Source organism: Kitasatospora sp. NPDC096147, from assembly GCF_044763225.1.
Classification (GTDB): Bacteria; Actinomycetota; Actinomycetes; order Streptomycetales; family Streptomycetaceae; genus Kitasatospora.
In genome coordinates this window covers 512,017-568,177 of the sequence record NZ_JBIWFX010000005.1, presented here as the reverse complement: position 1 = coordinate 568,177, position 56,161 = coordinate 512,017, and the positions used below count along the sequence as shown (strand labels likewise).

Genomic DNA, 56,161 nt, shown 5'->3' with positions numbered 1-56,161 from the left:
TCGGTGTGCGCGGCGGCGTAGGCGGCCACCTGGTTGGGGTCGGGGCTGGCGGAGGAGTGGGCGACCAGGATGCGGTCGAAGCCGGCCTCCTCGTGGGCCCGGGCGAACCGGCGGGTGTAGTCCGGGTCCACCACCGGGCCGTGGGCCGGGCGGGTCTCCGAGACGTCGTGGGTGGAGATCATGCCGATGAACTCGACGGACATGGCGAACTGCCTTTCTGGGCGGACGGGTTGCGGGACGTGGGGGAGTGGGGGAGCGGGTGTCAGAGCGGTTGCGGGAGCTCGTGCAGCAGGGCGGCCCGGCCCCGGGCCAGCAGCACGGTGTCGTCCTGCGGGGTGTGCACCCGGCTGCATAGCACGTCCCGCAGGTGGCGCTGGAGCGGGTGGCGGCGGGTCAGGCCGGGGTTGCCGGTGAGGGCGACGGCGCGTTGGACGGAGTCGACGGCGGCCCGGGTGGCGAGCAGCTTGGCGCCCGGGCTCTGCTCGGCGGCCCGCTCCTCGCCCGCGTCCACGGCGGTGGCCAGGGAGCTCACCAGCCGTTCGGCGCCGTCGAGTTCGACCTCGATCGCGCCCAGCTCGGTCTGGAAGCGCGGCAGGCTGGCGAGCGGGGCGCCGAGGGAGGTGGGGGTGCGTTCGTGCAGGAAGCCGGTGAGCCAGTGCTGCGCGGCCCGGGCCACGCCCAGGTAGAGGGCGGCCAGGCCGAGCGAGTTCCAGGCGCCGCCGAGGGCGTCCCGGCCGCCGTCCGGGTCGGGGGCGGTCAGCCGGGCGGTGTGGTCCAGCGGGATGCGCACCGCGTCCAGCAGCAGGTCGTCGCTGCGGCTGGCCCGCAGGCCCAGGTGGTCCCAGGTCGGCTCGACGGTGATCCCGGGCCGGTCGCCCCGGACCAGGAAGGAGCCGACCCGGGGCTCGGCCTCCTCGGTGCGGGCCCAGACCAGCAGCCAGCGCAGGGCCGGGGCACCGGTCGAGTAGATCTTGCGGCCGGTCAACTCCCAGGCGTCACCGTCGCGTCGGGCCACCGTGGCGGGCAGGCCGCCACGGACCGGGGTGCCCAGCTCGGGCTCCACCCGGACGTGGTTGACCAGGGTCGGCCGGACGGCGGACTCGGCCAGCAGCTCGGTCAGCGGCCCGGCGGGCCAGTGCGGTTCGCGCGCCTCGGCGGCGTGCACGAACAGGGTCATCGCGGTGACCAGGGCGACGGCCGGATCGCCGGCCCCGAGGGCGTGCAGGATGCGGGTGGTGTCGGCCAGGCCGCCGCCGGGGCCGCCGTGCCGCCGGGCCACGGTGGCGGTCAGCAGCCCTGCCCGGTGGACGAGTTCGACGCCGTCGTACGGGAAGCTGGCGTCCTGGTCGTGCTCGGCGGCCCGGGCCGCCAGGGCGGTGGTCAGCTCGGGCAGTCGGTCGAGTTCGGGAGGGCGGAGAGTGGGCATGGGGGAGCTCCGGGAGGACGGGCGGGCGGCAGGCGGGCGGCGGGTGACGGGGCGTCAGCGGGGCAGTCGGGCCCGCCAGTCGGGGGCGTGGTGGCAGGCCACGGTGTGGTCCTCGGCCAGCGGGCGCGGCTCGGGGAGCGTCCCGCAGGAGGCGTCCGCGAACGGGCAGCGGTGGGCGAAGGTGCAGGGGGAGGGCGCGGCGGCGCCCGGGCCGGGGGTGCGCAGCAGGGGCAGGGCGGCCCGACGGGACGGGTCCAGGCTCGGCGAGGAGGCGCCCAGCAGGGCGGCGTACGGGTGCGCGGGGCGCTCCAACACGGCTTCTGCGGGCCCCTGTTCGACGATCCGTCCCCGGTAGAGGACCGCGATCCGGTCGGCGATCCCGGAGAGCGAGTCCAGGTCGTGCGAGATCACCACCACGGCCAGGTCCAGCTCGCGGCGGAGCCGGTCCAGCAGTCGCAGGACGTGGTTGCGGTTGGAGGCGTCCAGCGCGCTGACCGGCTCGTCCGCCAGCAGCAGCCGGGGCCGGGTGACGATCGCCCGGGCCAGCGAGACCCGCTGGCGCTGGCCGCCGGAGAGTCGGCCGGGCGTGCGATCGGCCAACGCCCGGTCCAGACCGACCAGTTCCAGCGCTTCGTGGACCCGGCCGTCCCGCTCGGCGCGCGGCACACCGGCCACCGCGAGCGGCTCGCCGACCAGCCGGGCCACCGTCAGGTCAGGGTCCAGCGAGCGCAGCGGGTCCTGGAACAGGTACTGCACGGCGCCGGACCGGCGGGCCGTCCGCAGGTCCCGGCCGCGCAGCGCGCCGAGTTCGCGGCCGTCCACGGTGATGCGCCCGGCGGTGACGGGGGCCAGGCCCACCACCGCCTTGGCCAGCGTGGTCTTGCCGGAGCCGGTCTCGCCGATCAGCCCGAGCACCTCGCCGGCCCGCGCGGTCAGGTCGACCCCGGTCAGCACGGGGGTGCGGCCGTAGCCGACCGCGAGGCCGCTGATCCGCAGGACGGCGCTGGTGCGGGTGGTGGTGCTCATACGGTGGCCTCCGTCCGGAGTGCGGTGGGGTGTTCGGTGGTCGACGCTCCGCCGAGGGCGAGGTCCTCGGCGCGGAGGCAGCGGACCCGGCGGCCGGAGCCCGAGCCGAGGCCGGAGTCCGGGCCGTGGCCCGCACCGACCGGGGTGAGGCCGATCGGGGTCTCGGTGCAGGCGGTGGTGGCGTACGGGCAGCGGTCGGCGAAGCGGCAGCCCGGCCCGGCGGTGCCGGGCTCCGGCGGGCGGCCCGGGATGACGGCCAGGTCGCGGCGGTCGCGGCGGCCGAGCGAGGCGACCCGCAGCAGCGCCTCGGTGTACGGGTGGGCGGGGGCGGCCACCACCTCGGCGGTGGGGCCCTCCTCGACGATCTCCCCGGCGTAGAACACCAGGATCCGGTCGCAGACCTCGGCCACCACCGCCAGGTCGTGACTGACCAGCAGCAGGGCCAGGCCGCGTTCGCGGCGCAGGGTGTCCAGCAGGTCCAGCACCTCGGCCTGCACCACGGTGTCCAGGGCGGTGGTGGCCTCGTCGGCCACCAGCAGCCCCGGGTCCTGGGCGACCGCGATGGCGATCAGCACGCGCTGGAGCATGCCGCCGGAGAGCTCGTGCGGGTAGCTGTCGTGCACGGTCTGCGGGTCCCGGAGGCCGACCGCCGTGAACAGCTCCACCGCCCGCTCGCGGGCCTCGGCCCGGCTCAGCCCGAGCCGGGTGCGCAGCGGTTCGCCGAGTTGGCGGCCCACGGTGAGCGCGGGGTTGAGGTAGGAGCCCGGGTCCTGGAAGACGGCGCCCAGGCGCTCGCCGCGCAGCCGCTGCCACTGACGGTCGGTCAGGCCGGCCAGCTCGACGGCCGGGTGGCCGCCGGAGGGTCCGAGCGCGATCCGGCCGGCCGAGACCTCGACCCCCGGGGCGAGGAGGCCGAGCACCGAGCGGCAGGTGAGCGTCTTGCCGCTGCCGGATTCGCCGACCAGACCGACGGCCTCGCCGGGGCGGACGGTGAGCGAGACGTCCCGGAGGGCCTCGGTGCGGCCGTGTCCGACCGTCACGTGCAGCCCCTCGACGCGCAGCGCCTCGCCGTCCGGCGTCCTGCCGTCGGGCGCCTCGCCGTCGGGCGTCCCCCCGCCGACTGCTGTGCCGCCGACTGCCGTGCCGCCGAGCGCTCCGCCGTCGGATGCCCCGCCGTCCGGCGCTGCGTCAACCGCCGTGCCCGCGGCGGGAGTCCGGAGCCTGCGGGTGGCCTTCGGCTCGGTCAGGTCGGTGTCCGCCAGGGCGTCGGCGAGCAGGTTGAGCGCCCCGATGGTGAGCATGATCAGCGCGGCGGGCAGCGCCGGGGCCCAGGGCTGCTGCGCCAGGAAGCCCAGGTCGCCGGCCAGCATGCCGCCCCAGGTGGGGGCGGGTGGCTGGACGCCGATGCCGAGGAAGGTCAGTGAGGAGACCGCCAGCAGGCTGGTGGCCAGCGCGTGCGCGGTGGTCACGGCGATGGTCGGCAGCACCTTGCGCCAGAGGTGCACCCGCAGGATCCAGGACCGGGAGGCGCCCATCAGCTCGGCCGCCTCGACGTACTGGGCCCGGTCCAGCCCGAGTGCGGCGGCCCGCACCACCCGGAAGTACAGCGGCGAGAGCAGCACCCCGAGGGCGGTCATCGCCTGGTGCAGGCCGTTGCCCAGCAGTCCGACGGCGGCGATCGCGAAGAGGGTGAACGGCAGGGTCATCAGGGCGTCCACCGAGCGCAGCGCCAGCCAGCCGCCGGCCGGGCCGAAGCGCACCGAGAGCAGGCCGGGCACCACCCCGATCAGCGCGGCCACCGCGACCGCCTCCACGGCGGCCAGCACCGAGAGCCCGGTGCCGGCCAGCAGCCGGCTGAGCACGTCCCGGCCCAGGTAGTCGGTGCCCAGCAGGTGGCCCGCGCCGGGGCCGCGCAGGGCGGCGGCGGTGTCCTGGGCCAGCGGGTCGTGCGGGGCGAGCCACTCGCCGGTCAGGGCGAGCAGCAGGACGACGGTCAGCACCGCCAGTGCCGCGCGGGCGACCGGCACCCGCAGCACGCTCATGCCGCACCCCCGGCCGTCGCGTCCGGACGGGCCTGGCGGCGGGCCGCCGGGTTGAGCAGGTGGAGCAGGGCGTCCACGGTGAGGTTGGCGACCAGCACCACCGCGACGGTGACCAGCAGGGTGCCCTGGATCACCGGCACGTCGTGCTGTTCGGCCGCCCGGAGCGAGAGTTGGGCGATCCCCGGCAGGTTGAAGATCCGCTCGGTGACCACCGCGCCGCCGATCAGCACCGGCACGCTCATGCCGAGGACGGTGACGGCCGGCCCGGCCGCGTTGCGCAGCGCGTGGCCGAGCAGCACCCGGCGGCCGGACAGCCCGCGCATCACCGCGCCGGTGGCGTAGTTGCGCTTCAGCTCGGTCACCAGCGAGGTGCGCAGCTGGCGGGCGATCCCGGCGGCGGCGTCCAGGCTGAGGGCCAGGGCCGGCAGCAGGGCGAACCGCAGCCACTCGCCCGGGCTCCGGCCGAACGGCACGTACCCGCCGGAGGGCAGCAGCCGGAGCTGGACGGCGACCAGGGTGATCAGGCCGATGGCGATCACGAAGGCGGGCAGGGTGCCCAGCAGGGTGCAGACGGCGGTGACCGCCCGGTCCACCCGGCCGCCGTGGTTCAGCGCCGCCGCGATGCCGGCCGCGCCGCCCAGCAGGACGGCCAGCAGCAGGGCCAGTCCGGCGATCGAGAGGTCCACCGGCAGGGCGGTGGCGATCGAGTCGGCCACCGGGACGGTGGTGAACCAGGAGACCCCGAGGTCCCCGCCGAGCGCGTTCAGCAGCCAACTGCCGTACTGCACCGGCAGCGGGCGGTCCAGCCCGAAGGCGTGGTCGAGCCGGGCGATGTCGGCCGGGGTGGCGGTCTCGCCCAGCACGGCGGCGGCCGGGTTGGCGTCGGAGACCGCACCGAGGCCGAAGGTGAGCAGCGAGGAGAGCAGGAAGACGGTGGCGGTGGCGGCCAGCACCCGCCCCAGCGGGCGGGGCGCCCGGGCCGCCCGGCGCAGCAGCGTCGGTGCCCAACTCACCGGCCGGAGCGGGACGGTGGTGCTCATGACGCGGTCACCCCCTCGAAGCGTTGGACCACGGTGAAGGACGGGATCGGCGAGACGGACTTCCGCCGGGCCAGCAGGCGCGGCACGCTGTAGAGGAAGGTGTTCGGCATGGTGCGCACCGCGAGCGCGGTGGCGGCCTGGAGCACCTTCGGGTACTCGGGGGAGTCCAGCGGGGTGCGCGAGACCAGCTCGACCGCCGCCGTCAGCTCGGGCGGGGTGCGCCGGCCCGGGTTCATCAACCCCTGCTCACCGAACAGCACTTGGAATGCCTGGGCGGCCGAGTCGCGGCCGGCGAACTGGTCGGAGGCCAGCGCCCTGGAGTGCTGGATGTACATGATCTGGGTGGCCTGGGCGGCCGGGATGACGTCGATCGAGGCCCGGATGCCGACCTGCTTCAGCTGGGCCTGGAGCTGCTCCGGCAGGCCCTGTGCGGCGGTGGTGGTCAGCGCGAGGTCCACCCCGTCCGGGAAGCCGGCCTCGGCCAGCAGGGTGCGGGCCTTGGCCGGGTCGTACCGGAAGACCTCGCCGAGCGTGGGGTCGTTGCCGACGTAACCCTTCGGGAAGGGCTGGTAGTTGACCTCGCCGTGGCCGAACAGCTGGGTCTTCACCAGGGCCTCGCGGTCGATCGCGTACTTGAGCGCCTCGACCACCTTGGGGTTGTCGAACGGGGCCTTCTCGACGTTCACGTCCAGCACCGCGACCACCAGCGAGGGGATCTCCTGCACCTCCAGCCCGGCGGCCTTGGCGGCGGCCACCTGGCTGCCGGGGATCTGGGCCACGTCGAACTGCCCGGACTGCAGCCCGGCGACCACGGTGGCCGCGTCCGGCAGCGGGTGCAGCTCGAAGTTCTCCAGCTTGATCGCCGCGGCGTCCCAGTAGGACGGGTTGCGCCGGAGCACCGCCTTGGCGTTCTGGGTGTACGAGACCAGGGTGAACGGGCCGGAGCCGGCCGGCCGGGTGGCCAGCGCGGCGGCGTCGGCCTCGAAGGCGGCCGGGTTGACCACCATGCCGGTCTTGCCGGCCAGCAGGTTGGGGATCTGGTAGTCGGGCCTGCCCAGCCGGAGCACCACGGTCTGCGGATCGGGTGCGGTGATCTCCGTGACACTGGTCAACTGCGGGGCGACCAGCGACTTCGGGGCCGTCCGGCCCCGGTCCAGGCTCTTCTTGACGGCGGTGGCGTCCAGTGGGGTGCCGTCCGAGAAGGTCAGCCCGGGGCGGAGCCTGAAGGTCACCGAGCCGCCGTCCGGGCTGTACGACCAGGAGGTGGCGAGCCCGGGGACGGCGTCGCCCTTCTCGTCCAGCTTGGTCAGCCCGGCGTAGACCAGGGACAGCCCGTGCACGTCCCAGCCGGCCGAGGAGAACACCGGGTCCCACGAAGTCGGCAGCGCCCAGCCCCACTTGAGGGTGCCGCCCGCCGCACCACCGCCGGCTCCGGCCGTCCCGGCGTCACCGCAGGCCGCCAGGGCCAGCGAGGCGCCGAGACCGAGGCCCAGGCCGAGCAGCGATCGTCTGCTGAGCGGGGTGCGGGAGACGGGGGAGCTGGTCATGACGGATCGTCACCTTTCGGGGGCGGGAGGCGGGCACGTCGGTGCGCGGCGCGGCGGGCGCAGGAGGACGGGCACGGGTGGGACTGGCACGGGAGGGGCGAGCACGGTGGGGCGGCGCTGTGCGGCGGAAGGGGGCGCGGTGCGGACGGGGCGCCGCGAGGAAGGGTGTGACGGGGCGGAGCGCGTGGGCGCTACGGGCGGGGCCCGGTCAACAACAGGGCCCGGCGAGCGGCCGGCGGGGCCGCGGCTGCATCGGGTTCATGGGCTCATCCTGGCCAGCGGTGCGAGGCGCTGTCAATGGACACCAAAAGGTGTCTGATTACTCCCAGGCTGCTGCAATGCGGGCTCAACACGCCGTTCACAGGGGGACGTCGAGTCGGCCACGGAGGGCCGGTGCGGGCCCGTGGTCCGGCGGCCGGAGGCTGCGCCGGACCACGGGCGTGTGACGTCTCGGTGTCCCGGTCAGCTGCCCGGCGCGACCTCGGCCAGGGCCGTGCGGTACTCCTCGGCCGGGCGCCAGCCCGGCACCACCCGGCGCCCGGCCGGGCCGGTGAAGACGAGGGTGGGCAGTGCGTACCGGTGGCCCTCCTCGGTCTCCTTCGCCCCGCCCGGGTGCGGGCCCTCGCCGCGCAGGCCGATCACCTCGGGAGCCGGCCGCCGCGCCTCGGCCCGGTCCCGGACCACCCGGGCCCGTACCTGCGGCCCGGCTGCCTCGGCCAGCAGCCGGGGCAGGTCCAGCCCCGGCACCGCGGCCAGCGCGGCGGCCACCCGCTGCTCGGAGTCGGCCGGCTCGCCGTGCACGAAGGCGCTCTCCCGCAGCCGCCGCAGCACCTCCTCGGCCACCGCCGTCCCCTGGCCCTCGGCCGCTGCCGCCGCCAGTGCGGACGGCCAGCTGCTGGCCGCCACCCAGCGCAGCTCGGCGGCCTGCGGGGCGCCGGTGTGCCGGGCGACCTCGGCCGCGTAGCGGCTGAACCAGGCGGCCTCCGCCACCGGGTCGGGGGCCGGCTCCTCGCCCTCGTCGAACAGGATCGCGAACACCCGCCGGTGCTCCACCGCGCCGGTCCACTCCGCGCGCAGCTCCCGCAGCCGGGGCTCGGCGCCCCAGGACCACGGGCACATCGGGTCGGTGTACTCGGCGACCTCCACCACCCCCGCCCGGACCTCCCCGGGCGGCGTCATACCGGCGTCACCCGCCCGCTCCGGAGCACCAGTTCGGCCACCGTGGTGCCGGTCAGGATCTCCACGGCGCGGTCCTCGACGCTGCGCCAGACGGCGGGCAGCCCGTGCGCCGGGCCCGGGTAGTCCAGGCCCGCCAGCGGTTCGCCGCGCAGGGTGATCACCTCCCCGTCCACCGCCCGCACCACGTCCAGCAGGCTGATCCGGTCGGCCTCCCGGCCCAGCCAGTAGCCGCCCTCGCAGCCGCGCTGGCTGCGCACCAGCCCGGCCCGGCGGAGCTCGCCCACCACGGACTTCAGGAAGCGGAACGGGATGCCCTGGGCATCGGCTATGGCCTCGCAGGTGAGGGGGCGGGACGTGTCGCAGGCGAGCTCGACCAGCGCGCGTGCGGCGTAGTCCGCCTTGGCGGAGATATGCATGGGCCGAGTATCCCCCGGTCCGGTGGATGCTCAAGTCCCTTGTCAGGTGCGGAAGGTGGTGACCGGCGGGAAAAGGACACCTCTTGACATCCTTTCGCCGCTGGGCCTAGCGTCCGAACCCCGGCCGGTGTGCGCCGCCGGGCGCCGTGGCCGGCGGCCGGCTCCCGGCGCCCCGGGCCCGTCGCCGCTGCCCGCCGCCGCTCGCCGCGCTGCCCGCGGGCCGTCGTCCACCTCCCCTCCCGCTCCGAGGAGTCGCCATGTCCACCGCCCACCTGCCGGATCGTCAGACCGAGGGACCCGAGCCGACCGTGGCGGGCACCGGCTTCCACCCGCACCTGCACGGCCACGAGGCCCCTGCGCCCGGCGGCCTCCGGGCCCGGCTGCACCACGTCAAGGCCGGGGAGTTGGACGGCGACACCGCGCAGACCGGGGGGATGCGGCGGTTCGCGGCCGTCAGCGGGAAGACGGTCGGCTCCGAGAAGCTCTGGATGGGACAGACCCACGTGGCCCCCGCCACCTCCTCCTCCGACCACCACCACGGCGCCTCGGAGACCGCCATCCACGTGGTCAGCGGCCACCCCGAGTTCGTCTTCGTGGACGACTCCTCCGGCACCCCGGAGGAGATCCGGCTGCGCACCGGGCCGGGCGACTACATCTTCGTCCCGCCGTTCGTCCCGCACCGCGAGGAGAACCCGGACCCGACCGAGGAGGCCGTGGTGGTCATCGCCCGCAGCACCCAGGAGGCGATCGTGGTCAACCTGCCGGGCCTGTACGCGCTCGGCGACGGGCCGGCGGAGTAGCCCGCCTTCCCCCGCGCGGGGGAAGGCGGGCCGTCCCTGCGGCCGACGTCCCGGGCGGGTCCGGCGGGGGATCGTCGTGGTGGCGCACGGAGGGTGCGCCGCCGCGAGGAGATGAGGGACCGTCATGCGCAAGCTGCTTCCGGTGATCGCCCTGGCCGTCTGTCTGGTGGCCGCCGCCGCCCCGGTGGCCACGGCCGTGCCCGCGGTCGCGCCGGTGCCGGTACCGCACGGGCCGGGCTGGGTCTCGGCCTTCGAGCCGGCGGCCGGCCCGGACCGGCCGGGCCCGCACCTGCTGCGCGGCTCCGGGCGGCTGGACCTGAACGGCCCGGTGCCCACCCTGCCGGACCGGATCGATCTGGCGGTGGACGCCGTGGGGGTGACCGGGCCGGGCGGCGGGGACCCGCTGTGGGCCGGTGGCCAGCTGACCATGCAGCACGTCTTCGCGGGCGAGGGCACCGTCCGGATCGCCGCCTCGGTGGACTGCGTGACCGGGGCCGGTGCGGACGGGACGGTGGTGACCGGGCGGGTGGAGACCTTCGAGGTCCTGCCGGTCGGGCAGCCCGCGCCGCCGGTGGTGACCGACTGGCACCCGGAGGTCTCGGTCTCCTTCCACCGGGACGCCGACGGCCACCCGCGGGTCGGCTGGTCCGGCGCGCCCCGCCGGGACGATCCGAGCGCGCCGCCGAAGGCGTTCCGCTGCCAGGCCCCGGCCCTGGGCGCCGGGCCGGAGCTCCACCTGGTCGACGGCGGCTTCGCCCGGCTGCGCTGAGCCCGCGTCAGGTCCCGCCGCGGACGGACCGGGGGCTGTCTCCTCGACGGGGCCGGCGGGCGTCGCCGGTGGCACGGGCCTTCCTTGCCCGGCACCGAGCGGGAGGGAGCTCCACCGGCTTCTCGTCGGTCGCCGATGCTCCGCATGGACTCTCCCCGGCCGGGGGTGCCCCGCTCCGCCTTCGGCGTCCCGGCCTCCGGCCGGGGGTGCCCCCTTCTCGCCGCCGGGGTACGCCCTCTCCTTGCCCGCCAACGGGGAGGAGAGGTCGTCGACGACGCCCGCCCAGGTGGCGGAGCCGCACGGTGGCACGGCCGACCCCCTCAAGGAGGCGGCCCCCAGGCCGGGCCTCCGTCAGGCCGGTGGGTGCAGCACCTCCGGGAGGCGGGGCAGGGTGAAGCCGAAGCGCTCGTCGTAGGCGGCCAGTGCCTCGGGGCCGGTCAGCTCCTCGACGGTGCGGGTGCCGTCCCCCGAGGTGTGGATCAGCCGGGTGCCGCTGAGGCTCAGCCGGCCCTCCGGGAGCTGGCGGGAGCAGATCAGCGAGCGGGTGAAGTGCGAGCCGGGCGAGGTGGTGTGCCACCAGCAGGTGGGCACGAAGTCCGCCAGCTGCCGGGGCTGCTGCTCCAGCCGGTACTGCGCCTCGCCGTCCTGGGAGACCACCAGGTACTCGCCGTCCGGGCGGACGGTGAAGGTGCCGCCCTGGTCCTGCTGGGGGTCCGTCAGGTCGAGCCGCAGCGGCTCGCGGATGAAGGCGCCGAAGCCGACGTCGGCCAGCCGGGGTCCGTCCGCCAGGTCGACCCGGAGGGCGAGGTGGTCGAACGGGATGGACAGCCGGTCGGGTGCGGCGTACACCCGGGCGGCCAGCACGGTCACCTCGAAGCCCAGGGAGCGGAGCAACTCGGCGAACAGGCCGTTGAGTTCGTAGCAGAAGCCGCCCCGGCGGCGCTCCACCAGCTTCCCGTACAGCGCCTCCGGCTCCAGCGTCACCGGCTCGCCCAGGTGGATGCCCAGGTTCTCGAATGGGACCGCGAGCAGGTGGGCGCGGTGCAGCGCGGCCAGTGCGGCGTGGTCCGGCCGGGCCGGACGGGTGGCGCCGATCCGGGCCAGGTAGGCGTCCACTCGGGCGGGGGTGAGGGTGTCGGGGTGCTGTTCCACCCGCCCATTCCACCCGGGCGACCGGGGCCGCGCAAGATCGGCCGGGCCGCGAAGGATCGGCGGGTCCGCGAAGGTGCGGTGGTGCGGTGCGGGAGCGGTGGTGCGGCGGCCGACCGGGTGTCGGCCGCCGCACCACCGGCGGGGGTCAGCGCGGGGACTTGGCGCGCTCCACCTGCTGGGTGCCGGAGCGGGTGCGGTAGCCCCGGGCCCAGCGGCTGGTGGCGTCCTTCCGGGTCCGGTCGGAGAGCACGTAGTAGTCCATCTGGACCGCCTCCGGCGTGACGTCCAGGACGCCGTAGCCGTGCGAGTCCAGGTCGACCCACTTGACGTGCGGGTTGGCCGCCTGGATCGCCCCGGCCGCCACCAGCGAGACGGTCTGCGGCGCGACCTTGAGGAAGTCGTCGATGTTGTCCGAGGTGACCGAGGTGACGGTGAACTCGGTGGCCGCGCTGCCCGAGAACGGGTAGGTGGCCGCCTCGAACGGGACGTCGGAGGCCCAGGCCGAGTGGATGTCGCCGGTCAGGAAGACCGTGTTGCGGATCGCCCCGCTCTTCAGGTGGCCGAGCAGCTCGCGCCGGTCGTGGGTGTAGCCGTCCCACTGGTCCGGGTTGACGGCCAGCCCCTCGGCGGGCAGGCCCAGCAGCTGGGCCAGCGGGCGCAGCAGGTAGCCGGGCAGCGAGAGGAAGGCCACCGGCGAGATCATCACCGAGTTGCCGACCAGTCGCCAGGTGGTGTCCGAGGCGGTCAACCCGGCCTTGAGCCAGTCCAGTTGGGCCCGGCCGGTGATGGTGCGGTCGGGGCTGTCGACCGCCCCGGTGGCGGCCTTGGCCTGCTCCGAACGGAAGGACCGCAGGTCCAGCAGCGAGAGGTCGGCCAGCTTGCCGTAGCGCAGCCGCCGGTAGGTGGTGCCGGCGATCGAGGGACGGACCGGCATCCACTCGAAGTACGCCTGCTTGGCCGCCGCGACCCGGTCGGCCCAGGCGCCCTCGGTGCCGGGGGTGTGGTTCTCCGCGCCGCCGGACCAGGCGTCGTTGGCCACCTCGTGGTCGTCCCAGATGGCGATGGTCGGGACGGCCGCGTGCAGGGCCTGGAGGTCCGGGTCGGTCTTGTAACGGCCGTGCCGGGTACGGTAGTCGGCGAGGTTCAGGATCTCGTGGGCGGGTGCGTGCGGGCGCACCACGCTGCCCCGGGCGGCGAACTGGCCGGTGCCGTACTCGTAGATGTAGTCGCCGAGGAAGAGGAAGGCGTCCAGGTCGCCGCGCGCCGCCAGGTGGCGGTAGGCGGAGAAGTAGCCCGCCTCCCAGTTGGCACAGCTGGCCACGCCGAAGCGCAGGTGCGCGGTGGCGGCGTCGGTCGCCGGGGTGGTGGCCGTGCGGCCGGTCGGGGAGGTGGTGCCCTCGGCCGTGAAGCGGAACCAGTACCGGGTGGCCGGGCGCAGGCCGCGCACGTCCACCTTCACGGTGTGGTCGGTGGCGGCGGTGGTGGTCACGGTGCCCGAGGCCACCACGGCGGTGAAGCCCTGGTTCTCGGAGACCTGCCAACTCACCTGGGTGTCCGGCCCCTTGAGCGATCCGGGGACGGCCTCGGCGGTCGGGGTGACCCGGGTCCAGAGCAGCACGCCGTCCGGCAGCGGGTCGCCGGAGGCGACGCCGTGCAGGAACTGCGGCGCGGCGGCGGCGCCGGCCGGGGCGGCAGCGGCCAGCGGGAGGGCGGCGGCGCCGGCGGTCAGCGCGGCGGCCTGGAGGACCCGGCGGCGGCGCGGCCGGGCGGAGGACAGGGCATCTGTGGGCTCAGTCACGTCCGACAAGGCTACTGAGCGGTAAGTCCTTGTCCAGGGGGCGTGCTGACTGTTCGTCGGCTCTTCACCGGGGCGTGGGACAGCCGGGTCGTCGGTGCGGTGGGCGATGATGGGGTGTTACCCCCGCACACCCGAGGTGAGGACCCCGTCGTGGCCCAGATCGTCCTGTTCCACTCCGTCTACGGCCTGCGGCCGGCCGTCCACCAGGCGGCCGAGCGGCTCCGGGCCGCCGGGCACCAGGTGCACACCCCCGACTGCTTCGAGGGCCGGACCTTCGAGGACGTCGAGGAGGCCATGGCGTACAAGGAGGAGCTCGGCAGCGAGGAGCTGCTGCGCCGCGCGGTGAGCGCCGTCGCCCCGCTGCTGGTGCCGGAGGCCCGGCTGGTCTACGCCGGGTACTCGCTCGGCGCCGCGCTCGCGCAGAACCTCGCGCTGGCCGACGAGAAGGCGCTCGGGCTGCTCCTGCTGCACGGCACCTCCGACATCCGGGAGGACGCCACCACCTCGCTGCCGGTGCAGCTGCACGTCGCCGAGCCGGACGCCTTCGAGCCCGAGGACTGGCTGAACGCCTGGTACCTCAACATGACCAAGGCCGGGGCCGACGTCGAGATCCACCGCTACCGGGGCGCGGGCCACCTCTTCACCGACCCGGAGCTGCCCGACTACGACGCCGAGGCCGCCGAGCGGACCTGGGCCGTCGCGCTCGACTTCCTGGCCGAGCTGGACGCCGAGGGCTGAGGCCCGCGAGCCCGGTGGCGCGGGGTGCCGTGCCGCGCCACCGGGAGGGCGACCGCCCGGCCCGGTCGTCCGCGCGCCGGTCGTCCGTGCTGCCCGTTGCCCGTTGCCCGTTGCCCGTCGCCCGTCGCGTGGTGCCTGGTTCCGTGTGCCCCCGAAGGGGGCCGGCCCGCGCCGGAGCCTGAGGAGCCGTCAGGGGGCCTTGCGCAGCACGGTGAAGCCCTCGGCGGAGTACACCGGCCGGTAGCCGGCCTCGACGGCGGCCCGCAGTGCGGGCGCCGTCGGGCCCGGGAAGACCGCCCGCTCGTCGGCGACCAGCCACTCCGGCACCGGCCGCCCGGCCGCGAAGGTGGCCGGGGTGAGCAGGTAGACGGTGGCCCGGTCGATCAGCTGCGCGGCCACCGAGTTGGAGGCCGCCACCACCGTGCCGTCCGGCACCAGGGCCAGGGCCGCCCGCCCGGCCGCCGCCTTCGGCGAGTCCGACCAGAAGCCGGGGGTGGTGGCCCGGGCCAGCAGCAGCGGGCCGGACGGTGCGGTGGTGAGGCTGAGCACGGCCGAGACCGCCAGCAGCGCGGCCGGCAGCAGCAGGGCGGCCCGGGGCCGCCGCTCGCGCAGTCGCAGCCGGGCCAGCGCGTCCACCAGGGCCAGGAAGAGCACCGGCATCAGCACCGCCGAGTAGTGGTGGTCGGTGCTCCAGTAGGCCGGGAAGCCCGAGGCGAACCGCCAGGCCACGGTGGGCACGGCCACCAGCAGCAGCGGGCTGCGCAGCGCCAGCAGCCCGGTCGGCAGCAGCAGCCACAGGGCGGTGGTCGCCTTGACGTCCAGCCCCTTGAAGAGGCCGAAGGAACCCGAGGCGGTGTTCAGGTAGCCGTACTCGCCACCCGGGTTGAAGGACGGCAGCACCACCATTAGTACCAGGGCCATGGTCAGCGGTCCCAGCAGACAGAGCGTCAGCCCGGCCCGCAGGTGCCGGCGCAGCAGCAGCACGCCGATCGCCGCCACGGTCAGCCCCATGTCCTCCTTCACCAGCAGCAGGGCCGCCGCCCACCAGGCGCAGGCGGTCCACCGCCCGTCCAGGTAGGCGGCCAGCGAGAGCGCCAACAGCGGGACGGCGAAGGCCACTTCGTGGAAGTCGAAGCCGACCAGGGTCTGCAGCCCCCAGGCCGAGGCGTACGCCAGCCCGATCAGCGGTGCACCGCGCAGGCCCCGGCGGCCCGCGCAGCCGGTGACCACGCCGGCCGAGAGCGCCACCAGGGCCGCCTGCGCCACCAGCAGCAGCTCCACCCTGGGCACCAGCGCGTACAGCGGCCCGAGCAGCGCCAGCACCGGGTGGAAGTGGTCGCCCAGCAGCGGGAAGGCCGTCAGGCCCGGGGCGCCCTCGCTGCGCAGCTCCGAGGCCGGCCAGTGCCCCTCGGCGTAGCGCTGCACCGCCTGTCCGAAGATGCCGAGGTCGTAGCCGGTGGTCTCCAGCCGGGCGTGCAGCCGCAGTGCCAGGGCCGAGTACACCGCGAGGACGGCGAGCCCGACCGCCCAGGGCGCGCGCCGCCGCCCCGGCTGCGGCGGCCTGGCCCCCACCTCCGGTGGGGCCGGGCGGGCGGGGGCGGTGGCCGTGGTCATCTGGTGAGCTCCGGGGTCGGCGACGGGGAGAGCCCGAGGCTCACACCGCACTGCTGAAGCCGAGCTGAAGGTTCCTGAAGACCTCTTCAGGGAGGGCCGGAGGATGGTGTGGATACTGAGCACATGCGCTTGCTGGTGATCGAGGACGAGGAACGCCTGGCCGAGGCACTCCGGCGTGGCCTGACCGCGGCCGGCTACGCGGTGGACGTCGAGCACGACGGACCGGCCGGCCTGTGGGCGGCGACCGAGCGCCGGTACGCCGCGATCCTGCTCGACATCATGCTGCCGGGGCTGAACGGCTACCGGGTCTGCGCCCGGCTGCGCGAGCGCGGCGTGGACACCCCGATCCTCATGCTGACCGCCAAGAACGGCGAGTACGACGAGGCCGAGGCGCTGGACACCGGTGCCGACGACTACCTGGCCAAGCCGTTCTCCTACGTGGTGCTGGAGGCCCGGCTGCGCGCGCTGCTGCGCCGGGGCGGCCCGGCCCGGGACGGACGGGTGCTCCGGGTGGGTGACCTCTGGCTGGACCGGGTGGCCCGCAGCTGCGGGCGGGACGAGGCCCGGATCGAGCTGACGGCCAAGGAGTTCGCGGTGCTGGAGTGCCTGGCGCAGCGGCCGGACGAGGTGGTCCCGAAGGTCGAGATCGTCGACCAGGTCTGGGACGCCAACTACGCGGGCGACCTCAACATCGTCGAGGTGTACGTGAGTTCACTCCGTCGCAAGATCGACGCGCCGTTCGGCCGGGAGAGCATCAGCACCGTCCGCGGGGTCGGCTACAAGCTGGTCGGCCGGGCGGACCGGATCGTTGCCTGACGTCGGCTCAGCCGGCTCGCCGGGGGCGCCGGAGGCGTCGGAGACGGTGTCCTGCCGGCTGCGCGCACGGGCCCGGGCGAACCGGAAGGTGACCGCCGCCCTGGTGGCCGGCGGGGCGGCGGCGCTGTTCGCGCTCGCCGCCGTACTGCTCCAGTGGGCCAGGAGCACGGACGGATCGCCGCCGGCCGACCAGGAGCAGCTGGAGGCCCTGAACCGGATCGACCCGGTGATCGGCCCGGCCGGGCTGCCCGGACCGCTGGTGCCGGCCCTGCTGCTGGGCTGGGTGGCGTGGAAGGCCGCCCGCTGGGCGGAGCCGGCCCGGGCCCGGCAGGTGGCGGTGATGGTGGCGACGGCGACCGCCCTGCTGGCCTGGAGCGACTTCCGCTGGGTGACCGCCTACTCCAGCTACCCGTTCGTCGAGGAGAACGTGGCCGAGTGGGGCCTGAAGGCCGCCGTGCCGCAGTTCGGCGCGGTGGTGGGCCTGGTGACCCGGTTCGCCCTGGAACCGCTCGGCCGGGACGCCCCGCTGCGGGCCCGCTCGGCGTTGCTGGCCGGCTGCGCCGCGCTGATGCCGATGCTCTTCGTCTCCCCGGTGCTGAAGGAACTCAACGCCCACGGACCGCAGTACGACCCCTTCGGCATCAACTGGCTGGCCGAGTCCGGCCCGCCGATGGCCGCGCTGGTGGTCGCCACCACGGCCTGGCTGACGGCCGGCCGGGCGCTGCGGCCGGTGGAGGCGATCCGGCGGGGGCTGGCCGATCTGAGTACCCGTTCGCTGGACGCCCGGGTGCCGGTGCCGCCGACCGGGGACGAGCTCACCGCGCTGGCCCGGACCACCAACGACGTGCTGGACCGGCTGGCGGGCTCCGCCGACCGCCAGCGCCGCTTCATCGCCGACGCCTCGCACGAACTGCGCAGCCCGATCGCCAATCTCCGTGCCTCACTGGAGGGTCCGCTCGCCCATCCCGAGGGGGTGGACTGGCAGGGCACCGTCCGGGACGCGGTCGGCGACATCGAACGGCTCCAGCGGCTCACCGACGACCTGCTGCTGCTCACCCGACTGGACGGTGGCGGGGCGCGCCCGGCCACCGCCGAGGTGGACCTCGGCGGGCTGGTGCTCGACCTGGCCGAGGAGTACCGCCACCTGCCCCGGGCGGCCGGCCTGCGGCTGACCGCCGAGGTCACCGGACGGGCCCGGGTGCCGGGCAGTGAGGTGCAGCTGGAGCGGCTGCTGCGCAATCTGCTGGACAACGCCTGCCGGCACGCGGACCGCGTCGTCGCCGTCCGCGTTTCGGTGGCGGAGGACGCGGTCCGGCTGGAGGTGGCGGACGACGGGCCGGGCATCCCGGAGGCCGACCGGGAGCGGGTCTTCGAGCGCTTCACCCGGCTCGACGACGCCCGCACCCGGTCGGTGGGCGGGGCCGGCCTGGGCCTGGCCATCGCCCGGGAGATCGCCGCCGGCCACGGCGGCACCCTGGCGGCGGGCCCGGCGGTGGGGGCGGACCCGGGGGCGGGCGGCGGCGCACTGCTCACCGCCCGCTTCCCGCACCGGAACTGAGGCCTGGTCAGCCCGCGCCCGAGCCGAGGCCGGTCGGCCCGCACCGGAGCCGAGGCCCGGTCAGCCCAGGCCGGGGATCGAGCCGTTGCGGAACAGGTCCACGAAGATCTGGTGGTCCCGGCGGGCCCGGTCCCCGTAGGCGTGGGCGAACTCCACCAGCATCCCGGCGAAGTCCGCGCCCTGCTCGCCGATCGCCCGGTCGATGGCGTGCTCGGTGGAGAACGGCACCAGCCCGTGGCCGCTGGAGGAGGCGTCGGCCGCCGCGTGCATCCCGGCGGTGGCCCGGCCCAGGTGGCTGACCACGTCCAGCAGGTCGGCCGGCTCGGTCAGGTCGGACCAGTCCAGGTCGGAGGAGTACGGGGAGACCTCGGCGACCAGCATCCCCTGGTCCCGGAAGGTGGTCCAGCCCAGCCACGGGTCGCTGTGCGCCTGCAGTGCGCGCTGCGAGATGACGGTGCGGTGGCCCTCGTGGACGAAGAACTCCCGGATCGCCGGATCGGCCACGTACTGCGACACGGCCGGGGTCTGACCCTGCTTCAGGTAGATGATCACGTCGTTCTCGAGGGCGTCGGTGTGGCCCTCCAGCAGCACGTTGTAGGAGGGCAGCCCGGCACTGCCGATGCCGATGCCCCGGCGGCCGACCACGTCCTTCACCCGCAGCGCCTCCGGCCTGGTCCGGCTGGCCGGCGGCAGGGTGGCCAGGTACTGCTCGAAGGCGGTCAGCACCTCGTCCCGGGTGTCCTGGTCCAGCGGGATGGTGCCGCCGCCGGAGCGGAACCGGCGCTCGTACCCGTCGATCACGGTGTCCTGCTCCAGCAGCGCCACCCGGGTCTGCAGCCGGGCCCGGCGCAGGGTCTCCAGCAGCGGGCCCTCGGCGGTGTCCAGGGTGTACGCCTCGGCCGGGTCACCGGCCGCGAGCGCGCCGATCCGGGCCCGGTAGGCGCTGGCGAAGGTGCGCACCAGCTCGGAGATGGTCCGGTCGGAGAGTGCCTTGGCGTAGCCGAGCAGGGCCAGGCTGGCGGCCAGGCGCTGGACGTCCCAGGTGAAGGCGCCGACGTACGCCTCGTCGAAGTCGTTGACGTTGAAGACCAGCCGGCCCTCGGAGTTGAGGTAGGTGCCGAAGTTCTCCGCGTGCAGGTCGCCGTGGATCCACACCCGGCTGGTCCGCTCGTCCAGGTAGGGCGCACCGTACTGCTGGAACGGAGCCGTGGTCAGGTCCGCGTAGTACAGCCCCGCGGTGCCCCGGTAGAAGGCGAAGGCGGAGGCGGCCATCTTGCGGAACTTCACCCGGAACGCGGCCGGGTCCTCGGCCAGCAGCCGGCCGAAGGCGGTGTCGAAGACCCGCAGGATGGTCTCGGCCCGCTCGGGTTCGCGCTGGGCGGCGTTCTGCTGCTGCGACATGCGTCGGTGTCCTCTGTACGGCGTCGTCGGGGGTCCTGCTCCGGATGACGTCACAGTATGCGGACGGGTTCCCGCGCGTCGGCCCCCGGTGGGTGACCGGGGGCCGACGCGGGGGTGAACGGACTTCCGCCCGCCCCCCGGGGGCCGGGCGGGCGCGGGCGAGGCCGGCTCAGGCCGCCGCGAGCACCGGGGTCTCGGCGGCCAGCACGCGGCGCAGCAGAGCGGTGCGCTCCACTGGGCCGGCTCCGGCGAGCAGCGCCGAGAGCACCGCGATCCGGGCCTGACCGGCCCGCAGGGTGCCGGTCGGCACCGCACCGGCCGCGACCAGGTCGACCGCGCCGCCGTGGGTGTAGATCTGGGCCACCGGGCCGGACTCCACCCGGGTGGTGAGCGCCACCAGCACGCCGGCGGCGGTGGCCTCGGCGACCGCCTCGACGAACTCGGGGGTGGCGTTGCCCGCGCCGGTGGCGACCAGCACCACGCCGCTCGCCCCGGCCGCCAGCGCGGCCCGGAACAGCACGGGGTCGGCGTCCGAGTGGTGCATCACCAGATCGACCCGGGGCGCGGAGCCGGGCAGCTCCGGCACCGCCAGCGGCGCGGGGCGCAGGGGCTGACGGAGGATCACCGCGCTGCCGAAGCCGACGTCCCCGACCCGGTGGCCGGACGGGTCGGCGAACGCGTCCGGCGCCAGGGTCTGCACCTTCACGGTGCCCCGGGCGGCGTGCACCTTGCCGTCGAAGACCACCAGCACGCCCAGGCCGCGGACGGTGGCGGCGGTCAGCAGCGCGTCGTAGAGGTTCCCCGGCCCGTCGCCCTCGGCGGTGCCCATCGGCAGCTGCGCCCCGGTGAACACCACCGGGCGCGGGTCGTCGTGGTGCAGGTCCAGCAGGAAGGCCGACTCCTCCAGGGTGTCGGTGCCGTGGGTCACCACGATGCCGTCCACGCCGGGGTCGGCCAGCACCTCGTGCACGGTGCGCAGCAGGGTGAGCTGGTGATGGGTGGTCAGCCGGGGGCTGTTCACGCTGAACAGGTCGACGACCTCCAGCTCGACGCCCTCCGGGACGGCCGCGGTGTCCAGCACCTCCTGGCCGTGGGCGTCCGCCGCGTACCCCGAGCCCTGCCAGCGGCTGGCGATGGTGCCGCCGGTGCTGATCACGACGATCCGTGTCATGGCTGCCTCCTGTGGCGGTGCGGGCCGGAGGGGTGCCGGCCGGAAAGGGGAGCAGCCCGGCCCCTGGCTGTTTGCCTGGGCCGGGCTGCCGTGTCGGTCTCCGCTGTGGCGGAACGCTCATCGCAAGAATAGGCGATCCGGTGCGCAATCCGATCGCGACTTCTTGCCCGAGCTGACGCATTCGAGGGCATAGCATTGCGCCATGGACCGCATCGACCGTGACATCTTGCGCGAGCTCCAGCGCGACGGCCGCCTCAGCAACCAGGAGCTGGCCCAGCGGGTCGGCCTCACCCCCTCGCCCTGCCTCCGCCGGGTCCGCCAGCTGGAGGAGGACGGGGTGATCGAGGGCTACCGGGCGGTGGTCAACCCGGAGGCGGTGGGCCGGGGCTTCGAGGTGCTGGTCTCGGTCGAGGTGCGCCGCGAGCGCGAGGCGGTCGAGGCCTTCGAGGCCGCCCTCCAGGACATCCCCGACGTGATCGAGGCGTACCGCCTGTTCGGCAGCCCGGGCTGCCTGCTGCGGATCGCGGTCGCGGACCTGAAGGCCTACGAGCGCCTGTGGATCGAGAAGCTCACCACCCTGGTCGGCGTCACCGAGGTGAACTCGCAGATCATCATGAAGCGCGTCAAGGCCCCGGCCGGCCTGCCGGTGTCCGGCTGACCGACCGGGGCCTCGACGGCCGACTCAGAGCTCGCCGGTCCCGGGGGCCGAGTTGAAGTCGGCCAGCCGGATCCGCTGCTGCTCCGTCAGCAGCCCCTGGACCGCCCAGACATCGTCGATCGCGCCGGTGAACCACTCCGCGTGGGCGCCGTCGGTCAGGGTGCGGCCGACCTCCAGACCGCCCTCGGCACGGAACGGCGCGGCGGGCACGGCTGCCGTGGCGGCCTCCGCCGAGCCGTCGACGTACAGGTGCAGCTGCCCCGCCGCCGCGTCGTACGCCACGGTCAGATTGCTCCAGCCGTCCCAGGCGCCGCCCGAGGAGGCCAGGGCAGCGGTGCTGACCTGACCGCCGGCGGTGTCGGTGGAGCGCACCTCGGCCTCCCAGCGGCTCGGGTGCCCGTCGGCGGCGGCCCGCCAGCGGAGCGTCAGCGCGCTGCCGGTGGTGCCCGGCAGGGAGAGCACGGTGGCGTCCCGGGACAGGTCGGCGGGCTGGGCCCAGGCCGAGACCGTGAAGCTGCGGTCGGTCCGGATCGGCGTGCCCGGCCCGGAACTCGCGGCACCGGTGCCGTCCAGCAGCAGCGCGCCGTCCATCCGCAGGCCGGCCCCCGGCTCGACGGCGGCACCGCCGGTCAGGGTCAGCGCGGTGCCCGCCGGGCCCTCGCCGGGGGTGGTGGTGCCGGTGGTGCCGTCCAGCCTCCACCGGCCCGTCACCTGCGGCTTGCGGACGGCCAGTTCACGGGCCTCGGTCGAGGTCACCACCCGGTCCCAGAGCCGGACGGCGTCCAGATCGCCGGCCAGGAAGTCGGTGGCGGTGCCGGCCCGGAGGCCGGCGCCGAGCTGGAGCGCTCCGGCCGTGGCCCAGGCCGGGGCGGCGGACTGGTCGGCCTCGCCGGCCGGCTCGCCGTTCACGTACAGGCGCAGCCTGCCCGCCGTGCGGTCGGAGACCGCGGTCAGCTGGGTCCACTCGCCCACCGCGCCGGTGCCGGGCGCGCCCTGGGCGGCCCGCAGCTCGGTGGCGGTGGCGGCGTCGAGGGTGCGCCGGCCGAAGACCCAGCGCTGGTCCGCGCCGGACCAGTACAGCGCGAACTGGCTGGTGGTGCCGCCGGTCTGGGCCAGCACCGTGCGGTCGGCGGTGTCCCCGGCGGTGGGCCGGGACAGCCTGACCCAGGCCGAGACCGAGAAGTCCCGCTCCCCGTCCAGCTGCTGACGGTCCGTCCGGGCCAGGTCGTCGACGCCGTCCAGGGCCAGCGCCTGCCCGGCGATTCCGGTGGCGGTCAGGGCCGCGCCGCCGTGCAGGGTGAGGGCGGAGGCCTGGGCGGTGCCGGTGACCTCGCTCCGGCCGGCCGGTTCGTCCAGCTCCCAGACCGCCTTGGCCCCGAGCCCGCCGGCGGGCAGGCCGTCCGTGGCCGGGCCGGTGGCCTCGGCCGTGGTCAGCGGGCGGTCCCAGAGCCGGACCTCGTCCACCGCTCCGGTCCACGGCTCGCCCCAGCCGCCGGCCGTCCGGGCCTGGCCGAGGTCGAGTGCGCCGTTCGCCGCGCGGACCTCGTCGGCCGGGCCGGTGCCGAGCAGCACCGAGCCGGCCTGGGCGCCGTCCACGTACAGGCGCAGCACGCCGCTCGGCCGGTCGTACACCCCGGCGACCCGGGTCCACCGTCCGTCCTCGGCCGCGGCCGGGGAGGAGAGCCGGACGGTCCGGCCGTCGGCCGTGGTGGCCCGCAGGGTCCAGTGCCGGACACCGCCCTGCTCCTCGGTGCCGAGGGCGAAAGCCTGACCCTGGTGGCCGCTCTGGCTGACGGCGGTGCGGGCACCGGCGCCCGCACCGCCGTCGGAGCGCAGCCAGGCCGAGACGCTGAAGCTGCGGGTGGTGTCGAGCACGGCGCGCGCGGTGCTGGCCCGGCCGGTGCCGTCCAGGCTCAGTGCTCCGCCCCGGTGGCCGGGCCCGCCGAGGGCGGCGCCGCCCTCCAGCACGGCCGGGAAGGAGCCGCCCTCGGCGGTGGCCTCCGGGCCGTCCAGGGACCAGAGCGCGCGCGGGCCCTCCCCGTCCAGCACGTGGAAGCGGTAGGTCACCCGGGGCGAGCCGTTGCCCGCCGCGTCGAACGCCTGCACCTCGACGGACTGGGGGCCGCTGCGCTCGGCCCGTACCCGGACGGTGACCGGCGCCCCGGGTGCGGTGGCGGACACCCGGACCGGGGCCGCACCCGGCAGGGTGTACTCGTAGCGGACCGCGTCGGAGGCGGGGGAGTGCAGGGTCAGCGAGGCGTACCGGCCCACGCCGTCGGCCCAGGGCAGGGACGCCGCCGGGTCGGCCGAGACCACGTGGGTGGCGGAGCTGACCTGCGGGGCCTGCGGTGCGGTGGTGTCGAGCCGGTAGCGGCAGGGGGTGGCGGCGCCGCGCGCGGACCACGGGCCCCAGGCCCGGCCGTCCCAGGCCCGGACGGTCCAGCCGTAGCTCCCGGCCGCCGGGGCGGGCAGCTCCGGCACGTCCGTGGAGAAGGAGGAGCCGGAGGGCCGGAAGGCGGTCGGGACGGTGGCCTCGGCCCCGGTCGAGTACCACCGGCGGGCCGCACCCGTCCCGTCGTTCCAGGAGACGGCGAACTGCACCCCGAGGGCGTCACCGTTCGGATCGGTGGCGGTCGCGGTCAGCCGGGGCGGTCGGTTCACGTCGGCCGGGGTGGCCGAGCAGGCCCCACCGGGCGTCATGGTCAGTGCGTCGGCCGCGCTCTGACGGGGTGGCAGGTTCCGGGCCGCAGCCGCGCCGTCGGCGGTGGCGAGCTGGGCGAGCGAGAGCGAGCTGACCAGGGTGCCGAGCGCGGCGGCGCCGGCGGCCCAACTGCGGGCAGGGCGGATCGTCACAGGTCTCCTGTGCTGGGGGGTGGTCGGTGTGACCACGACCTTTGCCTCCGCTTGACGATCTGTCAACGGGAATCAAACGGGTGAAAGGCCCGTAGCCGAACCGATCGGGAGAAGACGCCAGGCCCGCTCCCGCGACCGCGGGAACGGGCCTGGCGTCGTCCTTCCGCGCCGCTACAGCGCGTTGCTCCAGGCGGAGGGGCCGAGCAGGGTCTTCACCTCGGAGGCGAAGGCGCCGTTGTCGGGGTTGACCAGGAAGCCGAGCTCGAAGAGCGTGTTCTTCTCCCGCGAGGTGGTCAGCAGCCGGACCGGGACGTCGCCGGGGTGGGCGCGCAGGGCGCTCTTGAACTCGGAGACCATCTCGGGGTTGACCCGGTTGGACTGGACGGTGATCAGGATCGGCGGCTTGCCGCCGTGCTCGGCGGAGGAGACGTCCAGGGTGGTGATCTCCTGGCCGAAGACGCTGAGCGCGCCGTCCCGCTCGTTCAGTCGGCCGCGGATCGAGATCACGTTGTCCTCGACCATCTGCTCCGACATCAGGTTGTAGGAGGCCGGGAAGAACAGGACCTCGACCGAGCCGTCGCGGTCGGCCAGCGTGATGATCGCCCAGGCGTTGCCCGCCTTGTTGATCCGGCGGTCGACGGCGGTGATCAGCCCGGCCAGCCGGACCTCGCCCTCGGAGCGGCCGGAGCCGAGCAGCTCGGCGATCGAGACGTCGCGGTTGCGGGCCAGGATGTGCTCGGCGCCGTCCAGCGGGTGGCTGGAGACGTAGAGGCCGAGCATCTCCCGCTCCAGCGAGAGGAGTTGCTTGCGCGGCCACTCCTTCTCGGTGAGCTCGAAGTCCAGCCCGATGGTCGGGATGTCCTCGCCGGTGTCCATCGCGCCGAACAGGTCGTCCTGGCCGATCGCCTGCTGCTTCTTGACCCCGGTGACGGCGTCGATCGCGTTCTCGTGCACCGAGTTGAGCGAGAGCCGGGTGTGTCCGAGGGAGTCGAAGCCGCCGGCCTTGATCAGCGAGTCGACGGTGCGCTTGTTGCACACCACCAGCTCGACCTTGTCCAGGAAGTCCGCGAAGGAGGCGTACTTGCCCTTCTCCTTGCGGGTGTTGACGAGGGATTCGATGACCGGGACGCCGACGTTGCGGACGGCCTTGAGGCCGAAGCGGACGTCGGTGCCGACGGCGGTGAAGTCGACCACCGACTCGTTGACGTCCGGGGAGAGGATCTTGATGCCCATCGCCCGGCACTCGGCCAGGTAGACGGCCATCTTGTCCTTGTCGTCCGCGACCGAGGTGAGCAGGGCGGCCATGTACTCGGCGGGGTAGTTCGCCTTCAGGTAGGCCGTCTGGTAGGAGACCAGGCCGTACGCGGCGGAGTGCGATTTGTTGAACGCGTAGCCGGCGAACGGGACCAGCACGTCCCAGACCGCCTGGATCGCCTCGTCCGAGTAGCCGCGCTCCTTGCAGCCCGCGTGGAAGGGGACGAACTCCTTCTCCAGGACCTCCTTCTTCTTCTTGCCCATCGCGCGGCGGAGCAGGTCGGCCTGTCCGAGGCTGTAGCCGGCCAGCACCTGGGCGGCTCGCTGCACCTGCTCCTGATAGACGATCAGGCCGTAGGTGGGGCCGAGCACCTCCTTGAGCGGCTCCTCCAGCTCGGGGTGGATCGGCAGGATCTCCTGCTGGGCGTTCTTGCGGAGCGCGTAGTTGGTGTGCGAGTTCATGCCCATCGGGCCGGGCCGGTACAGCGCCGAGACGGCGGAGATGTCGGCGAACTCGGTGGGCTTCATCAGCCGCAGCAGGGCGCGCATGGGGCCACCGTCGAGCTGGAAGACGCCGAGCGTGTCGCCCCGGGCCAGCATCTGGTAGGTGGTCGGGTCGTCGATCGGGATCTTCTCGATGTCGACGTCCATGCCCCGGTTGGACTTGATGATCTTGAGGCAGTGGTCGATGATGCCCAGGTTCCGCAGACCCAGGAAGTCCATCTTGATCAGGCCCATGGCTTCGCACGACGGGTAGTCGAAGCCGGTGATGATCACGCCGTCCTTGTCCCGCTTGTGCAGCGGGATCAGTTCCAGCAGCGGCGTGGAGGAGAGGATGACCGCCGCGGCGTGCACGCCGGTGCCGCGGATCAGGCCCTCGATGCCCAGGCCGGTGTCGATGATCTTCTTCACGTCCGGCTCGTTGCCGTACATGTTCCGGATCTCGGTGCCCTCGTTGTAGCGAGGGTGCTTCTCGTTGAACAGGTCGGCGAGCGGGACGCCCTTGCCCATCACGTCCGGCGGCATCGCCTTGGTGATCCGGTCGCCCATCGCGAACGGGTAGCCCAGGATGCGGTTGGCGTCCTTCACGGCCGCCTTCGCCTTGATGGTGCCGAAGGTGTTCACCTGGGCGGTGTACGCCTCGCCGTACTTGTCGGTGACGTAGCGCACCATCTGGTCGCGCTGGCGGTCGTCGAAGTCGATGTCGACGTCCGGGGGGTTGATGCGCTCGGGGTTCAGGAAGCGCTCGAAGAGGAGGTCGTGCTCCAGCGGATCGAGCTGGGTGATGCCGGTGAGGTAGGCCACCATCGAGCCGGCCGCCGAGCCACGGCCGGGGCCGACCGAGATCCCGTTGTCCCGGCCGTACTGGCAGATGTCGGCGACCACGAGGAAGTACGCGTCGAAGCCCATCGGGGAGATGACGCCCATCTCCAGCTCGATCCGGTCCAGCACCTCCTGGCTGGGGCTGTCCCCGTACCGGTGCTGCACGCCCTCGGCGATCTTCTTGCGCAGGTACGAGGCCTGGGTCTCGCCCTCCGGCACGTCGAACTGCGGCATCCGGTCGACGTAGTTGAAGACCTCGTCGTACGGCTCGATCCGGGAGGCGATCTCCAGGGTGTTCCGGCAGGCGTCGGGGAGCTCGCGGAAGAGCTCCTGCATCTCGTCGGCGGTCTTGATGTAGTAGCCGGTGCCCTGGAACTTGAAGCGGTTCGGGTCGTCCTTGTTCTTGCCCACGCCCACGCAGAGCAGCGAGTCGTGGGCGTCGGCCTGATCGGCCGTCACGTAGTGCGAGTCGTTGGTGGCCAGCAGCGGGATGTCCAGCTGCTTGGCCAGGCGCAGCAGACCGTCCCGGACGTCGCGCTCGATGGACAGGTCGTGGTCCATCAGCTCCAGGAAGTAGTTCTCCCGGCCGAAGATCTGCTGGTAGGCGTCGGCGGCCTTGACCGCCTCCTCGTACTGGCCGAGCCGCAGGCGGGTCTGCACCTCGCCGGACGGGCAGCCGGTGGTGGCGATGATCCCGGTGGCGTTCGCGGCGATCAGCTCGCGGTCCATCCGGGGCTTCATGTAGTAGCCCTCCATCGACGCGAGCGAGGAGAGCTTGAAGAGGTTCCGCAGACCGGTGGCGTTCTGCGCCCACATGGTCATGTGGGTGTACCGGCCGCCGCCGGAGACGTCCTTGCCGCCCTCGCCGTCCGCGCTCACCTCGCGCTTGCCGCCCGGGGCCCAGAAGACCGGCTTCTTCTCGAAGCGGGAGCCGGGGGCGACGTACGCCTCGATGCCGATGATCGGGGTGACGCCGTCGAACTTCTTCGAGGTCTGGAAGAACTCGTACGCGCCGAACATGTTCCCGTGGTCGCTCATCGCGATCGCGGGCATGCCCTGCTTGGCCACCTCGCCGAACAGCTTCCCGTTCTTCGCAGCTCCGTCGAGCATCGAGTACTCGGTGTGGACATGCAGGTGAACAAAGCTGTCGGCCACTTTGGGACGGCTCCTCGGCTAGACGGAAGACCCCACCCTAGCGCGGTCGGCCGACTGCCGAAGTCACCCGCGCGGGTCCGTCACGGAGCGTCCCCGGAGGTCCTCCGGGAGTGCCTCGCGGACCGCCGAGGTGAAGGCCGCGACGGCCGGATGGCGGCCCGCGCCGGCCCGGAAGGCGGTCCGGGTGCGGCGGGCCAGCGGCAGCCTGGTGAGGTGCACGCCGGGGGGTGCGGGGGTGGTGCCGAGGTGCGGGACGAGCGCCACGCCCTGGCCCACCGCGACCAGCGCGAGCACGGTGGCGAAGTCGTCGATCTGATGCGCGATCAGCGGCGTGAAGCCGGACGCCTGGCAGGCCCGGACCACCATGGCGTGGCAGAGCGTGCCGTGCGGGGAGACGATCCAGTGGCTGTCCCGGTGGTCCGCCACCGCCCCCGGCGCGGGCGCGGCCAGGTACATCGGCTCGGTGAACAGCGGCTCGGCTGCCAGCCCCGGCTCCGGATCGGCCGGCACGAAGTCGTACTCGTGCACCAGCGCCACGTCCAGCTCCCCGGCCCGGACCATCGCCGCGACCAGCGCCGGATCCACCTCGGTCACCATCGGGGACAGCCCCGGGTGCTCGCGGGCCAGTGCGGCCAGCGCACCCGGGATGATCGCCCGGGCCGCCGAGGGGTAGGTGCCGATCCGCAGCGGGCCCGCCAACCCCCGCCGGGCGTCGGCCAGTTCGGCGCTGGCCTGCTCCAGCCGCTCCAGCACCGCCTCGGCGTGCAGCACCAGGTTCCGCCCCGCCGGGGTGAGCGCCACCCGCCGGCCGGTGCGCTCCAGCAGTGGCACGCCCGCCTCCCGCTCCAGCACCGAGAGCTGCTGGGACACCGCCGAGGCGCTGAACGCCAGCGACTCCGCGACGGCGGCGATGGTGCCCCGGTGGGCGAGTTCACGGAGCAGCCTCAGGCGGCGGACGTCGAGCACAGGCTGAGCTTACGCAAAGCCTCGGAAATCATCGCTGGACCTGACGAAGGGTCGGGGGCGAGGCTCGGTGGCATGGAACACGACGGCCTGGCCCTGCACGGCATCCACGTACCGCTGATCACCCCCTTCGAGGCCGACGGCAGCCTCGCCCGGGACGCCCTCGACGGCCTGGCCCGCCAGGCGCTGGCCGACGGCGCGGCCGGGCTGGTCGCGCTCGGCACCACCGCCGAGGTGGCCACCCTGGACGAGGAGGAGAAGCAGACCGTGATCGAGGTCTGCGCCAAGGCCGCCCGGGACCACGGGGCGGTGCTCACCGTCGGGGCCGGCGGCAACGACACCCGCCGCACGGCCGCCGCGCTCGGCGAGCTGGCCGGGGTGGCGGACGCGGCGCTGGTCACCGTCCCGGCCTTCACCCGGCCCGGTGCGGCCGGGGCGCTGGCGCACTTCGAGGCGCTGGCGGCCACCAGCCCGGTGCCGCTGGTCGTCTACCACATCCCCTACCGCACCGGGCAGGCGCTGGACGCCGAGGGACTGCGCCGGATCGGCGCGCTGGCCGGCGTGGCCGGGGTGAAGTACGCCGCGGGCGGCATCGACGGCGACACCGTGGCGCTGCTCGCCGACCTGCCGCCCGGCTTCGCGGTGCTGGCCGGCGACGACCCGTTCCTGCTGCCCCTGCTGGCGATGGGCGCCACCGGCGGCATCCTGGCCTCGGCCCACCTGGCCACGGCGAGCTTCGTCGAGCTGGACGCGCACTTCACCGGCCCGGAGCGGAGCGGTGAGCGGGAGCTCGGCGCCCGGCTGGCCCGGCTGTCGGCGGCCTGCTTCGCCGAGCCCAACCCGACGGTGATCAAGGGCGTGCTGCACGCCCAGGGCCGGATCCCCACCCCGGACGTCCGGCTCCCGCTGCTGCCGGCCGGGCCGGAGTCGGTGGCCGCCGCACTGGCCGCGCTGGCGGCGGTCACGGCCTGACGGGTCGTCGGCCGTCCGGCCGCCCCGCCGGTTCTCGTCCAGCGGAGCCCTCCCGCGGCCGGTCTCCGGTCCTGCCGCCGGAGGCGGGGTATCGGTCGGCGGCTGCGGCGCGGCCCACGGGTCGGCGAGCGGCCGACCAACGCGCCGCGACGGCGAAGCACCGTACGCGGTACGTCAGCGCCCGGCCTTCCACCCTTGGCCTCTGCACGGAGGGCCTGACGGGTCGTCGCCCGCCCTCGCCGGGTCACGCTCCGGCGGGCGGCCGGACCGCCGGGGCCCGTCCGTTCGTCCGGATGCCACGGCCTCGCCCCGGTCGGTGAGCCGGGCGGGGCCTGACGGGCCGTGACCTGATGAGGTATCCGGGATTCGGTCGGGCGGATTCTTGCAGCGCCACCGGCCGGGTACCGGCGATTCGGGTGCGCCCGCCCACCGGGGCCGGTGGATTTCCGCTCCGGCGGCCCCGGCGGGCGCCCACCCAGTGAAATGCCGTCCCACCCCACCCGTCCGACCAGGCATGATGGGCGGAGTGTGCGGACTTCTGATCGAGCACAACACAGGAGGAGAATCCCGATGAGGATCGGCATCGTTGGCGCCACCGGCCAGGTCGGTGGAGTCGTTCGCGGCATTCTGGCGGAGCGGAAGTTCCCGGTGACGGAGCTGCGGCTGTTCGCCTCGGCCCGTTCGGCCGGCAAGACGCTGCCGTGGCAGGACGGCGAGGTCACCGTCGAGGACGCCGAGACCGCCGACTACTCCGGCCTGGACATCGTGATCTTCTCCGCCGGTGGCTCGACCTCCAAGGCGCTGGCCCCCAAGGTGGCCGCCGCCGGAGCCGTCGTGATCGACAACTCCTCGGCCTGGCGCCGGGACCCCGAGGTCCCGCTGGTGGTCTCCGAGGTCAACCCGGACGCCATCGCGAACCGCCCCAAGGGCATCATCGCCAACCCGAACTGCACCACCATGGCCGCCATGCCGGTGCTCCGCCCGCTGCACGACGAGGCCGGTCTGACCGCCCTGGTCGCCACCACCTACCAGGCCGTCTCCGGCTCCGGTCTGGCCGGCGTCGCCGAGCTGCACCGCCAGGCGTGCGAGATCGCCGAGCAGGCCGACCAGCTGGCCTTCGACGGCGAGGCCGTGCAGGCCAGCAACCCGGGCGTCTACCAGCGCCCGATCGCCTTCAACGTGGTGCCGCTCGCGGGCAACCTGGTGGACGACGGCTCCTTCGAGACCGACGAGGAGCAGAAGCTCCGCCACGAGTCCCGCAAGATCCTCGGCATCCCGGAGCTCAAGGTCTCCGGCACCTGCGTGCGCGTCCCGGTCTTCTCCGGCCACTCGCTCCAGGTGAACGCCCGCTTCGCCGCCCCGATCAGCGTGGAGCGCGCGTACGAGCTGCTCGCCGACGCCCCGGGCGTCGAGCTCTCGGAGATCCCCACCCCGCTCCAGGCGGCCGGCAAGGACCCGTCCTACGTGGGCCGGATCCGGGTGGACGAGACGGTGGAGAACGGCCTCGCGCTGTTCCTCTCCAACGACAACCTGCGCAAGGGCGCGGCGCTGAACGCGGTGCAGATCGCCGAGCTGGTCGCCGCCGAGCTCCAGGGCTGACCGTCCGTCAGCTCCCCGCCCGTGGTGCCGGTCAGCCGACGGCGACCGGCACCACGGGCGAGAGCGAGTCCCCGACCCACCGGTCGCCGGGGTAGTACCACTGGAAGGCGCCGGACTCGGCCGCCGGGACGGTGGCCGCGACCGAGCCGTCCGGCCGGGCGTAGGACTCCGCCACCGTGACCCAGGTACGGCTCCAGTCCGCGCGGAACTGCAGGAAGGCCAGCCCGTCCGGGTACGGGTGGTACGCGTGGTCCTCCCAGGACGCCCGCTCCAGCCGGCCGGTGACCTTCAGCTCCCCGCCGAGCGGGGCCGTCCCCGGCACTCCGGCGAGGGTGAGCCGGGTCGCCTGCTTGATCGAGAAGCCCGCCGCCGTCTGGTTCACGTACCGGTCGCCGTCCCGGGCCCGCACCTTGAGGTCCACGAACCAGGTGCCGGCCTCGTCGTCGAAGATCTCCCGCTCCCTCGGACGGACCGTCACCGTGCCCCGGCAGCCGGTCTCCGGGCCCGCCGCCGAGCAGTCCAGCGGGCTGACCCCGAGCACTCCGTAGCGCGGCCCCCACACCCCGATCGGCCCGACCGAGGCGATCCCCGATCCGTCACGGGCCGTCAGCTCCAGCGGCACCACGGCCCCGTCGGAGGGTCCGAGCACGAGCGGGCGGCCCTCGTTGACGCTGATCGAGGTCACCGTGGTGTCGCCGCGCGAGCCGACCGTCCCGACCTTCGGGGCCAGCAGCACGGCGCCTGCGGCGAGGGCGGTCACGAGGTACAGCCCGATCCGGGTCTTGCGCATGATCGTTCCAGTATGACCGGCACCGGCCCGGTCGCCGGTGAGGCGGCCGGTGTGGCGGTCGGTGTGGTGGCCGATGTGGTGGCCGGCGGGCCGGCCGGTGCGGCGCCCGCCGGGGCGGAACGGTTCGCCACGCGATCGGAGGGTAGAGAGTGCCCACCGGCGGTGCGCGTCCGACCGCCGGTTCGCCGCCGGAGCGGACCCCCACAGCATCCACCGCGCCCGGCGGCCTTCCGGAGGGAAGTGGTGTGGAGTGGACCGCTGCGTCGTCCTGGTGGACGCCGGGTACCTGCTGGGTGCCACGGCGAACCTGCTGACCGGTGAGCCGAGCCGGGCCCGGCTGACGGTCGATCACGCCGCGCTGGCCACCGCGCTGGCCGAACGGGCCGAGGCCGAGACCGGCCTGCCGCTGCTGCGGATCTACTGGTTCGACGCCGCCCCGGACCGCCGCTCGCTGCCCGAGCACCGACGGCTGCGCAGCCTGCCCCGGGTCACCGTCCGGCTCGGCGCGCTGACCAGGGCCGAGGGGCGCTGGGTGCAGAAGGGCGTGGACGCCGCCATGCACGCCGAGCTGACCGAGCTGGCCCACAACCGGGCCTGTGCCGACCTGGTGCTGCTCAGCGGGGACGGCGACCTGCTGCCCGGCATGGTCTGCGCCAAGGAGCACGGCGTGGTGGTGCACCTGTGGGCGGTGCAGCCGGTGGACCACGACTTCAACCAGTCCGAGGACCTGGTCGCCGAGGCCGACGAACGCCGGGTGCTGGACCGGGCCTTCGTCGAGCGCTGGGCCCAGCCGCGCGAGCTCGCCGCCTCGGTCACCCTGCCGCTCCCCACCGCCCGGCCGTCCGCCGCCACCCCGGGGACCGCCGCCGCCTCCGCTCCTGACCCCGCGTCACCCGCCGGGCCCACCGGGCCCGCCGAGCCCGCCGCCGCACTGCCCGCTCCGGCCGGGCTGCGGGTCGTCCCGACCCCGCGCGACCTGGCCGGGCGCCCGGCCCCCGGCGTGCCGCCCGCCCTGGTGCTCCGCTGGTCCTCCGACCGGGTCGCCCCCGTCCCCGCCGGCCCGCCCACCCTGGCCGAACTCACCGGCCCCGAGCAGCGCTGGGCCGACCGCGAGGAGGACTCCACCCGGGCCCCCGCCGACGCCCGGCAGGTCGGCCACCGCTTCGCCGGCCGCTGGCTCGCCCGGCTCCGCCCCGACACCCCGCTCACCCGCCTGTGGTCCGACCACCCGCGCATCCCGCACCGCCTGGACGCCGAGCTGCTCCGCTACGCCGCCCGGTTCGGCTTGCTGGCCGCCCACGACGACCAGATCGACGAGGAGCACCGCTACGCCATCCGGGCCGGTTTCTGGGACGCCTTCGCCGAGACCGTCCCCCGCCCCACCCAGCCCCCGGCCCCGGCGGAGCCGGTACCGGGCCCGGGCCTGGCCGTCGCGCGGGAGTGACGCCCGGTCAGCCGCCCTCCGCCGGGGCGCTCCGGGACCCGGTGTGACCTGCCGGGACCGCTCCTCGGCAGGCCGGTGCCGGCGGTCGGGGAGGCGGGCGGCGGGGGCAGCTCAGCCGACCCGGCGGTGTCGTATCGGCCCCCTTGTCCGGTTGGTCCGGGGCAGCGCGTAGAGTCTTCGTCCGTGAGCGACACCGACCGGCGGGCACCACGGCCCACGCCGCAAGGCGCACTCGGCGGTCCCGGCCAGTCGGCCGGGCAGTGCTGCACCGTACGAGACCTTGCCAAGAGCTACCGCAGCAAGGCGGGCGAGATCCGGGCCAACGACGGGATCTCGTTGGACGTCCGGCGCGGCGAGGTGTTCGGGCTGCTCGGCCCGAACGGGGCCGGCAAGTCCACCCTCGTCCGCCAGCTCACCGGGCTGCTCCGGCCGGACCGGGGCTCGATCGAGATCCTCGGCCACGACATCGTCCGCCACCCCGACCGGGCCGCCCGGCTGCTCGGGTACCTGGGCCAGGAGTCCACGGCGCTGGACGAGCTGACGGTGGCACTGGCCGCCGAGACCACCGGACGGCTGCGCGGCCTGAGCCGGGCCGAGGCCCGGAGCGAGGGTGCCGGGGTGCTGGCCGAGCTCGGGCTGGAGGCGATCGCCGGCCGTCCGCTGGCCAAGCTGTCGGGGGGTCAGCGGAGGCTGGCCTGCTTCGCCGCCGCGCTGGTGGGGGAGCGGCCCCTGCTGGTGCTGGACGAACCGACCAGCGGGATGGACCCGGTGGCCCGCCGCGCGGTCTGGGCGGCGCTGGACCGGCGCCGGGCCGAGCGCGGCACCACGGTGCTGCTGGTGACCCACAACGTGATCGAGGCGGAGACCGTGCTCGACCGGGTCGCCGTGGTGGACGAGGGCCGGATCATCGCCTGCGACACCCCCGGCGGGCTCAAGGCGCTGGTGGACGGCGACGTCCGGCTGGACCTGGTCTGGCGCACCGAGGCCCCGATGGAGGTGCCCGCCGTCGCCGAGCTGGCCGCCCGGGCCGTCCGCACCGGCCGCCGCTGGACCGTCCGCACCGGCCCCGACGAGGCGCGCGAGCTGATGGCGGCCGTCACCACCGGCCCCGCCTTCGCCGCCCTGGACGACTTCACCCTGGCCACTCCGAGCCTGGAGGACGCCTACCTCAAGCTCGGCGGCCGGCACCAGGGGCTGGCCCGGTGAGCGCCCGCCGCCGCCCGGGCGCCGCCGACCTGACGACCCGTGAGCCCCGCCAGCGTGACCACCGTCACCGCCACCGCCCCGACCGCCCCGGAGGACAGCCCCGGTGACCGTGCTCGACGTACCCCTGACGACGGTGGCGGCCAAGCCCGCCGAGGCCGAGGCGCCGCTGGCCCCGGCCGCCCGGCTGCTGCCCTCGCTGGCCGCGGTCTACCGGGCGCAGCTGGCCCGGGCCAAGGTGGCCCGGATCCCGCTGCTGTTCGTGGCCACCTTCCAGTCGCTGGGCATCCTGCTGATGATGCGCGGGGTGGTCGGGCCGGAGGAGGTCGAGTCGGCCCGTTCGGTGGTGGCCGGCTCCAGCGTGCTGGTGGTCGCCTTCGTGGCGCTCAACCTGCTGGCCCAGTACTTCGGCAGGCTGCGGGCCACCGGCGGCCTGGACCACTACGCCACCCTGCCGGTCCGGCCGGCCGCCGTGGTGCTCGGGGCCGCCGCCGCGTACGCCTCGTTCACGGTGCCGGGCGCGCTGGTCACGGCGGGCGTCGGGGCCTGGATGTTCTCGCTGCCGATGGCGCACCTCTGGGTGCTGCTCGCGGTGATCCCGCCGGCCGGTGCGGCGCTGGCCGGGCTCGGCGCGGCCTGCGGCCTGCTGGCGCCCCGTCAGGAGCTGGCCACCCTGCTCGGCCAGCTCGGCATGTCGGCGGCGCTGCTGCTCGGCGTCCTCCCGGTGGACCAACTGCCCGGACCGGTGCTGCTGCTGCGCGACCTGCTGCCCTCCACCTACGGCGTCGAGGCGTTCGCCCGCAGCTTCGCGGCCGAGCCGGACTGGGCCGCCGTGCTCCGCGACCTGACGGTGTGCGGCGCGGTGGGCCTGGTTTCGCTGGCCGTCGCCACCTGGGCCTACCGGCGGGCCGCCACCCGCTGACGGGCCGTCGGGGGCGGCCGAGCGTGGCCGACCGACCGCCGGGTTGGTCGTCCGTTCGCCGCTGTGACATGAAACGATGGCCGGGTGACCGTACCGAACACCCCTGCGGATTCCGCCCCCGAGCCGCCGATCCAGCCGTACCCCGCCCAGCCCGACCCGTACTCGGCCCCGGCCGCCCCCGCGCGGGAGCGGCGCCCGATCGGGCCGGAGCTGAAGATCGGTGCGGTGACCACGGCGGCCGGTCTGGTGCTCGGCGCGGTGGTGGGAGCGCTCTGGCTCTGGCTGGCGCCCCGGGTGATGCTGGTGGCCGGCAGCGACGCGATCCGCTACGTCGATCCCGAGGGCGAGCAGCGGGCCGGTGCCGACGGCACCTTCGCCCTGCTGGGCCTCGGCGCGGGCGCGCTCTGCGCCCTGGTCGCCTTCGTGCTGACGCGCCGTCGGGGCGGCGGCATCGCGGTCGCCACCGGCCTGGCGGTCGGCGGCCTCGGCGGTTCGCTGGTCGCCTGGCAGCTCGGCACCCGGCTCGGCCCCTCGACGGACGTGGTCGCCAACGCCAAGAAGGCCGGGCAGGGCGTGGACTTCAGCGCCGCCCTGGAGCTCGGCGCGCACGGCGCCCTGCTGGTCTGGCCGATGGCCGCGATGGTCGTCCTGCTCGCCCTCTCCGCCGCCTTCGGCAAGCGCGAGCCCGACCCGTCCCCGTACTGGGCCGGCCAGGGCTGGCCCGGCCCGAACTGGCCGCTGCCCGGAGCCGGGCAGGGCGCTCCGCAGCCGCAGTGGGGCCAGCCGCAGCCGTACCCGCAGGACCCCGGCGCCCAGCCCGGGGCCCAGCCCCAGCCGTACCCGCAGCCGTACCCGCAGGGCGCTCCGCCGTCGCAGCCCGGTGGTCAGCCGCCCGCCGACCCGTGGGCCGCGCCGCAGCCGTCGACCCCGCCGACGGATACCCCGCCTCCGGCGGCAGGTCCGGAGGCCGGCCGCTGACGTACCGCGTACGGCGCTTCGCCGTCGCAGCGCGCTGACCGGCACTCGCCTGACGTACCCTCAGCGGCCCGGGCCGTCGACCGCGTCGCCGAGAGCGGCCTGCGTCGCAGCGGCCGACCCCGCCGACGGACACCCCGCCTCCGGCGGCAGGACCGGAGGCTGGCCGCTGACGTATGGCGCTTCGCCGTCGCGGCGCGTTGGTCGGCCGGGCTGACCGGCACTCGGCTGACGCACCCTCAGCGGTTCGGGTCGTCGACCGCGTCGCCGAGAGCGGCCCGCGCCGACCGTGGCTCCGCCGTCCGCGCAGGACGGGCTCAGCGGCCGATCCGGGCGACCTCGGCGCGGGTCAGGGCGACCAGGTCGGCCGGGGCCAGTTCGACCTCCAGGCCGCGGCGGCCGCCCGAGACGTAGACCGTCGGGTGCTCCAGGGCGCTGGCGTCCACCACCGTGGGCAGCGCCTTGCGCTGGCCGAGCGGGGAGATCCCGCCCAGGACGTAGCCGCTGCTCCGCTCGGCCGCCGCCGGGTCGGCCATCGCCGCCCGCTTGCCGCCGACCGCTCCGGCCAGTGCCTTGAGGTCGAGCTGACCGGAGACCGGCACCACCCCGACCGTCAGCTTCCCGTCCACCTCGGCCACCAGGGTCTTGAACACCCGCCCGGCCGCGATGCCCAGCAGCTCCGCCGCCTCCCCGCCGTACGAGGCCGCCGCCGGATCGTGCTGGTACGCGTGCACGGTGAAGGCCACCCCCGCCGCCTCCAGCGCCACCGTCGCCGGAGTGCCGCCACCACCGCTCTGCTTCTTCTTGGCCACAGCCCGCCCTTCCGTTCCGTTCTGTTCCGCGCGCTGCTTCCGCGTCAGTTCGGGCTGAAGCTCTGCCGGGTCAGGTCCACCCCGGGCACCGAGGGCAGCCAGGACAGCACCGCCGTCTCGTGCCGCAGCAGCTGGAGCTCCTTGGTCAGCCGCTCCTCGGTGTCCGGGCAGGCCAGCAGCTCCTGCTTCACCGGGGTCGGCAGCACGGCCGCCGCCGCCACCAGGTAGGAGAGCACCTGCGGATCGTTCGGCAGCTCGGACTGCCCGGTCAGGCTGACCTCCTTCGCGCCCGCCAGCTTCTGCTGGTACGCGCGGAAGGCCCGCTCCACTCCGGAGGCCAGCGCCCCGGCGCCGTCGCCCGTCCTCTCCTCGATCGGCTCGATCTCGCCGACCAGGTAAGGGCCCGTCACATCCACCGAGCGCAGCCGGAACCGCGTGGTGCCGGTCACCAGCAGCTCGTACTGCCCGTCCGGCTGCTCCTGCACCGAGGCCACGTCGGCCACGCACCCGATGTGGTGCAGCGCCTCCAGCGGATCCCCGGTCACCGTCCCCAGCCCGTCCAGCGGCCCGGCCGGCCCGTCGGCCTCGCGGACCGGCGCGACCTCGCGCCCGTCCTTGATCGCCAGCACCCCGAACCGCCGCGGTTCCTCCTCGGGCCGCGCCACCAGATCGGCCACCAGCCGCCGGTACCGCTCCTCGAAGACGTGCAGCGGCAGCACCAACCCGGGGTACAGCACCGTGTTGAGCGGGAAGATCGGCAGGCGTTCGGTCACGGCGCACAGCGTAGTTCAGCCGCGCCCGCCGCCGTCCCGATTACCCGTCAGGGGCCGGACGCACCGTCAGCCGCGCTGGAGCATCCGGGTCGCGCCGGCCACCACGGTGGTGGCCAGCACCCAGCCGGAGAGCACCAGCGCGGCGGCGACGAACTGGCCGGTGCGGTCCGGGTTCCAGGTGTCCGGGGCGAGGTTGATGAGCGGGATCACCTTGGAGAGGGAGTAGAGGTACGGATTCCAGGTGGCGCGCTCGTCGGCTTTGAGCGGGGCCGGCTCGTGGGTGGCGAACCAGACGGCGCCGACCGCCCAGGCGAGGGCGAGCCAGAGGGCGGCGCGGCCGGGGCGGTAGCCGTAGCCGACGGTGGCGTCCTGGAGGCGGCCCCAGAGGCGGCTGAGGAAGGGCAGGGTGGAGCGGCGGCGGCGGTGCTTGGCGTAGAGCACCTCGCGGGCGTCCTCGTCGCGCCCGTCGCGCCGCAGTGCTGCCGCGAGCTGCTCGTAGGGCTCGGGCTGGTACTCGCCGAGGGCGCCCTCCAGCCAGGCGATCCGCTGCTCGACGCTGAACGGCCGGTCGGGGCGCAGGGATTCGTAGGTGAAGCCGTTCAGGCCGACGTGGCCGTCCAGCGGCCAGCTGGCGGGGTTGTCGACCAGATTGCCGATCCGGGCCCGGGAGAGCGAGACCTTGCCGGTGGGCGGGGTGTGGCAGGTGAAGCGGAGTTCGGGGGTCTGGACCCGGCGGAGCGAGAGCTCCTCGCCCTCCGCCAGGTGGAACTCGGCGTGGGTGATCAGCAGCGCGTTCTCGAACCGGCCGTCCACCAGCCGGACCCCGCCGAAGCAGCGCAGCGGGGTCGAGGGGGAGTCGAGCGGGACGGGGGCGCCGTAGCCGTCGCCGTAGATGGCCTGGGAGTCGACCCAGCCGCCGTCCAGCGAGCCGCCGAGGTACATGGTGTTGCCGACCGAGACGTGGGCCAGGTTGAGGCAGTAGCGGCCGGGGGTGGCGCGGATCTGCGCGCCCCGGAAGGAGAGCCGGCCGCCGACCCGGGCGGTGCGCATGGAGACCTCGCCGTGCACGAAGGCCCGCTCCACCTCGCAGTCCTGCTGGACGGAGAGCCCGTCGGCGGCCAGCGCCCGGCCGAACCGGTCGTCCCCGATGACGGTCTGATTGAGCAGCAGGTCGGTGCCGATCTTGGCGTCGGTGAGCCGGATGCCCTGCGGGAAGATGCTGCGGGCGAGGTGCAGGTCGCCCTCGGTGGCCAGCCGGGAGCCCTCCAGCCGGGGTATCAGGCAGCGGATCAGACGGAGTGTGCTCGCCTGTGCCTCGGAGATCAGCACCTTCTTCTCGAAGCGGCAGTCGCGCAGCTCGACGTAGTGGTCGATCCGGCCGCCGGCCAGCTGCAGCGCGCCGGTGACGTAGGCGCCGCTGAGCTTGATCGAGGCGACCCGGCCGGAGGCGGCGGGCGGGCCGTCCAGCAGCAGGGTGGCCAGCACCTCGGCCCGGACGTGCCGGTTCGGGGGCCACTCGTGCGGGCCGGTCACCTCGTCCACGCCGTCGTCCCGCCAGGTGCGGAGGTCGTAGAGCTCGCCGCGCCGGAAGGCCTCCCAGAGCCCCCGCTCCACGGCCGTCCAGTCGTCCGGCGGTCGCTGCGCCGCCGTCTCCACCGAAGTCCCCACCGCGGCCTCCCCCGTGATCTTGAAGTGTCTCGCCCTTCGTATCACGGACTGAAATGAGAGACCTCGGGTTCCGGCCACTCCCTACACTGGGTCACGTGATCTCTCGAATCGACCTGCGCGGCTCCACTGCCGACCCGCGCACCGTGCTGCCCCGTGCCGAGTTCGACGTGGAAGCCGCCCTGGAGAAGGTGCGGCCGATCGCGGAGGACGTACGCCATCGCGGGGTCACGGCGCTGATCGAGCTCACGGAGCGTTTCGACGGGGTCCGGCTGGAGTCCACCCGGGTGCCCGCCGAGCAGCTGGCCGAGGCGCTGGAGACGCTGGACCCGAAGGTCCGCGCCGCGCTGGAGGAGTCGATCCGCCGCGCCCGCATCGTCCACTCCGACCAGCGCCGCGAGGGGCACACCACCCAGGTGGTGCCCGGCGGCACCGTCACGCACCGCTGGATCCCGGTCGACCGGGTCGGCATGTACGTCCCCGGCGGGCTGGCCGTCTACCCGTCCTCCGTGGTGATGAGCGTGGTGCCCGCGCAGGAGGCCGGCGTGCAGGGCATCGCCGTCACCTCGCCGCCGCAGAAGGCGTTCGGCGGCCGGGTCCACCCGACCATCCTGGCGGCGTGTCAGCTGCTCGGCGTCACCGAGGTGTACGCGGTCGGCGGTGCGCAGGCGGTGGCGATGTTCGCGCTGGGCACCGAGGAGTGCGAGCCGGTCAACGTGGTGACCGGGCCGGGCAACATCTACGTGGCCGCCGCGAAGCGCTACTTCGCCGGGAAGATCGGCATCGACTCCGAGGCCGGTCCGACCGAGATCATGGTGCTCGCGGACGACACGGCGGACGCCGCCGAGGTGGCCGCCGACCTGATCAGCCAGGCCGAGCACGGCCCGACCTCGGGATCGGTACTGGTCACCGACTCGCCCGAGCTGGCCGAGGCGGTCGAGGCCGAGCTGAAGACCCAGGTGGCGCGGACCAAGCACTCCGAGCGGGTGGCCGAGGCGCTGGGCGGCCCGCAGTCCGGCATCATCCTGACCGACTCGCTGGAGCAGGGCGTCGCGGTGGCGAACGCCTACGCCTCCGAGCACCTGGAGATCCAGACCGCCGACCCGCACGCCGTCGCGGCGCGGATCCGCAACGCGGGCGCGATCTTCCTCGGCCGGTACACCCCGGTCTCGCTCGGCGACTACGCGGCCGGCTCCAACCACGTGCTGCCGACCGGGGGTTGTGCCTGCCACAGCTCCGGCCTGTCGGTGCAGACCTTCCTGCGCGGCGTGCAGGTCGTCGAGTACGACCGCGACGCGCTGGCCGGCATCGCCGCGCACGTGGTCAACCTCTCCACCGCCGAGGACCTCCCGGGGCACGGCGACGCGGTCAAGGCTCGATTCGACTGGACGGTACCGGACGCGTGACGAACATCGACGACCTCCCGATCCGGGACGAGCTGCGCGGCCAGTCGCCGTACGGCGCACCGCAGTTGGACGTGCCCGTCCAGCTGAACACCAACGAGAACCCGTACCAGCTGCCCGAGCCGCTGGTGGCCCGGATCGCCGAGCGGGTGGCCGAGGCGGCCCGCAACCTCAACCGCTACCCGGACCGGGACGCGGTCGAGCTGCGCACCGGCCTGGCCGGGTACCTGAGCCGGACGGCCGGCCACCGGGTGACGAAGGAGCAGGTCTGGGCCGCCAACGGCTCCAACGAGGTGCTCCAGCAGCTCCTCCAGACCTTCGGCGGCCCCGGCCGCAGCGCGCTCGGCTTCGAGCCCTCGTACTCGATGCACGCGCTCATCTCCCGTGGCACCGGCACCCGTTGGATCTCCGGGCCGCGGAACGAGGACTTCACCATCGACCTCGAAGCGGCGAAGGCGGCGATCGCCGAGCAGCAGCCGAACGTGGTCTTCGTCTGCTCGCCGAACAACCCGACCGGCACCGCCGTCGCGGCCGACACCGTGCTCGCGCTCTACGAGGCCGCCCAGGCCGCCGGTCCGAGCCTGGTGATCGTGGACGAGGCGTACGTCGAGTTCTCGCACCGCGCCTCGCTGCTGCCGATGATCGAGGGCCGGCCGAATCTGGTGATCACCCGCACCATGTCCAAGGCCTTCGGCGCGGCCGGGCTGCGGCTCGGCTACCTGGCGGCCGACCCGGCGGTGGTGGACGCGGTGCAGCTGGTCCGGCTGCCGTACCACCTGAGCGCCGTCACCCAGGCCACCGCGCTGGCCTGCCTGGAGCACACCGACACGCTGCTCGGCTACGTCGAGCGGCTGAAGGCCGAGCGGGACCGGCTGGTCACCGCGCTGCGCGGGCTGGACCTGGAGGTCACCGACTCCGACGCCAACTTCATCCAGTTCGGCCGCTTCGCCGACACCCACGCGGTGTGGCAGGCGATCCTCGACCAAGGCGTGCTGGTCCGCGACAACGGTGTCCCGGGTTGGTTGCGCGTCACGGCCGGCACCCCGGCCGAGAACGACGCGTTCCTCGACGCCGTCCGCACTGCCCACCCGTCGCCCACCCCCACCCTTGCCGGAGCGCGCTCCGCGCGCACTGCCTCTCTGGAGCTTTGACCCTCATGTCCCGCACCGGCCGCATCGAGCGCACCACCAAGGAGACCTCCGTCCTGGTCGAGATCGACCTCGACGGCTCCGGCAAGACCGACATCTCCACCGGCGTCGGCTTCTACGACCACATGCTCGACCAGCTCGGCCGCCACGGTCTCTTCGACCTCACCGTGAAGACCGAGGGCGACCTGCACATCGACACCCACCACACCATCGAGGACACCGCCCTCGCGCTCGGCGCCGCCTTCCGGCAGGCGCTCGGCGACAAGGTCGGCATCTACCGCTTCGGCAACTGCACCGTGCCGCTGGACGAGTCGCTCGCCCAGGTCACCGTGGACCTCTCCGGCCGCCCCTACCTGGTGCACACCGAGCCCGAGGGCATGGCGCCGATGATCGGCAGCTACGACACCACGATGACCCGGCACATCCTGGAGTCCTTCGTGGCCCAGGCCGCCATCGCCCTGCACGTGCACGTGCCGTACGGTCGAAACGCCCACCACATCGTGGAATGCCAGTTCAAGGCGCTGGCGCGGGCGCTCCGCTATGCCTCCGAGCGCGACCCGCGCGCGGCGGGCATCCTCCCCTCGACCAAGGGTGCACTGTGACCGCGTCAACCCTGCTGATCATCGTCGGCCTCTTCCTGACCGGCGGCGTCTACTCGTTCTGGAAGCAGAAGCAGTCCAAGGGCGTGATCGCGGTGCTCGCGTTCGGCGCCGCGATGTGCCTCGCCTCCGGCCTGATGCGGCTCTGAGTCGCGAGCCGCAAGCCGCCAGTCGCTAGAGAGAGAACTCCCCTGATGGCAAAGAACGTTGTGGTGCTCGACTACGGCTCGGGCAACCTCCGCTCGGCCCAGCGCGCGATCGAGCGGACCGGCGCGAACGTCACCGTGACCTCCGACTTCCAGACCGCGCTGGACGCCGACGGCCTGCTGGTGCCGGGCGTCGGCGCCTTCGAGGCGTGCATGCGCGGGCTGAAGGCGGTGCGCGGCGAGCAGATCATCGGCCGCCGACTGGCCGGTGGCCGTCCGGTCATGGGCATCTGCGTCGGCATGCAGATCCTGTTCGAGCGTGGCGTCGAGCACGGCGTCGAGACGGCCGGCTGCGACGAGTGGCCCGGCACGGTCGGCCCGCTGGACGCCCCGGTCGTCCCGCACATGGGCTGGAACACGGTGGACGTGCCCGAGGGCAGCCGGATGTTCGCCGGCCTGGACGCCGACACCCGCTTCTACTTCGTGCACTCCTACGGCGTGCGCGAGTGGGAGCTGCGGATCACCAACGAGAACATCCGGGCCCCCAAGGTCAGCTGGACCACCCACGGCCACCCGTTCGTCGCGGCCGTGGAGAACGGCCCGCTCTGGGCCACCCAGTTCCACCCCGAGAAGTCCGGCGACGCGGGTGCCGCGCTGCTGACCAACTGGGTCGACACCTTCTGACGACTCCCTTCCCCCTAAGGAACGTTGCACCGATGAGCCGCCTCGAACTGCTGCCCGCCGTCGACATCCGGGACGGCCTCGCCGTCCGTCTGACCAAGGGCGCGTCCGGCACCGAGAAGTCCTTCGGCGAGCCGCTGGCCGCCGCGCTGGCCTGGCAGGAGGCGGGGGCCGAGTGGCTGCATCTGGTGGACCTGGACGCGGCCTTCGGCACCGGTGACAACCGGGAGATCGTCCGTCAGGTGAGCGGCGCGCTGGACATCAAGGTCGAGCTGTCCGGCGGCATCCGGGACGACGAGACGCTCGCCGCCGCGCTGGCCACCGGCTGCCGCCGGGTCAACCTCGGCACCGCCGTGCTGGAGAAGCCGGAGTGGGTGGCCAAGGCGATCGCCGAGCACGGCGACCGGATCGCGGTCGGCCTGGACGTGATCGGCACCACCCTGCGCGGCCGGGGCTGGACCAGCGAGGGCGGCGACCTGTTCGAGGCGCTGGCCCGCCTGGACGCCGAGGGCTGCGCCCGCTACGTGGTCACCGACGTGGACCGGGACGGCACCCTGACCGGCCCCAACCTGGAGCTGCTGCGCAAGGTCTGCGCCGCCACCGACCGCCCGGTGGTCGCCTCCGGCGGGGTCTCCTCGCTGGAGGACCTGCGGGCCATCGCCGGGCTGACCGGCCTGGGTGTCGAGGGGGCGATCGTGGGCAAGGCACTCTACGAGGGCAAGTTCACCCTCGCCGAGGCGCTGGAGGCGGTTTCATGACGGAGTATCGGCTGAACGGCGGCAAGCTGGCCGGACCGTCCCCCTGGGAGGCGGAGTTCGGCTACTCCCGCGCGGTCGCGGCCGGCGACTACGTGCACGTGGCCGGCACCACCGCCTGGGTGGACGGCGTGATCGCCCACGAGGGCGACCCGTACCGGCAGACCTTGGCCGCCTTCGAGATCGGCCTCAAGGCGCTCGGCGCCTACGGGCTGACCGCCGCCGACGTGATCCGCACCCGGATGTACATCACCCACGTCCGGGACGCCGAGGAGGTGGGCCGCGCGCACGCCGCGCTGTTCGCCGACGCCCGGCCCGCCGCCACCATGGTCGTGGTGGAGGGCCTGATCGACTCCCGGATGATGGTGGAGATCGAGATCGACGCCCACCGCACCGGGCTCGCCAGCACCCTGGAAGGTACGAAGCAGTGACCCTCGCCGTACGAGTCATCCCCTGCCTGGACGTGGACGCCGGCCGGGTGGTGAAGGGCGTCAACTTCCAGAACCTGCGCGACGCTGGTGACCCGGTCGAGCTGGCCAAGCTCTACGACGCCCAGGGCGCCGACGAGTTGACCTTCCTGGACATCACCGCCTCGTCCGGCGACCGGGAGACCACCTACGACGTGGTGCGACGCACCGCCGAGCAGGTCTTCATCCCGCTCACCGTCGGCGGCGGCGTGCGCGCCGTCGAGGACGTCGACAAGCTGCTGCGGGCCGGGGCCGACAAGGTCGGCGTCAACACCGCCGCCATCGCCCGCCCCGAGCTGATCCGGGAGATCGCCGCCCGCTTCGGCCGCCAGGTGCTGGTGCTCTCGGTGGACGCCCGCCGCTGCCCCGAGGGCACCGAGACCGCCTCCGGCTTCGAGGTCACCACCCACGGCGGCCGGCAGGGCACCGGCCTGGACGCGGTCGAGTGGGCCGGCCGGGCCGCCGAGCTGGGCGCGGGCGAGATCCTGCTCAACTCGATGGACGCCGACGGCACCAAGGACGGCTACGACCTGGAGATGATCCGGGCCGTCCGCAAGACCGTCTCCGTCCCGGTGATCGCCTCCGGCGGGGCGGGCAAGCTCGCCGACTTCGCCCCGGCGGTGGACGCCGGCGCGGACGCGGTGCTGGCCGCCAGCGTCTTCCACTTCGGCGACCTGACCATCGGTCAGGTCAAGGACAGCCTGCGGGAGTCGGGCCATCCGGTCCGCTGAACCCGTCGCGTGAGCGGCGCCGCCGACGCCGCTCCGAAGGATCGTGCCTCGCGGGATTCCGATCCGAGGGCGCCGTCCCGGAGGACACCGCCCCGAAGGCTCCGGCTCCGAAGGCCCCCGGTCACTGCGACCGGGGGCCTTCGTCGTCCGGTGCGGCCGGGCGGCCCCAGAAGGCCGCCGCTGCGGCGATCGTGGCGCCCGCCACCGCGAGGACCGCGAGCAGCGGGCCGGATGCGGCCCGGCCGACCGGGACGACCGCGGCCACCAGCACCAGCACGGCAGAGCCGACGGCAGCCACCGCGGCCCGGCCCGAACGGGCGGAGGCCGTGCCGGAGGCGTGGTCCAGGTGGAGCAGGTAGCCGAGCAGCAGCAGGGTGAGGCCGGCGGCCAGCGGGAGCGGCGGATCGCCCAGGGCGGCGGTCAGCACGCAGCCGGTGGCGAAGGCGGTGGTGCGCTGCCGGGAGAGCTGGGCCTGCCAGGTGGCGTGCTCCGAGGCGACGCCGGGCGCCGGCGGGGCGGCGAACCAGGCGAGCGGCAGGGTGAAGGGCAGCAGCGCGAGCCAGGCGTCGAGCCGGTCCACGGCCGCTGCGGTGGTGCCCAGCACCAGGAGGACGCCCAGGCCCCGGGAGATCCAGGCGGCCAGGGCCGGGTCCACCGGTCGGCCGGTCCGAGGGGACGGGCTCGTCCCTCCGGTGCCATCGGCCGGGACGGCCGGGTCGGTCGTGCTGTGCTGGGGAGCGGCGTCGGTCTGGCGGACGTGGTCGGTCGGCGGGGTCCGCTCGGCCCCGGCGGTCGGGTCGGCCCCGGCGGTCGGGGCGGTCGGGGTGGGTCGGGTGGGTCGGCCGGCTCCGTCGGTGGGCTGACGGGTCGTCATCGGCGTGCTCCTTGGACCCGGGTGCGCAGCAGCGGCGCCAGGGTGAGGTCGAGCCCGGCACCGGGCACCAGCGGTAGGACCGGGACGCCCCGGGCCCGGAGGGCGAAGCGGTTGGCCTCGCGGTCCGCCTCCCAGAGCCGTACGGCGAGCTCGGCCGCCTCCCGGCGGACCCCGGCCAGCGCACGGCCGGACTGCTGGGGTGAGCCGATCGGCACCTCGATCACCACCACCGGGTTCCCCCGCGCCGTCAGGTGCCGCAGCACCTCCAGCGCCCGGTGGTCGGTCAGGGTGCTGACCACGTACACCAGGGCGTCCGCCGGGATCACCTGCCGGGGCAGCCGGTCCAGGTCGGGCAGGTGGTAGCCGAGGTCGCGGCGGACCTCCAGCACCGTCTCCACCAGGCGGTGGAAGTAGCTCCCGCCGGTGCCCGGGGTCAGCCAGCGGGTGGTGCCGCCGATCGACAGCACACCGACCCGGTCGTGCAGGCGGAGGTAGGCCTTGGCGATCCCGGCGGCGGCCCGCACCGTCTCGTCCAGGCTGGAGACGCCGTTGGACGGGTCGTAGTAGTCGCCGAGGGCATCCAGCAGCACCACCGTGTCGGAGGCCCGCTCGGCCGCGAACTGGTTGATCTGCACCGAGCCCCGGCGGGTGGTGGACGGCCAGTGGATCCGGCGCTGCCGTTCGCCCCAGACGTGCGGGCGCACTCCGGTCACCTCGACCCCTTCGCCTCGCTGGCGGGCGGTGTGCTCGCCGAGCCGCTCGGGCAGCCGGACCGGGATCGGGGTCAGGGCGGAGTGGGTGGGCATCGGGAAGACCTGGACCTCGCCCAGCTCCACCCGGACGGTGCGCCGGGCCAGGCCGCCGGTGTCGTAGACGTCCACGTCCACGATGCCCAGGCTCCAGCGGCCCCAGCGGTGCGGGGTGAGCCGCAGCGAGAGGGTGGTGCCGCTGACCTCGACCCCGTCCACCGCCATCCCCGGGCCCGGGAACGGGCGGGGTGCGATCCGGCCGCAGGTGCCCTCCACCGCGAGCTCGATCCGCACCTCGACCGGCTCGCCCTCGAAGCAGCGCCGGGTGGAGACCTCGGCCCCGGCCCCGGCCACCGTCGGGCGGCCCTCACCGGAGGTGGCCAGCACCAGCAGCACCAGCGGGCCGGCGGCCAGCGCCAGCACCCAGGCGTGGCCGGTCACCAGCGCGGCGGAGACCGCCGCGACCGTCACGGTGAGCAGCCGCAGGGCGCGCGCGCCGGCCCGCCAGTGCCGGGGCGGTTCGGCCGGCGGCTGCACCAGCGAGAGCGGGGCCGGCCCGCCCTGGACCGTCAGTCCGTGACGGGGCGTCACGGCCGGCCGGCCCCGGCCGCAACCCCGGCGCCCGGGACGTCGGGCACGGTCTGCGGGGCCTTGACGGTCGGGACCAGCGCGGCGAGCACCTCGTCGGCGTCGATCTGACGCACCCACAGCTCCGGCTGGAGCGAGACCCGGTGGGCCAGTGCCGGGACCACCAGGCCCTTGACGTCCTCCGGCACCACGTAGTCCCGTCCGTCCAGCACCGCCCGGGCCCGGGCCAGTTGGATCAGCGCCAGCCCGCCGCGCGGTGAGGCGCCGACCTGGATCTGCGGGTGCGAGCGAGTGGCGGCCAGCAGGGCCACCACGTACGCCACCAGGTCGTCGTCCACCTCGACCCGTTCCAGCGCGGCCCGCATCGCCAGCACCTGGGCCGGATCGGTGAGCGTCCGCACCGAGGGCTCCGGGACGGAGCGGTCCAGCCGGGCCCGGAGCATGGCCGCCTCCTGGGAGGTCTCCAGGTAGCCCATCCGGACCCGGAGCAGGAAGCGGTCCAGCTGGGCCTCGGGCAGGCCGTAGGTGCCCTCGTACTCGATCGGGTTGGCGGTGGCGATCACCACGAACGGGTCCGGCAGCCGCCGGGTCACCCCGTCCACCGTGACCTGGGCCTCGGCCATCGCCTCCAGCAGCGCGGCCTGGGTCTTCGGGGGAGTGCGGTTGATCTCGTCGGCCAGCAGCAGGTGGGTGAAGACCGGGCCGGGGCGGAACACCATCTCGCCGCTCGACTGGTCGTAGAACGGTGCACCGGAGACGTCGGAGGGCAGCAGGTCGGGGGTGAACTGGATCCGCCGGAAGTCCAGGCCCAGCGCGGTGGCGAAGGACCGGGCCAGCAGGGTCTTGCCCAGGCCGGGCAGGTCCTCGATCAGCACGTGGCCGCCGGCCAGCACGCCGAGCATCACCAGCTCCAGCGCCTCGGGCTTGCCGACCACGGCGCTGCCGACCTCGTCCAGCACCGTACGGGCCAGCGCTCCGGCCTGACGCGGGGTCAGCTCGGGCACCGGCGGGGCGGCGGCTGCGGTGGTGGTCACGGGGCTCCTCGGGGGGTCGTCGGTGTCGGGTGGTGGCGGTGGTTGCGTGGTTGCGTGGTTGCGTGGTTCAGGCGTTCAGGCGTTCAGGCGTTCAGGCGTTCAGACGGTCCGCAGGCCGTCGACGGCGGAGTGGAGCAGGGCCGGTGGCAGCGGCCCGCGGAAGGTGCCGTGCGGCTCGATCAGCTGCCAGATGCCGGGGCCGACCAGGGCGGCGGCGGCCTCCGGGGCGTGGTGCAGCGAGATGCCGTGACGCTCCGTCAGCCGGGCATCGTAGAGGCGTTGTAGCCGGGAGCAGAGCAGGACCACGTCCTCCTCGCGCTCGGAGAGCGCGCCCTCCACCACCGGGCGCCAGTCACCCAGCCCGGCCGTCCGTTGCTCCACCATCCGCTGGGCCCGTCCCGGCCCGCCGTCCTCGGATTCGGCCCCGGCCGCGTACCGGACGGTGACCAGGGCCGCGACGGTGAACAGCACGGCCCCCGCTCCGGCGGCGGTCGCCCCGGCCGTCAGGGCCAGCAGCGTCTCGGTGACGGCCGCCGTCCCGACCAGCACAGCCACCGTCCAGCGGCCGACCGGCCGCCGGACCGGGGCGCGGTCCGGCCGCTCCCGGTGCTGCGGGTGCCCGGCGAACCGGTCCCGCTGGGGGCGCCCCTCGGCGTACCGTCCCGTCACCGGGCCTCCTCGGTGGGTGCGGACTGCCTTGCGTCGTGGCCGAGTTGGGCGGCGATGCCGTCCAGTGCGGCGCGGGCCCGGGCGAGCTCGGGCTCGCCCATCGGATGGCTGGAGTAGCGCGCCTCGCGGAACAGCCCGGCCAGGGTCGCCGGGTGACTCCCGGTCAGCACTCCGGCCGTGGCGGCGCGTCGCAGCAGGTCCGCCGGGCTGTCCGAGTCGTGCCGGGTGACGCCCGAGTCGGCGAGCGAGTCCTCCATCGCCAGGTAGCAGGCGATCACGGCGGTCCGGGCGTCGCTGCCGGCCAGCGCCCGGCGGCCGGAGGCGACCGCCTCGGCCAGGGCCTTCCCGTCCGGGCCGGCCGGTTTGGTGGTGACCCGCAGCCAGGCCCGACGCCGCCGTCGGCGCTCGGCCAGCCAGCGCCGTACCTGGATGCCGAGCACCGTCAGCATCACCAGGAGCAGGACCACCCCGATCGCGGACACCAGGATCTCGACCAGGCTGGTGTCGGGCGACGCCCCGGTGGGCTCCCTCGGCGGGCCGGTGGTGGGCGGGGGAGAGGGCGGCGGGGGCTCGACGGTGGCGCCGGGCTCGCAGGACTTGGCGGAGAGCACGATCAGGAACAGCGGTGTCACGACGACCGCCAGCCGCAGCACCACGGTGGCGGCGGTGGTCAGCCGCTCGGTCACCGGCTCCAGTCGCGGCGTCTCCCGGAGCACCGTCCGGTACCGGACGGCGACCGCGATCCCGCCGGCCGCGAACAGCAGCCCGAGCAGCCAGCCGTACGACGTGAGCGGCCCGCGGGCCCCCCAGAGGCCTTGCGCCCCGTCCGGGCGCAGCGCCAACGCGGCGAAGGCCAGACAGCCCACCGCCGAGAACGCCAGTACCGCCCGCAGCCGGTACCCCGGCCCAGGCCCCCGTCCGCCCATGGCGGCGCCTCCCCCGTACGTCCCCCGTCCACCGGGGCGCACGTGGCCGACCCCGGGACGATTTCGGGTGCAGCTTCGCACAGGAGTGCGCACCCTGTCAGCATGCGATCAACTCCGTGCACCGCTTGAGGCGCCATCAGGCACCCCACCCTGCCCGACCGTGCGCCGCCGCCGGGGCCGTGGGGGCAGGGCGGCGGACCAGGACGGGCCGGCCCGTGGCGGGGGAGCGGGGGAGCTGCGGTGCCGACGGTGCGTCAGGGGACCGTCCGCGGGTGGCCGTCGGGCCGGGCCGGGCTCGCCCGGCGGGTGGTCACGCCTCGCTGCGGATGATGGCGAAGCGGGCGCCGGCCGGGTCGGTGAGCCAGGCCATCCGGCCGATGCCCGGGGCGTCCATGCCGGGGAGCAGGACGGCGCCGCCGTGGGCCACGGTGCGGTCGATGGTGGCGTCCGGGTCGGTGACCTCGAAGTAGGGGAGCCAGGCGGCGTGGTCGTGGCCGGGCTCGGTGGGGGCGATGCCGCCGAAGGAGGCGCGCTGCTGGTCGGCGCCGTCGGCGGTGGAGACCACGGTATAGGTCATCCCCGGGACGTCGACCCGCTCGTAGCGCCAGTCGAAGAGCGTGCCGTAGAAGCCCTGCGCCCCGGCCGGGTCGGGGGTGTGCAGTTCGACCCAGCAGAGGGTGCCGGGGACGGTGGTGGCCTCCAGGCCCGCGTTCCGGTTCGGCTGCCAGACCGCGAACTCACCGCCCGCCGGGTCGGTGAAGGCGGCCAGCCGGCCCGCGTCGAAGACGTCGTCGGGGGCCACCCGGACGGTGCCGCCGGCCTGCTCGACCGACTTGGCGGTGCTGTCCGCCTCCGGGGTGTGGAAGTACACCGTCCAGGCCGAGTGTGCGCCCTCCTCGGTGAGCGGGCCGAGCGCGGCGACGGTCCTGCCGTCCTGTCGGAAGAAGCCGTACCCGCCCGCCTCGGAGCCGGACGGCTCGAAGGACCAGCCGAACACCGCCCCGTAGAAGGCTGCGGCGGCTGCGGTGTCCGGACTGCCCAGGTCGAGCCAGTTCGGCGAACCGGTCCGGAAGTCGGTGCTGAGCATGGCGGAGCGCTCCTTCGGAGGGCGGTCGGGGACCAACCCGGCCAGCCTGCCACTGCCCACTGACAACCGCGCGCCGCGCCTGACGCGCCGTCACCCGAACGGCAGGACCACCCGGAGCGCCTCCAGCGCTTCGCGCTCCCCGGCGAGCTCGACCGCCGCCCGTTCGCCGCGCCCGAAGGCGTACAGCACCAGCTCACCGGGCTCACCGGACACCTCGACGGTCCGGCCGCCCTGCGGGCCCACCGCCGCCGTCCGGCCGTCCGGGTGCCGCAGCACCAGCCGGACCGGCAGCCGCCGCCCGGCCTCCAGCCGGACCAGCATCGGCAGCCGCTTCCAGAGCAGCTCGGCCATCGAAGGGGCGACCGGCTCCGCCGACCACCCGTCCCCGGCCCGGCGGACGTCCTCGGCGTGCACGTAGTACTCGACCAGGTTCGCCGCCTCGTCCACCCCCGGCAGGGCGAACAGCGAGAGCCCGGGGCCGGTGCGCACCAGGTGCAGCAACTGCTCGTACGGGCGGGCCCGGTACTGCTCCTGCACCCGGGCCGTCCAGCCCGCCAGCGGGCGCAGCCGTATGCCGGCCGCCGCGTCCAACCGCCGCTCCCGCAGCACCAGATGGGCCGCCAGGTCCCGGGTGGTCCAGCCGACGCAGAGCGTCGGCGCCTCCGGTCCGGCCGCCGCCAGCAGCCTGGCCAACCGCTCCCGCTCCCCACGCGCAAAGCTCGTCATGCCGCCCACCTTAGGCGGTGGGGCCCGCCGGGGTCAGGGCGCGCCGGTGTCCGGGTGCGGCAGGGTCAGGGTGCGGCGGTGGCTCCGGCGAGGTGACCGGTGAGCTTGGGGCCGTCCTGGCGGTTGCTGGCCGAGAGGGTGCAGGAGGCGTCCCGGTGGCCCTGGCCGTAGTACTTCATCGACGGGCCGATCGGATAGCCGAAGTACCGCCCGCCGGCGGGCTGCTTGGCCTGCCACTCGGCCGCCGCCGGCTTGCACAGCTCGCGCAGCGCCTGGGCGATGTCGGCGTCGTCCGCCAGGCCCTCGGGGAGCTTGATCACGGCCACCCCCTCCCCGTCGTGCGGGGCCTCGCAGGGGCGGAGCTCCGGCACGGTGATCACCTTGCTCAGCTGCGGGTGGTCGAAGCACTCGCCCGGCCAGAAGTACGGGTACGGCGGCCGGTCCCGGGTGGGGGTGGGGCTCGGCGAGGGGGACGGGGACGCGCTCGGGCTGGGTGGCGGAGCGGCGGCCTTCTTCGGCTCCGGCTCCGGCCAGAGCAGCAGGGTGGCGACCCCCGCCAGCAACACCACCACGGCCACCACCGTGGCCACCACCCGCCGCCGCTTCATCCCAGCCCCCTCAGCCACTTCGGAAGCCCTCATTCTGGCCGCCTGCTGGGGCTGTCGTCAGCGTGTTCGTGTGACTGGTGCGGTTGCGCCTGCGGCGGGCGGTGTTGGGGTGGGGGTGGGGCGCCTGTTGGGGTTGTCGTCGGTGGGTTTGCGTGACTGGTGGGGTTGAGTCTGCGGCGGGCGGCGGGCGGCGGGCGGTGGGCGGTGGTGGGGTGCCTGCTCGGGTTGGCGTCGGTGGGTTCGTGCGACTCGTATGTCGGGGCGAGTGGTGGGTGGCCCGTTCGGGGTGGCGTCGGCTTCAAGGTGTCCGCCCCCGCTGCCCGGGCTGTCCCGGCAGGGGCTACGCTTCGCTGCGGCACGGCCCTTCAGCGAAGGGTTCATCCGTCATGCGCGTGGGCATCGTCGGCCCCGAGGGCCTCTCCGACCTCAGCGAGATGCTCGTCCGGGGCGAGCTCTGGCGCCTCGTCACCTCCCACACCACCCACGACCTGGTCGGCATCAGCTGCCTGCACGAGGGCCCGGAGACCTGGTTCGCCCGGTCGGTGCTGGACCACGGCGGCAAGTTGGAGGTGCTGCTCTCGGCCTCCGCCTCCCGGGCCGGCGCCTTCGCCGCCTCCGGCCGGGCGGCCGTCCGCACCCTGCTCAACCAGGCCAACGCCGTGCACCGCCTCGCCCCGGCGGACTCCGGCGGTCTCGGCGACGACACCTGCACCGCCATGGTCGCGATGATCGACGAGCTGATCGCGGTCTGGGACGGCGTCAGCCCGGGGCCCGCGGCCGACCTGGTCGCGGCGGCCCGGACGGCCGGTCTGTACGTCGAGCTGGTCTGGCCGCCGGGATGTGAGGGGCCGTCAGCGGAGGCGGCGGCACGCGGCTGAGACGGCCGCCGGGGGAGCGGTGCCGAGCTGCCACAATGGGCCCCATGTCGATCACACCCGCCGCGCCCGGCAGCACCGCGCTCGACCCGGCGATCGCCGCCCGGCTCAAGCGCACCGCCGACGGTCTGCTCCCCGCCATCGCCCAGCAGTACGACACCGGCGAGGTGTTGATGCTCGGGTGGATGGACGACGAGGCGCTGCACCGCACCCTGACCACCGGCCGCTGCACCTACTGGAGCCGCAGCCGCAGCGAGTACTGGGTGAAGGGCGACACCTCCGGCCACGTCCAGGCGGTCAAGTCGGTCGCGCTGGACTGCGACGGCGACACCCTGCTGGTGAAGGTCGACCAGACCGGCGCTGCCTGCCACACCGGCGAGCGCACCTGCTTCGACGCCGACGTGCTCCCGCTCTCCTGACGCGCTGACCGGCGGAACCCGCTGAACCGCTCACCCGCTCACCCGCTGACCCCTCCTTCGACCACCTCCGACCGAACGGTGCGCAGCCCCATGGACCTCGAGACCTTCCGCAAACTCGCAGTGGACACCCGGGTCATCCCGGTCACCCGCCGGCTCCTCGCGGACGGCCTCACCCCGATCGGGCTCTACCGCAGCCTGGCCGGGGAGCGTCCGGGCACCTTCCTGCTGGAGTCCGCCGAGCAGGGCAACTGGTCGCGCTACTCCTTCGTCGGCGTGCGCTGCGCCGCCACCCTCACCGCCGACCCGGAGGGCAACGCCCGCTGGCACGGCACCCCGCCGGTCGGCATCCCCACCACCGGCGACCCGCTCGCCGTGCTGCGGGCCACCCTGGAGGCGCTGCACACGCCCCGGCACGCCGACGACGGCCTGCCGCCGCTCACCGGCGGCCTGGTCGGCTACCTCGGCTACGACGTGGTGCGGCGGCTGGAGAAGCTTCCCAACCTCACCCCGGACGACCTGAAGCTGCCCGAGCTGACCATGCTGCTGGCCACCGACCTCGCGGTGCTGGACCACGCCGACGGCTCGGTGGTGCTGATCGCCAACGCGGTCAACCACAACGACCTCGCCTCCGGCGTGGACGAGGCGTACGCCGACGCGCTGGCCCGCCTGGACGCCATGCAGGCCGACCTGGCCCGGCCGGTCGATCCGGGCCTGGCCACCTTCACCCCGACCTCGGTGGAGCCGCACTCGCCGTTCGGCGGAGCGCCGTACCGGGCCGCCGTGGAGGAGGTCAAGGAGCGCATCCGGGCCGGCGAGGCGTTCCAGGTGGTGCCCTCGCAGCGCTTCGAAGTACCGTGCGGCGCCCCGGCGTTGGACGTCTACCGGGTGCTGCGCACCACCAACCCCAGCCCGTACATGTACCTCTTCCGCTTCCCCGGCCCGGACGGCACCGCCGAGGGCGGCTTCGACGTGGTCGGTTCCAGCCCGGAGGCGCTGGTCAAGGTGACGGGCGGTCAGGCGATGCTGCACCCGATCGCCGGCACCCGGCACCGGGGCGCCACCCCGCACGAGGACGCCGAGCTGGCGGCCGAGCTGCTGGCCGACCCCAAGGAGCGGGCCGAGCACCTGATGCTGGTCGACCTGGGCCGCAACGACCTGGGCCGGGTCTGCGAGCCGGGCACCGTCGAGGTGGTCGACTTCATGTCGATCGAGAAGTACAGCCACGTGATGCACATCGTCTCCACCGTCACGGGCCGGGTCGCCCCCGGCCGCACCGCCTTCGACGTGCTCACCGCCTGCTTCCCGGCCGGCACCCTCTCCGGCGCCCCCAAGCCGCGCGCCATGCGGATCATCGAGGAGCTCGAACCCACCCGTCGGGGCCTCTACGGCGGCTGCGTCGGCTACCTCGACTTCGCCGGTGACTCCGACACCGCCATCGCCATCCGCACCGCCCTGCTCCGCTCCGGCACCGCCTACGTCCAGGCCGGCGCGGGCGTGGTCGCCGACTCGGACCCGCACGCCGAGGACACCGAGTGCCGCAACAAGGCCGCTGCCGTCCTCCGCGCCGTCGCCACCGCCAACACGCTCCGCAGCTCGGTGTCGTGAGCAGCGTCACGTCGGGTCGCGCGATGAGCACCGCGAGCGCCCGTGACGTCCTGGACCGGTCAGCCTCCCCGAGGGCCACGAGGTCGAGGTCACCGATCGGTGGTGCCCTGCTGCCGCTGGAGGGGCGTGAGCTGACCGTCCGGACCGACGGCTTCCCGTCCGACCCCCGGTGAACCGTCGGTGTACGGCTCGGGGATAGTGGACGGGTGACCACCGA

At 74.6% G+C, this 56,161-nt stretch carries 52 protein-coding genes (2 of these 52 running past the window's edge); 24 read left to right on the top strand and 28 right to left on the bottom strand.

Features of this window, described 5'->3' with window-relative positions:
- The 8 genes from ACIRBX_RS20145 to ACIRBX_RS20110 all read right to left on the bottom strand — a co-directional run.
- Positions 1-203, bottom strand: partial view of an LLM class flavin-dependent oxidoreductase gene (locus ACIRBX_RS20145; RefSeq protein ID WP_402298385.1) — the 5' end (the start) only. It extends 964 nt beyond the left edge of the window; 203 of the gene's 1,167 nt are visible here — the first part of the coding sequence; the start codon lies at positions 201-203; the stop codon falls past the left edge of the window.
- A 59-nt stretch (positions 204-262) separates the two neighbouring features.
- Positions 263-1,426, bottom strand: coding sequence for an acyl-CoA dehydrogenase family protein (locus ACIRBX_RS20140; protein ID WP_402298384.1), 1,164 nt, complete (start codon positions 1,424-1,426; stop codon positions 263-265).
- Positions 1,427-1,480: 54 nt separating this feature from the next.
- Positions 1,481-2,452, bottom strand: coding sequence for an ABC transporter ATP-binding protein (locus ACIRBX_RS20135; RefSeq protein WP_402298383.1), 972 nt, complete (start codon positions 2,450-2,452; stop codon positions 1,481-1,483).
- Complete coding sequence (locus ACIRBX_RS20130; protein ID WP_402298382.1) at positions 2,449-4,494, bottom strand: dipeptide/oligopeptide/nickel ABC transporter permease/ATP-binding protein; 2,046 nt, start codon at positions 4,492-4,494, stop codon at positions 2,449-2,451. Before ACIRBX_RS20130 ends, ACIRBX_RS20135 begins: the two co-directional genes overlap by 4 nt.
- The gene (locus tag ACIRBX_RS20125) at positions 4,491-5,534 is read right to left on the bottom strand and encodes an ABC transporter permease (protein ID WP_402298381.1); all 1,044 of its coding nucleotides are present in this window, start codon (positions 5,532-5,534) and stop codon (positions 4,491-4,493) included. Before ACIRBX_RS20125 ends, ACIRBX_RS20130 begins: the two co-directional genes overlap by 4 nt.
- Positions 5,531-7,081: an ABC transporter substrate-binding protein gene (locus ACIRBX_RS20120; protein WP_402298380.1), complete on the bottom strand. Its 1,551-nt coding sequence runs from the start codon at positions 7,079-7,081 to the stop codon at positions 5,531-5,533. Before ACIRBX_RS20120 ends, ACIRBX_RS20125 begins: the two co-directional genes overlap by 4 nt.
- 462 nt (positions 7,082-7,543) lie before the next feature.
- Positions 7,544-8,260, bottom strand: coding sequence for a DsbA family protein (locus ACIRBX_RS20115; RefSeq protein WP_402298379.1), 717 nt, complete (start codon positions 8,258-8,260; stop codon positions 7,544-7,546).
- A complete protein-coding gene (locus ACIRBX_RS20110) occupies positions 8,257-8,676 on the bottom strand; it encodes an RrF2 family transcriptional regulator (protein ID WP_402298378.1) in 420 nt (139 codons plus the stop codon). Before ACIRBX_RS20110 ends, ACIRBX_RS20115 begins: the two co-directional genes overlap by 4 nt.
- Before the next feature lie 257 nt (positions 8,677-8,933).
- Here ACIRBX_RS20110 and ACIRBX_RS20105 point away from each other — a divergent pair, with 257 nt between their 5' ends.
- Complete coding sequence (locus ACIRBX_RS20105; RefSeq protein WP_402298377.1) at positions 8,934-9,476, top strand: cupin domain-containing protein; 543 nt, start codon at positions 8,934-8,936, stop codon at positions 9,474-9,476.
- Positions 9,477-9,600: 124 nt separating this feature from the next.
- The gene (locus ACIRBX_RS20100; protein WP_402298376.1) at positions 9,601-10,245 is read left to right on the top strand and encodes a hypothetical protein; all 645 of its coding nucleotides are present in this window, start codon (positions 9,601-9,603) and stop codon (positions 10,243-10,245) included.
- Between the two features lie 351 nt (positions 10,246-10,596).
- On the opposite strand, the gene ACIRBX_RS20095 is transcribed toward ACIRBX_RS20100, so the two are convergent.
- Both ACIRBX_RS20095 and ACIRBX_RS20090 read right to left on the bottom strand, forming a co-directional pair.
- Positions 10,597-11,397 (bottom strand): arylamine N-acetyltransferase, encoded by an 801-nt coding sequence (locus ACIRBX_RS20095; protein WP_402298375.1) that lies wholly within the window; start codon positions 11,395-11,397, stop codon positions 10,597-10,599.
- A gap of 145 nt (positions 11,398-11,542) precedes the next feature.
- A complete protein-coding gene (locus ACIRBX_RS20090) occupies positions 11,543-13,195 on the bottom strand; it encodes an alkaline phosphatase D family protein (RefSeq protein WP_402298374.1) in 1,653 nt (550 codons plus the stop codon).
- A gap of 150 nt (positions 13,196-13,345) precedes the next feature.
- On the opposite strand from ACIRBX_RS20090, the gene ACIRBX_RS20085 reads away from it, so the two are divergent.
- A complete protein-coding gene (locus tag ACIRBX_RS20085) occupies positions 13,346-13,933 on the top strand; it encodes a dienelactone hydrolase family protein (protein ID WP_402298373.1) in 588 nt (195 codons plus the stop codon).
- Between the two features lie 189 nt (positions 13,934-14,122).
- On the opposite strand, the gene ACIRBX_RS20080 is transcribed toward ACIRBX_RS20085, so the two are convergent.
- The gene (locus ACIRBX_RS20080; protein WP_402298372.1) at positions 14,123-15,547 is read right to left on the bottom strand and encodes a DUF2079 domain-containing protein; all 1,425 of its coding nucleotides are present in this window, start codon (positions 15,545-15,547) and stop codon (positions 14,123-14,125) included.
- Positions 15,548-15,670: 123 nt separating this feature from the next.
- Here ACIRBX_RS20080 and ACIRBX_RS20075 point away from each other — a divergent pair, with 123 nt between their 5' ends.
- Together ACIRBX_RS20075 and ACIRBX_RS20070 are read left to right on the top strand one after the other, a co-directional pair.
- A complete protein-coding gene (locus ACIRBX_RS20075) occupies positions 15,671-16,363 on the top strand; it encodes a response regulator transcription factor (RefSeq protein WP_402298371.1) in 693 nt (230 codons plus the stop codon).
- An 88-nt stretch (positions 16,364-16,451) separates the two neighbouring features.
- Positions 16,452-17,921 carry a sensor histidine kinase gene (locus ACIRBX_RS20070; RefSeq protein WP_402298370.1) on the top strand — a complete coding sequence of 490 codons (1,470 nt, stop codon included), beginning with the start codon at positions 16,452-16,454 and terminating at the stop codon, positions 17,919-17,921.
- Between the two features lie 60 nt (positions 17,922-17,981).
- Here the strand turns inward: ACIRBX_RS20070 and ACIRBX_RS20065 are convergent, their stop codons facing one another.
- Complete coding sequence (locus ACIRBX_RS20065; protein ID WP_402298369.1) at positions 17,982-19,322, bottom strand: DUF2252 domain-containing protein; 1,341 nt, start codon at positions 19,320-19,322, stop codon at positions 17,982-17,984.
- Between the two features lie 169 nt (positions 19,323-19,491).
- Positions 19,492-20,493: an asparaginase gene (locus ACIRBX_RS20060; RefSeq protein ID WP_402298368.1), complete on the bottom strand. Its 1,002-nt coding sequence runs from the start codon at positions 20,491-20,493 to the stop codon at positions 19,492-19,494.
- A 202-nt stretch (positions 20,494-20,695) separates the two neighbouring features.
- Here ACIRBX_RS20060 and ACIRBX_RS20055 point away from each other — a divergent pair, with 202 nt between their 5' ends.
- Complete coding sequence (locus ACIRBX_RS20055; RefSeq protein WP_402298367.1) at positions 20,696-21,151, top strand: Lrp/AsnC family transcriptional regulator; 456 nt, start codon at positions 20,696-20,698, stop codon at positions 21,149-21,151.
- A 24-nt stretch (positions 21,152-21,175) separates the two neighbouring features.
- Here ACIRBX_RS20055 and ACIRBX_RS20050 read toward each other — a convergent pair whose 3' ends face one another.
- From ACIRBX_RS20050 to ACIRBX_RS20040, 3 genes are all read right to left on the bottom strand, one after another.
- Positions 21,176-24,004 carry a LamG-like jellyroll fold domain-containing protein gene (locus ACIRBX_RS20050; protein WP_402298366.1) on the bottom strand — a complete coding sequence of 943 codons (2,829 nt, stop codon included), beginning with the start codon at positions 24,002-24,004 and terminating at the stop codon, positions 21,176-21,178.
- Positions 24,005-24,175: 171 nt separating this feature from the next.
- A complete protein-coding gene (dnaE, locus tag ACIRBX_RS20045; RefSeq protein WP_402298365.1) occupies positions 24,176-27,736 on the bottom strand; it encodes a DNA polymerase III subunit alpha in 3,561 nt (1,186 codons plus the stop codon).
- A 63-nt stretch (positions 27,737-27,799) separates the two neighbouring features.
- Positions 27,800-28,702, bottom strand: a complete 903-nt coding sequence (locus ACIRBX_RS20040) for a LysR family transcriptional regulator (RefSeq protein WP_402298364.1) — start codon at positions 28,700-28,702, stop codon at positions 27,800-27,802.
- 72 nt (positions 28,703-28,774) lie between these two features.
- On the opposite strand from ACIRBX_RS20040, the gene ACIRBX_RS20035 reads away from it, so the two are divergent.
- The gene (locus ACIRBX_RS20035; protein ID WP_402298363.1) at positions 28,775-29,671 is read left to right on the top strand and encodes a dihydrodipicolinate synthase family protein; all 897 of its coding nucleotides are present in this window, start codon (positions 28,775-28,777) and stop codon (positions 29,669-29,671) included.
- Between the two features lie 570 nt (positions 29,672-30,241).
- Complete coding sequence (locus ACIRBX_RS20030; protein ID WP_402298362.1) at positions 30,242-31,270, top strand: aspartate-semialdehyde dehydrogenase; 1,029 nt, start codon at positions 30,242-30,244, stop codon at positions 31,268-31,270.
- A 31-nt stretch (positions 31,271-31,301) separates the two neighbouring features.
- Here ACIRBX_RS20030 and ACIRBX_RS20025 read toward each other — a convergent pair whose 3' ends face one another.
- Positions 31,302-32,060, bottom strand: a complete 759-nt coding sequence (locus tag ACIRBX_RS20025) for a hypothetical protein (RefSeq protein ID WP_402298361.1) — start codon at positions 32,058-32,060, stop codon at positions 31,302-31,304.
- Positions 32,061-32,310: 250 nt separating this feature from the next.
- On the opposite strand from ACIRBX_RS20025, the gene ACIRBX_RS20020 reads away from it, so the two are divergent.
- The 4 genes from ACIRBX_RS20020 (at position 32,311) to ACIRBX_RS20005 (ending at position 36,607) form a co-directional block, all read left to right on the top strand.
- Positions 32,311-33,504, top strand: a complete 1,194-nt coding sequence (locus tag ACIRBX_RS20020; protein ID WP_402298360.1) for an NYN domain-containing protein — start codon at positions 32,311-32,313, stop codon at positions 33,502-33,504.
- Positions 33,505-33,816: 312 nt separating this feature from the next.
- Positions 33,817-34,710, top strand: coding sequence for an ABC transporter ATP-binding protein (locus ACIRBX_RS20015; protein WP_402298431.1), 894 nt, complete (start codon positions 33,817-33,819; stop codon positions 34,708-34,710).
- Between the two features lie 103 nt (positions 34,711-34,813).
- Positions 34,814-35,629 (top strand): ABC transporter permease, encoded by an 816-nt coding sequence (locus tag ACIRBX_RS20010; protein WP_402298359.1) that lies wholly within the window; start codon positions 34,814-34,816, stop codon positions 35,627-35,629.
- 84 nt (positions 35,630-35,713) lie between these two features.
- Complete coding sequence (locus ACIRBX_RS20005) at positions 35,714-36,607, top strand: hypothetical protein (protein ID WP_402298358.1); 894 nt, start codon at positions 35,714-35,716, stop codon at positions 36,605-36,607.
- Positions 36,608-36,921: 314 nt separating this feature from the next.
- On the opposite strand, the gene ybaK is transcribed toward ACIRBX_RS20005, so the two are convergent.
- The 3 genes from ybaK to ACIRBX_RS19990 form a co-directional block, all read right to left on the bottom strand.
- Complete coding sequence (ybaK, locus tag ACIRBX_RS20000) at positions 36,922-37,416, bottom strand: Cys-tRNA(Pro) deacylase (RefSeq protein WP_402298357.1); 495 nt, start codon at positions 37,414-37,416, stop codon at positions 36,922-36,924.
- 44 nt (positions 37,417-37,460) lie between these two features.
- Positions 37,461-38,189 carry an LON peptidase substrate-binding domain-containing protein gene (locus ACIRBX_RS19995; RefSeq protein ID WP_402298356.1) on the bottom strand — a complete coding sequence of 243 codons (729 nt, stop codon included), beginning with the start codon at positions 38,187-38,189 and terminating at the stop codon, positions 37,461-37,463.
- Between the two features lie 66 nt (positions 38,190-38,255).
- Positions 38,256-39,857: an oxidoreductase gene (locus ACIRBX_RS19990; RefSeq protein WP_402298355.1), complete on the bottom strand. Its 1,602-nt coding sequence runs from the start codon at positions 39,855-39,857 to the stop codon at positions 38,256-38,258.
- A 95-nt stretch (positions 39,858-39,952) separates the two neighbouring features.
- On the opposite strand from ACIRBX_RS19990, the gene hisD reads away from it, so the two are divergent.
- From hisD to hisF, 8 genes are read left to right on the top strand one after another with little or no spacing between them, the layout of a single operon-like run.
- Positions 39,953-41,260: a histidinol dehydrogenase gene (hisD, locus tag ACIRBX_RS19985; RefSeq protein ID WP_402298354.1), complete on the top strand. Its 1,308-nt coding sequence runs from the start codon at positions 39,953-39,955 to the stop codon at positions 41,258-41,260.
- A complete protein-coding gene (locus ACIRBX_RS19980) occupies positions 41,257-42,408 on the top strand; it encodes a histidinol-phosphate transaminase (protein ID WP_402298353.1) in 1,152 nt (383 codons plus the stop codon). Before hisD ends, ACIRBX_RS19980 begins: the two co-directional genes overlap by 4 nt.
- Before the next feature lie 5 nt (positions 42,409-42,413).
- The gene (gene hisB, locus ACIRBX_RS19975) at positions 42,414-43,007 is read left to right on the top strand and encodes an imidazoleglycerol-phosphate dehydratase HisB (protein ID WP_402298352.1); all 594 of its coding nucleotides are present in this window, start codon (positions 42,414-42,416) and stop codon (positions 43,005-43,007) included.
- A complete protein-coding gene (locus ACIRBX_RS19970) occupies positions 43,004-43,153 on the top strand; it encodes a hypothetical protein (RefSeq protein WP_396292211.1) in 150 nt (49 codons plus the stop codon). The genes hisB and ACIRBX_RS19970 overlap by 4 nt, the downstream gene beginning before the upstream one ends.
- A gap of 45 nt (positions 43,154-43,198) precedes the next feature.
- Positions 43,199-43,834, top strand: coding sequence for an imidazole glycerol phosphate synthase subunit HisH (gene hisH, locus ACIRBX_RS19965; RefSeq protein WP_402298351.1), 636 nt, complete (start codon positions 43,199-43,201; stop codon positions 43,832-43,834).
- Positions 43,835-43,866: 32 nt separating this feature from the next.
- Positions 43,867-44,589 carry a bifunctional 1-(5-phosphoribosyl)-5-((5-phosphoribosylamino)methylideneamino)imidazole-4-carboxamide isomerase/phosphoribosylanthranilate isomerase PriA gene (gene priA / locus ACIRBX_RS19960; RefSeq protein ID WP_402298350.1) on the top strand — a complete coding sequence of 241 codons (723 nt, stop codon included), beginning with the start codon at positions 43,867-43,869 and terminating at the stop codon, positions 44,587-44,589.
- Positions 44,586-45,017, top strand: a complete 432-nt coding sequence (locus tag ACIRBX_RS19955) for a RidA family protein (RefSeq protein ID WP_402298349.1) — start codon at positions 44,586-44,588, stop codon at positions 45,015-45,017. The genes priA and ACIRBX_RS19955 overlap by 4 nt, the downstream gene beginning before the upstream one ends.
- Entirely contained in the window at positions 45,014-45,784 is a 771-nt protein-coding gene (hisF, locus tag ACIRBX_RS19950; RefSeq protein WP_402298348.1) for an imidazole glycerol phosphate synthase subunit HisF, read from the top strand. Before ACIRBX_RS19955 ends, hisF begins: the two co-directional genes overlap by 4 nt.
- A gap of 121 nt (positions 45,785-45,905) precedes the next feature.
- Here the strand turns inward: hisF and ACIRBX_RS19945 are convergent, their stop codons facing one another.
- From ACIRBX_RS19945 to ACIRBX_RS19910, 8 genes are all read right to left on the bottom strand, one after another.
- Positions 45,906-46,658 (bottom strand): hypothetical protein, encoded by a 753-nt coding sequence (locus tag ACIRBX_RS19945; RefSeq protein ID WP_402298347.1) that lies wholly within the window; start codon positions 46,656-46,658, stop codon positions 45,906-45,908.
- A complete protein-coding gene (locus ACIRBX_RS19940) occupies positions 46,655-47,998 on the bottom strand; it encodes a DUF58 domain-containing protein (protein WP_402298346.1) in 1,344 nt (447 codons plus the stop codon). The genes ACIRBX_RS19945 and ACIRBX_RS19940 overlap by 4 nt, the downstream gene beginning before the upstream one ends.
- Positions 47,995-49,029, bottom strand: coding sequence for an AAA family ATPase (locus ACIRBX_RS19935; RefSeq protein ID WP_402298345.1), 1,035 nt, complete (start codon positions 49,027-49,029; stop codon positions 47,995-47,997). The genes ACIRBX_RS19940 and ACIRBX_RS19935 overlap by 4 nt, the downstream gene beginning before the upstream one ends.
- Positions 49,030-49,128: 99 nt before the next feature.
- Positions 49,129-49,698 carry a hypothetical protein gene (locus tag ACIRBX_RS19930; protein WP_402298344.1) on the bottom strand — a complete coding sequence of 190 codons (570 nt, stop codon included), beginning with the start codon at positions 49,696-49,698 and terminating at the stop codon, positions 49,129-49,131.
- The gene (locus ACIRBX_RS19925) at positions 49,695-50,624 is read right to left on the bottom strand and encodes a DUF4129 domain-containing protein (protein ID WP_402298343.1); all 930 of its coding nucleotides are present in this window, start codon (positions 50,622-50,624) and stop codon (positions 49,695-49,697) included. Before ACIRBX_RS19925 ends, ACIRBX_RS19930 begins: the two co-directional genes overlap by 4 nt.
- 310 nt (positions 50,625-50,934) lie before the next feature.
- Positions 50,935-51,711 carry a VOC family protein gene (locus ACIRBX_RS19920; protein ID WP_402298342.1) on the bottom strand — a complete coding sequence of 259 codons (777 nt, stop codon included), beginning with the start codon at positions 51,709-51,711 and terminating at the stop codon, positions 50,935-50,937.
- Between the two features lie 90 nt (positions 51,712-51,801).
- On the bottom strand, positions 51,802-52,437 hold the full coding sequence (locus ACIRBX_RS19915) for a TIGR03085 family metal-binding protein (protein WP_402298341.1): 636 nt from the start codon (positions 52,435-52,437) through the stop codon (positions 51,802-51,804).
- Positions 52,438-52,502: 65 nt separating this feature from the next.
- A complete protein-coding gene (locus ACIRBX_RS19910; protein ID WP_402298340.1) occupies positions 52,503-53,045 on the bottom strand; it encodes a hypothetical protein in 543 nt (180 codons plus the stop codon).
- Positions 53,046-53,431: 386 nt separating this feature from the next.
- Here ACIRBX_RS19910 and ACIRBX_RS19905 point away from each other — a divergent pair, with 386 nt between their 5' ends.
- The 4 genes from ACIRBX_RS19905 to ACIRBX_RS19890 form a co-directional block, all read left to right on the top strand.
- Complete coding sequence (locus ACIRBX_RS19905; RefSeq protein WP_402298339.1) at positions 53,432-53,923, top strand: hypothetical protein; 492 nt, start codon at positions 53,432-53,434, stop codon at positions 53,921-53,923.
- Between the two features lie 44 nt (positions 53,924-53,967).
- The gene (hisI, locus tag ACIRBX_RS19900; RefSeq protein WP_402298338.1) at positions 53,968-54,339 is read left to right on the top strand and encodes a phosphoribosyl-AMP cyclohydrolase; all 372 of its coding nucleotides are present in this window, start codon (positions 53,968-53,970) and stop codon (positions 54,337-54,339) included.
- A 90-nt stretch (positions 54,340-54,429) separates the two neighbouring features.
- Positions 54,430-55,944, top strand: a complete 1,515-nt coding sequence (locus ACIRBX_RS19895) for an anthranilate synthase component I (protein ID WP_402298337.1) — start codon at positions 54,430-54,432, stop codon at positions 55,942-55,944.
- A 206-nt stretch (positions 55,945-56,150) separates the two neighbouring features.
- Positions 56,151-56,161 carry the start of a TIGR02234 family membrane protein gene (locus ACIRBX_RS19890; protein ID WP_402298336.1) on the top strand. The gene runs 616 nt beyond the window's last position, so only the first 11 of its 627 coding nucleotides appear in the window; its start codon is at positions 56,151-56,153; its stop codon lies off the right edge, out of view.

Excerpts from the sequence above, each read along its gene's own strand:
- ACIRBX_RS20075 (WP_402298371.1), top strand. The coding sequence starts at position 15,671 with ATGCGCTTGCTGGTGATCGAGGACGAGGAACGCCTGGCCGAGGCACTC.
- ACIRBX_RS20105 (WP_402298377.1), top strand. The coding sequence starts at position 8,934 with ATGTCCACCGCCCACCTGCCGGATCGTCAGACCGAGGGACCCGAGCCG.
- ACIRBX_RS20060 (WP_402298368.1), bottom strand. The coding sequence starts at position 20,493 with ATGACACGGATCGTCGTGATCAGCACCGGCGGCACCATCGCCAGCCGC.
- ACIRBX_RS19920 (WP_402298342.1), bottom strand. The coding sequence starts at position 51,711 with ATGCTCAGCACCGACTTCCGGACCGGTTCGCCGAACTGGCTCGACCTG.
- ACIRBX_RS20135 (WP_402298383.1), bottom strand. The coding sequence starts at position 2,452 with ATGAGCACCACCACCCGCACCAGCGCCGTCCTGCGGATCAGCGGCCTC.
- ACIRBX_RS20025 (WP_402298361.1), bottom strand. The coding sequence starts at position 32,060 with ATGCGCAAGACCCGGATCGGGCTGTACCTCGTGACCGCCCTCGCCGCA.
- hisH (WP_402298351.1), top strand. The coding sequence starts at position 43,199 with ATGGCAAAGAACGTTGTGGTGCTCGACTACGGCTCGGGCAACCTCCGC.
- ACIRBX_RS19945 (WP_402298347.1), bottom strand. The coding sequence starts at position 46,658 with ATGACGACCCGTCAGCCCACCGACGGAGCCGGCCGACCCACCCGACCC.
- ACIRBX_RS19925 (WP_402298343.1), bottom strand. The coding sequence starts at position 50,624 with ATGGGCGGACGGGGGCCTGGGCCGGGGTACCGGCTGCGGGCGGTACTG.
- ACIRBX_RS20120 (WP_402298380.1), bottom strand. The coding sequence starts at position 7,081 with ATGACCAGCTCCCCCGTCTCCCGCACCCCGCTCAGCAGACGATCGCTG.
- ACIRBX_RS19910 (WP_402298340.1), bottom strand. The coding sequence starts at position 53,045 with ATGAAGCGGCGGCGGGTGGTGGCCACGGTGGTGGCCGTGGTGGTGTTG.
- ACIRBX_RS20130 (WP_402298382.1), bottom strand. The coding sequence starts at position 4,494 with ATGAGCGTGCTGCGGGTGCCGGTCGCCCGCGCGGCACTGGCGGTGCTG.
- ACIRBX_RS20080 (WP_402298372.1), bottom strand. The coding sequence starts at position 15,547 with ATGACCACGGCCACCGCCCCCGCCCGCCCGGCCCCACCGGAGGTGGGG.
- ACIRBX_RS20125 (WP_402298381.1), bottom strand. The coding sequence starts at position 5,534 with ATGAGCACCACCGTCCCGCTCCGGCCGGTGAGTTGGGCACCGACGCTG.
- ACIRBX_RS20140 (WP_402298384.1), bottom strand. The coding sequence starts at position 1,426 with ATGCCCACTCTCCGCCCTCCCGAACTCGACCGACTGCCCGAGCTGACC.
- priA (WP_402298350.1), top strand. The coding sequence starts at position 43,867 with ATGAGCCGCCTCGAACTGCTGCCCGCCGTCGACATCCGGGACGGCCTC.
- hisB (WP_402298352.1), top strand. The coding sequence starts at position 42,414 with ATGTCCCGCACCGGCCGCATCGAGCGCACCACCAAGGAGACCTCCGTC.
- ACIRBX_RS20030 (WP_402298362.1), top strand. The coding sequence starts at position 30,242 with ATGAGGATCGGCATCGTTGGCGCCACCGGCCAGGTCGGTGGAGTCGTT.
- ACIRBX_RS20110 (WP_402298378.1), bottom strand. The coding sequence starts at position 8,676 with ATGCATATCTCCGCCAAGGCGGACTACGCCGCACGCGCGCTGGTCGAG.
- ACIRBX_RS19895 (WP_402298337.1), top strand. The coding sequence starts at position 54,430 with ATGGACCTCGAGACCTTCCGCAAACTCGCAGTGGACACCCGGGTCATC.
- ACIRBX_RS20065 (WP_402298369.1), bottom strand. The coding sequence starts at position 19,322 with ATGTCGCAGCAGCAGAACGCCGCCCAGCGCGAACCCGAGCGGGCCGAG.
- ACIRBX_RS20115 (WP_402298379.1), bottom strand. The coding sequence starts at position 8,260 with ATGACGCCGCCCGGGGAGGTCCGGGCGGGGGTGGTGGAGGTCGCCGAG.
- ACIRBX_RS19905 (WP_402298339.1), top strand. The coding sequence starts at position 53,432 with ATGCGCGTGGGCATCGTCGGCCCCGAGGGCCTCTCCGACCTCAGCGAG.
- ACIRBX_RS19955 (WP_402298349.1), top strand. The coding sequence starts at position 44,586 with ATGACGGAGTATCGGCTGAACGGCGGCAAGCTGGCCGGACCGTCCCCC.
- hisI (WP_402298338.1), top strand. The coding sequence starts at position 53,968 with ATGTCGATCACACCCGCCGCGCCCGGCAGCACCGCGCTCGACCCGGCG.
- ACIRBX_RS20035 (WP_402298363.1), top strand. The coding sequence starts at position 28,775 with ATGGAACACGACGGCCTGGCCCTGCACGGCATCCACGTACCGCTGATC.
- ACIRBX_RS20055 (WP_402298367.1), top strand. The coding sequence starts at position 20,696 with ATGGACCGCATCGACCGTGACATCTTGCGCGAGCTCCAGCGCGACGGC.
- ACIRBX_RS20100 (WP_402298376.1), top strand. The coding sequence starts at position 9,601 with ATGCGCAAGCTGCTTCCGGTGATCGCCCTGGCCGTCTGTCTGGTGGCC.
- ACIRBX_RS19915 (WP_402298341.1), bottom strand. The coding sequence starts at position 52,437 with ATGACGAGCTTTGCGCGTGGGGAGCGGGAGCGGTTGGCCAGGCTGCTG.